Consider the following 56167-nt stretch of genomic DNA (forward strand, 5'->3'; position numbering starts at 1 on the left):
GGATTCGAACCCGTGTTACCGCCGTGAAAAGGCGGTGTCTTAACCCCTTGACCAACGGACCGGAGTTGTTATTTTCAACTCTTACTATTATACCGACTTTTCTTACTTTGTCAACACCTTTTTTTAATTTTTTTTTAGAAGTCTTGTAATGTTCCCTTCAGCTCTCTGAGAAGGGCTTTGCGGCCTTTAAATCGTTCGTCTGCCCAGAGGCGTTCATAAGCTTCTTGCTTATCTTCTGGTAATTTTCTTCTATAAGTATCCAGCAATTCATGAAAGGCGTAGTAATCATCCAACCACAATCCTCCTTCTGGTAGTCGATGGCTAATTTCTCCTACTTCTTCATAGGCCATCCGGTCTAGACGACGCTTTTGACTCTCTTGTTTTCTGACACTATCAAGGATTCGATTGCGAAATTTTGTTTTGAAGTAGACGTAGAGTTTCTTTTCTTCTTCCACCAGTTCTGGATGCTTTTCTATAAGTTCATGGAGACAGATCAGTCCTTCTTGGTCCCAATCCTCTTTCTCCCACAGGTGGAGATAGTAGTCTTTTCTACATTTATGAACAATTCCTTTTACCTTTGCATAATATTTCTCAAGCATTTGCTTTCCCCCTTTCTCTGCTTGTAGTATAGCAGAGAAAGGGGGAAAGAGGGGCCATCGTTCCTATCTTGTGTTTTTTCAAGTCCAAGGTGTATCAGGAAGCATGAATACTGACATGTGAGATTAAAAAAAGACAAAGATTGGAATCCTTGTCTTTTAGCTTATAAACGTATTAGCGAAACAGATCTACAATGGTATCCCAAACTGTCTGAGCTTTTTCTTTAATCTTAGCATCTGAAATAGCTTTTCCTGCTTCATCGACCAGATTTTGCGCCCGTCCACGAATGTCTGATAGTATATCATCAGACTGTGCACTAGTATCACTTGTAGTTTGTTTAGGTGTATTTTCTGGTGCAATACCATTCATTTTATAAGCATTTTCAACTGTAAAGGTGCTACCTGGTGTATATGGTAGGATTGTTTCCGCCATACTTCTAAAAATGTGAGCAGCACCATTCGAAGTCGAACCTGCTAGATAATGATTTTCATCAGTAGTAGGGAAACCAAGCCAGTGACTAATCACTAAATCAGGGGTATAGCCAATCACCCATTGATCACTGGTATATTCTGGGTTAAAGGCTGCCTCTGTTGTTCCTGTTTTTCCTGCCATGACATAATTATCTGGAGATGAACTGACCCCTGTACCATTTGTAAAAGTACCTAACATCATACTGGTCATTTTATCAGCTACCGATTTGTCAACCACTCGTTTTTGAGTATTTTTATGAGTAGCAATCACTTGACCACTAGCATTTTCAATACGGGTGATAAAGTGAGCATCCGGCATGAGTCCTTCATTTGCAAACACTGCGTAGGCTTGGGCCATTTGAAGAGGGTTCGTTTCTACGCCACCACCTAAAGCTACTCCAAGCACACGATCTACATCGCTCATGTCGAGACCAAACTTTTCACCCGCTTCAAAGGCTTTATCAATTCCAAGTTCTTTAACAGTAGCTACTGCAGGTAAATTTAGAGATTTAGCCAAAGCTTGATACATGGGTACTTCTCGTGATGTCTTGATTCCTGCGTAGTTGTCTACTTTATAATCACCATATTGCATGGTATGATTATCCAACTCCTTATTAAGAGACCAACCCGCTTCAACCGCTGGTGTATACACTATCAAAGGTTTAATAGTAGACCCTGGACTTCTTTTGGATTGGGTTGCATAGTTAAAATTCCTGAAACCTGTCTTATCATCCCCTGCCACTCGACCAACAACTCCTCGAACTCCACCCGTTTTTGGCTCCAAAGCGACACTACCAGACTCTGCATGTGTCCCATCTTCAGCTGTCGGAAAGAGCGAAGTATTTTGATAGATAACCTGCATATTTGCTTGGTAATTTTGATCTAGCTCCGTATAAATTCGATAACCGTTATTAACGATTTCTTCCTCTGTTAGATTATACTTTTCAATAGCTTCATTAACAACTGCATCAAAATAAGAAGGATAACGGTAGTCTGATATTTTCCCTTCATAACTATCTTTCAATTGAGAAGCCATATCAACACTTGCTGCTTCTGCTTCCTTATTTTTATCAAGGTAGCCGGCAGCCACCATATTTTGTAAGACAGTATCTCTTCGATTAGTTGAATGCTCAATAGAATTCAGAGGATTGTATAATTCTGGGCCTTTAAGCATACCTGCTAAAGTGGCGGCTTCATCAAGAGTTAATTCTGATGCCGAAACTCCAAAGTACTTCTTACTAGCATCCTCAACACCCCAAACTCCATTACCGAAGTAGGCATTGTTCAAATACATGGTTAGAATTTCTTTTTTACTGTATTTTTTGGTTAATTCTAAAGCAAGGAAGAATTCTTTAGCCTTTCTCTGAACAGTTTGGTCTTGTGAAAGATAAGCATTTTTCGCTAACTGTTGGGTAATTGTAGAACCACCACCCGAGCGACCAGCTGTTAGGATAGCTAGGAAAAAGCGACTATAGTTAATTCCGCTATTTTTATAGAAGCTTCTATCTTCTGTCGCAATAACAGCATTCTGCAAATCTTCACTAATTTCCGAAAGTTCAACATAGGTCCCTTTTTGGCCTGACAAGGCACCAGCCTCATTCTCTTCTCTGTCAAAAATCACCGTTCGTGTTTTCAAAGCATTCTGCAAGTCTGTAACATTTGTCGATTTAGCCAAGGCAAATAGATAGACCCCAACAAACAAGCTTGCACTTAGTCCGAGAATTAGAAAGATTTTTGTCAGATGATAGCGACGCCAAAATTTTCGAATGGGGCCGACTTGCCCAGATTTCTTTCGCCCACCTCTTGACCGTCTTAAATTAGTCGAGTTATTTTCTTCATTATTAGCTTCGTCGATTTCTATTTCTTCCATTTCAGCTTCATCTTTCTTAAATAAAGAAAGAAATTTTTCAAATAATGTATCTAATTTCATGCGTTTATTTTATCATCTTCCCCATAGGAAGACAAGAATTTAGCTAGTTTCTCTATCCAAATAATCTATTTTTTGTTACAATATCTGTATGAAATTTACCTTTGTTATCCCTGACTCTCTTCCTGAAATGACTGTCAAAATCTTCTTGGAGGAGCAACTACTCATTCCGAGAAAAATACGGCATTTCTTGAGAATTAAAAAGCACATTCTCATCAATCAAGGAGAAGTCCATTGGCATCAAACTGTCAAAGCCGGAGATGAATGTCAACTGATTTTCGATGAGGAAGATTATCCTACAAAAGAAATTGTTTGGGGGAATCCTAATCTTGTCCAAGAAGTCTACCAAGACCAACATTTGATTATCGTTAACAAACCTGAAGGTATGAAAACTCACGGTAATCAACCAGATGAGATTGCTCTTCTCAACCATGTCACCGCCTATGTAGGCCAGACTTGCTATGTCGTTCATAGACTAGACAAAGAAACAAGCGGACTCGTACTATTTGCTAAAAATCCATTTATACTGCCCATCCTCAATCGATTATTGGAGAAAAAAGAAATCTCCCGCGAATACTGGGCTCTGGTTGAGGGAAAAATAGGAACTAAAGAGCTTGTCTTTCGAGACAAAATCGGTCGCGATCGTCACGATCGTAGAAAACGGGTGGTGGATTTCAAAAATGGTCAATATGCTGAAACTCATGTAACTCGATTGAAGCAATTTCAAAACAAAACTAGTCTTCTTCGCTGTCGATTAAAAACAGGACGTACTCATCAGATTCGAGTTCATCTATCTCACCACGGACATCCAATCCTTGGAGATCCTCTCTACAATCCACATTCCAAAGCTAGCAGACTAATGTTACATGCATTTAAACTATCCTTTGTCCACCCTCTGACCTTAAACAAATTAAGCTTTACTGCGCTATCAGACACATTTGAAAGAGAATTAAACCAAAATGGATGACACTATCATCCATTTTTTCTTATAGATACAAAAAAAGCAAGACCAGTTGGCCTTGCTTTTATCAACTCAAGAATTATTTAGCGATTTTAGCGAAGTATTCAAGAGTACGTACAAGTTGTGCAGTGTATGACATTTCGTTGTCGTACCATGAAACAACTTTAACCAATTGTTTACCGTCAACGTCAAGAACTTTAGTTTGAGTTGCGTCAAACAATGATCCGTAAGACATACCTACAACATCTGAAGATACGATTGGATCTTCAGTGTAACCGTATGATTCATTGGCTACTGCTTTCATAGCTGCATTCACTTCATCAACAGTAACGTTCTTTTCAAGAACAACTACCAATTCAGTTACTGAACCAGTTGGTGTAGGAACGCGTTGTGCAGCTCCGTCAAGTTTACCGTTCAATTCTGGGATTACAAGACCGATAGCTTTAGCAGCACCAGTTGAGTTAGGTACGATGTTAGCAGCACCAGCGCGAGCACGACGGAGGTCACCTTTACGGTGTGGTCCGTCAAGAATCATTTGGTCACCAGTGTAAGCGTGGATAGTAGTCATCAATCCTTCAACAACACCGAAGTTATCTTGAAGAGCTTTAGCCATTGGAGCCAAGCAGTTTGTAGTACATGAAGCACCTGAGATAACTGTTTCAGTACCGTCAAGAACGTCGTGGTTAGTGTTAAATACAACTGTTTTAACATCTGATCCACCAGGAGCAGTGATAACAACTTTTTTAGCTCCACCTGGGTGCAAGTGTTTTTCAGCAGCTGCTTTAGTAGCAAAGAAACCAGTTGCTTCAAGAACGATTTCTACACCGTCGTTAGCCCAGTCAATTTGTTCTGGATCACGTTCAGCAGAAACTTTAACGAATTTACCGTTAACTTCAAATCCACCTTCTTTAACTTCCACAGTTCCGTCGAAACGACCTTGAGTTGTGTCATATTTCAACAAGTGTGCAAGCATAACTGGATCTGTAAGGTCGTTGATGCGAGTAACTTCAACACCTTCTACGTTTTGGATACGGCGGAAAGCAAGACGACCGATACGTCCGAAACCGTTAATACCAACTTTAACTACCATTAGTGATTTCCTCCTTATGAAAATCATGAAAATTTTATTGTGAAAAGAGTAACTTGAATCACTACAAATCACCTTTCAACATACCTATTATATAACTATTTGAGTTTAATTGCAAGCGCTGGCCTTGTTTTTCTGATAAGCTTTGGTAATATTTTCATTTCTTTACTTAGCCTCGCAGCCTACTCCAATTCTATGCATTTCTTAATAAAAATATATTCTCTAAGCATAAAAAACCGAGGTTTACCCTCGGTTTTGGCTGATAATCAATTATTTACGGCGTCCTGGTCTTTCTTTGTAACCATAGTAAGCATCTTCGATGATTTCTTGCATATGGTCAACCATTGGAAGACGTGGGTTTGCAGGTGAACATTGATCTTCATAAGCAAGGAAGGCCAATTCACGTGAATGTTCTTTCCATTCTTTTTCGTCAATACCTTGTGCTTTGAAGTTCATTTGGATACCTACGCGCTCACCAAGTTCGTAGACAGCTTTTGCGTAAGATTCCACCCCTTCTTCTGGTGTAGAAGCTGGAAGTCCAAGCATACGAGCGATATCTTGATATTTCTCATCTGCACGGTAGTAGTTGTACTTAGGCCATGTAGCTGCCTTAGCTGGGCGAGTACCGTTGTAACGGATAACGTATGGAAGCAAGATCGCATTTGTACGTCCGTGAACTGTGTGGAATTGCGCACCAATCTTGTGAGCCATTGAGTGAGAAATACCTAGGAAGGCATTGGCAAAGGCCATACCAGCGATTGTTGAAGCGTTATGCATTTTCTCACGTGAGTGGAAGTCTGCATTCTTAACTGAGCTTTCAAGGTTTTCGAATACAAGTTTGATTGCTTGAAGAGCAAGTCCATCAGTATAGTCGCTAGCCATTTGTGATACGTAAGCTTCAGTTGCGTGAGTCAATACGTCCATACCAGTATCTGCAGCAACAAATCCAGGAACTGTCAATACCAAAGCAGGGTCTACGATTGCCACAGTTGGTGTCAATGAGTAGTCAGCGATTGGGTATTTACGGTTGTTTGCTTTATCAGAGATAACGGCAAATGGAGTTACTTCAGATCCTGTACCAGATGTAGTTGGGATAGCGATGAATTTAGTTTTCTTACCAAGCAATGGGAATTTGAAGGCACGTTTACGGATATCCATGAATTTTTGTACAAGGTCACGGAAGTCCACTTCTGGTTGTTCGTAGAAGAGCCACATTACTTTAGCAGCATCCATTGGTGATCCACCACCAAGAGCGATGATTGTATCTGGTTTGAAAGAGCGCATAATCTCAGTACCACGTTCAACTGTAGTGATATCTGGATCTGGTTCTACATCTGCAAAGATTTGGTAAACAACCTTATTGCGACGAAGGTCAAGTTGTTCGATGATACGATCAAGGAAACCAAGCTCTACCATAGCGTGGTCAGTAACGATCATGACACGCTCAACGTCACGACATTTTTGAAGGTATTGAATTGAATCACGTTCAAAGTATGTTTTTGAAGGAAGTTTCATCCATTGCATGTTATTTCTCCGTCTTCCGACTTTTTTGATGTTCAAGAGGTTAATGGCGCTAACGTTATCCCCAACTGAGTTACGTCCGTAAGAACCACATCCGAGTGTCAATGATGGCAAGAAGGCATTGTAAACGTCCCCGATACCACCGAAAGTAGAAGGTGAGTTACAGATAACACGAATAGCTTTAACAGCTTTACCAAATTCTTTAGTCAATTCTTCATCGGCAGTATGGATGGCTGCTGAGTGCCCAAGACCGTTAAATTCAACCATTTGACGAGCTTTAGCAATACCATCTTCACGGCTTTCAGCTTTCAAAACTGCGATAACTGGTGACAATTTTTCACGAGTTAATGGCTCGTTTTCACCAACTTCTTTACATTCTGCAGCAAGAATGTTTGTTCCTTCTGGAACAGTAAATCCTGCTTGTTCTGCAATCCAAGTTGCTGGTTTACCAACGATGTCAGCGTTCAATTTTGCACCAGCACAGTTTTTGCTATTTGCTTTTACGCCGAAGCAGAACTCTTCAAGAAGAGCTTTTTCTTTTTTGTTTACAAAGTAAGTGTGGTAAGATTTGAACTCTGCTACAAATTCATCGTAAATTTCTTTATCAATGATAACCGCTTGTTCAGATGCACAGACCATACCGTTATCAAATGATTTAGACATTACAATATCGTGAGCAGCTTGGCGGATGTTAGCTGATTTTTCAACATATGCTGGTACGTTTCCGGCACCCACCCCAAGAGCTGGTTTACCACATGAGTATGCCGCTTTAACCATGGCATTACCACCTGTTGCAAGGATTGTTGCAACACCTTCGTGGTTCATCAATGCGCTAGTTGCTTCCATAGATGGTTCAGTAATCCACTGTACACAGTTTTCAGGAGCACCTGCTTTAATCGCTGCATCACGAACGATTTGAGCTGCGTGAGCTGATGATTCTTGAGCTGATGGGTGGAATGCAAAGACAATAGGATTACGAGTCTTCAATGAAATCAACGCTTTAAAGATTGCTGTTGAAGTAGGGTTTGTTGTTGGAGTGATACCACAAACAACACCAACTGGTTCAGCGATAAGAGTCAATCCTGTTACATCATCTTCTTCGATAACACCAACTGTTTTAGTGTGGCGCATGTTGTTTACTACGTGCTCACAAGCAAATAGGTTTTTAGTTGCTTTATCTTCAAATACTCCACGTCCTGTTTCTTCAAAGGCATGTAAAGCCAATTCTCCGTGAGCATCAAGTGCTGCAACTGAAGCTTTTGCTACGATATAATCGACTTGATCTTGGTCGAGTTTACGCATTTCTTCAAGGGCAACTAAAGCTTTTTGCACCAAACCATCGACATGCTTTTCAGCAGCGAGTTTCTTTTCTTCTGGTGTTACAGTTTTTTTATCAGCCATATTTTCCTCCATAGCTTTCAAGGATTGTAAGTCCTTTGTTAATTTTTTCACAAGTTTATTATAACTCTTTTTTAAACGTTTGTAAACAGTTTCATAGACATTTCACAAACTTTTTTTATTTGCTTGTGAAAACAATTTCAAATATATTCACACATGCACTTTTCCGCTTAAAGTTTGTGAATTATTCCGTAAAAGTTTTATTTTTCACAAACTTAGTTGTAAAAGAGTCTTGTAAGCAGTTTTTATTTCCATGTAAGCGCTTTCTATCGTTCTGGAAGAATACCTCCTTCTAGGAGGAGGTTATTGTACTTGTTGAAATAAACCTTGTTTGAAGTCCCCTTCATAGACTACTTCTTGTTCGGTAGTCAGTTTTCCTTTTCCTTCAGCTTGGCCATTTACAAAGTCTCCCTCATATACCCAACCTGCTTTAGCTTGGTAGGTACCTTTACCATTGAAGGCACCATTGCTAAATTCTCCAGTATAGGTATCACCGTTTGAGAAGGTAACAGTGCCCTGACCATTCATCTTACCATGAACTAGGCTCCCGTCATAAATAATAGCATCGTTATCAAGCTTAAGAACGCCCTGTTTTGGAAGATTGGTCAGAAATACGAGACCTGCACAGACAACAATGACGATCACTGTCGCAATTTCTAAACGGGGACGTGTTAAATAGACACTATATTTTTCATAGAGTTTTTTTAAATTTTCCATGTTCACTCTCATTTTCTAAGCGACTTAACCAAGCCTGGCAACCAGTTAAAACTCGGTCATAAGTTTCTTCAAAATCACCTGTATACCAGGGATCTGGAACGCTTTCAGATGCAAAAGGCTGTATCTTGTATTGTTGATCCTGTGGACACATCTGACGCAAATCAGCGAGATTAGACTCATCCATCCCAATGATATAGTCAAAATACTCAAAATCTTTTTTAGAAATTTGTTGGGAAGTTTTTGAAATATCATAGGGAACGCCATGACTTCGAAAGATGCCTTGCGTCCCTTTGTGGATTGGATTACCGTGTTCCCAGGAAGAAGTCGCACGACTTTGAATCTCATATTTATCGGTCAGGGATTTCATTACAAATTCCGCCATAGGACTACGACAAATATTGCCAAGACAGACAAAGACAACTTTTTTCATCATTGTTCCTCTCATTTATAGAAAAACGGGAATGCATTCCACCCCGTTTTATTCTTCAATAGCACTGCCTTCTTCGATAACTGCACCTTCAGGTGTGACAGCTTCTTTGACTGGCAAAACTGTTCTAATTGCACCTAATTCGAAAGTCAAGTATACTCCGTCTACATCAAGTACAATCGTTTTGTTTTCAGTATCAACTTCGTCGACTGTACCGTAGAGACCACCGATAGTGATTACTTCGTAGCCTTTTTGAAGTTTGTTGAGGCTCTCCATACGTTTTTCAGCTTGTTTTTTTTGAGAACGTTGCATGAAGAACATCAAGCCAAACATCAAAACAAGCATAATCAAGAATGTTAAATTCCCACCCATTATTTTTTCTCCTTTGTAATTCAGATAAAACTACTATATCAAATTTCACTTGTTTTTACAAGATTGCACCTTGATTTTAGGTCAATAAAAAACCAGAGCAAATGCCCTGATTTTTCTTATTTCAAGCTGTTTACAAGTTCTACTAAGTTTTCAACTGTAAATCCATATTCTGCTAAAACTTTTGGTGCTGGGGCAGATGCTCCAAAGGTATCAATACCAAGAACTGCTCCATCAAGACCAACGTATTTATACCAGTTTTGAGTTGCTCCCATTTCGACTGCTACACGGCGACGAACTGCATTTGGTAAGATTTCTTCTTTGTAGGCTGCATCTTGTGCATCGAAGACATCTGTAGATGGCATGCTGACTACGCGAACTTTGCCACCTTGACTTGCCAATTCTTTAGCAGCTGCAACAGCCAGATTAACCTCTGAACCTGTTGCAATCAAGATAGTGTCAAAGTCAGTTGCATTTTCATAGACAACATAAGCACCTTTCGCAACCTTATCAAAGTCTGTTCCTTCCTCAACAGTCAAGTTTTGACGAGTCAAGACAAGGGCAGTTGGTGTTTTCTCGCCCTTCACTGCTTGATACCAAGCTGCTTGAGTTTCACGCGCATCTGCTGGACGGAAAACATTGAGGTTTGGAATCGCACGAAGACCTGCCAAGTGCTCAATTGGTTCATGAGTTGGACCATCTTCTCCAACTGCGATTGAATCGTGGGTGAAGACATAAGTTACAGGAAGACCTTGTAGAGCTGACAAGCGTACAGCCGCTTTCAAATAATCTGAGAATACGAAGAATGTTCCACCATAAACTCGAAGTCCACCGTGAAGAGCCATTCCGTTCAAGACAGTACCCATTGCAAATTCACGAACACCAAACTGGATGTTACGATTTAAGCGATTTGCATCATCTTGAAGTCCATCAGTTTTGATGTAAGTCATATTTGAATGAGCAAGGTCAGCTGATCCACCGAGGAAGGTTGGCAATTTAGCAGCTACTACATTCAAAGCATCCTGGCTTGAGTTACGAGTTGCTTGAGAGAAGCCATTTTCTAAAGCTGGGAAGTCTTCTGGAGTCAATTCAACTGGATCGCGCCCTTCGATGATTGCTTCCACTTCTGCAGCAAGTTCTGGGTGAGCTTCTTTGTAATCTGCGACTAGTTTTGTCCATGCTTCGTATGCTGATGCACCACGGTCTGCAACATTTTCTTTGAAATCAGCATAAACTTCTGCCGGGATTTCAAATGGTTCGTAGCCCCAACCAAGGGCTTGGCGAGTTGCTGCAGTTTCGTCTGCACCAAGAGGAGCACCGTGTACGGCATTAGTCCCTTGTTTGTTTGGAGAACCATATCCAATAACAGTTTTCACTTCGATCAAAGATGGTTTGCCTGAAGCCTTAGCTTCTTCAATAGCAGCATGAATAGCTTCTAAGTCTGTTCCATCTTCTACCAAGGCTGTATGCCAACCGTAGGCATTGTAACGATCGCGAACACTTTCTGTGAATGAATCTTTTGTCTCACCATCCAAGTTGATATCATTTGAATCATAAAGAACAACCAACTTGTCAAGCTTTTGCAAGCCTGCATAAGAAGCAGCTTCACTTGAGACACCTTCCATCAAGTCACCATCTCCACAGATAACGTAAGTGTAGTGGTCAAAGATGTTATAACCTTCACGGTTGTACTTAGCTGCAAGGAAACGTTCTGCTTGTGCAAAACCTGTCGCAGTCGCAATCCCTTGTCCTAGAGGGCCTGTTGTTGCATCAACCCCTGCTGTATGACCAAATTCTGGGTGACCTGGAGTTTTAGAGCCCCATTGACGGAAGTTCTTTACCTCATCCATGCTCACATCTTCAAAACCAGAAAGGTGAAGAAGGGCATAAAGAAGCATTGATCCGTGACCAGCTGAAAGAATGAAACGGTCGCGGTTAATCCAGTTTGGTTGAGCTGGATTGATACGAAGTTCTTTAGTGAATAGGCTGTATGCCATCGGTGCAGCTCCCATAACCACCCCTGGGTGACCTGAGTTCGCTTTATTGATAGCGTCAATACCTAGAAAACGAATCGCATTAACAGATAGATTTGACATAGAATTTCCTTTCTCTTTGAGGTGATAGGTCTATCACATATTCTATTTGTACTATTATATGAAAATTATCCGTATCGTGCAACATACGGATAACCTCCAGAAAAAATTTTTATATTAAAGCAAGGCTTTGAATTGGATATTTGAGTCTTGTTCGAAGCAGTCATCAAAACCACGTGGGTGATGGTATTCTATTAAGTGTTGGTCTTGAGGATAAGTGTATTTACCACCAACTTCCCAGATAAATGGATGAAAATCGTATTGCAAGCGATCTTTTCTCATTTTCCAAAGTTCTAGGATTTCATTGGTAGAAGCCATGAAGTTAGACCAGATATCATAGTGAACTGGAATAATGACTTTTGCACGTAGATTTTCTGCCATGCGAAGAAGGTCGATAGATGTCATTTTATCTTGGATACCTACTGGGTTTTCACCATAGTTATTCAAAGCAACATCAATTTTGAAGTCTTTACCATGTTTCGCAAAGTAGTTAGAGAAGTGAGAATCCGCACCATGATAGATGGTTCCACCTGGTGTTTCAAAGACATAGTTAACAGCCTTTTGAGCCATTTCTTCATCTGTAACAGCCAACCCAGCAAGTTCACCACCTGTTTCGTCAGCTCCATTTACTGGTAGAGTTACCAAGCAAGTACGGTCAAATGATTCTACTGCATGAATCTTCATGTCTTTTAGTTCGATAGTATCACCTGGCTTCACAACGATGATTCGTTCTTTTGGAACACCCCAGCCTTCCCAGATTTGTCCACAATGGTAAGGACCGATAAACTTAACATGATCTAACTTAGGATTGTTGAGAATCGCTGCAGCTGTGTATGGGTCGATATGGTCACTGTGGAAGTGTGAAACCAAGTAGTAGTCGAGTTCGTTGATAGCAAATGGATCAATAACCATTGGCTGAACACGCAAGTTTGGTTGCAACTTACGAACACCTGCCATATTTGCCATTTGGTGCCCACGAACCATATCTTTCACTTTTTTGGTTGATTTTCCACGGTTTGACCAAAGGTCCATGACAACGTTAGCACCGCCTGGTGTTTTAATCCAAGTACCACAGTTGCCTAGCCACCACATGGCGAAGTTACCTTCAGGCACGACTTCTTCTTCGATTTCTTCATTCAACCATGTTCCCCACTCTGGGAAAGTAGCTAAAATCCATGATTCTCTTGTAATTTCTTTTACGTTTGGCATTTGAAATCCTCCATATTTTGTTCAAGTATTTATTTCATACTTAGTATAACACCGACCGATATATTAAAAAAGACCAAGAAAAACACAGGTTTGTGTTCATCATTGGACTGTGATGTTTATGATTCATCTAAAAAAGCTTGGATGACTAATTCTTGGTTGATTAAAAGTTGAATTTCTTCTTGTAATTTTGCCGCTGCATGTTTATCCGGTATATAGGTGCCAATAATGGTTGAGAGATTATCCTTAAAAGTGCGACCATCTTTTCGAAGGACCTTGTTCTTCATAAAGTCTGTTATGCGTAAAATATCTTCTGCCTCAAGTATAGGATTTACCTTTAAAACTGGGAAATGACTCTCAAGTTCATCGTTGGTTGTGATTAGTAAATCAACCTGAGTAATATCCTCTACACTTTTGAACTGCTCAGTTGTAAAGACTGCCCCTATCTGTTCATTTGGAAGATAGAATCGACACTGTTTGAGTAAAAGTTTAGAGACGCCCACTCCTTCATCACACACAATATAAATCTTCTTGGTATTGTTTTGAATCGATGGAGTATACTTTAAAAAACCTCCAACATGAATGGTCAAATAGGCAATCTCATCATCCGTCAATCGAATCTGCCAAGCTTCTTCTAACACTTCTGCACATTTTTTTGTAATTACGAAAAGTTCACTATACTTAGAACGAATCTGACGTGTCAAAGGATTTTTTGAGAAAATACCATAGTTCTTTCTGAATAATAGCGCCTTACAATGAATCACAAGATTCCTCAATAAGTCTTCTTTCTGTTCAATCTCCATTCTGGTTTGGGATTCAAAATACCAAATAAACTCTTCTAAAGCCATTCTCAAATGCTGAAAATCTTTACTTTCTGCATGGATGTCTCGATCTTTTCGATAGGATAACAAAAGAATGGCTAACAGAGATCTATCTAATTCTGAAAATGAGATTCCAAATGTTTCAAACAAGCGCTCTCCTAGTTTTTTGGATACCTGATATTCAATTCTCTTTCGAATCAATGAAAACTCTTGCTCAATTTCTTGGTGTTTGTCCTGATTACGAGTAACAGTATCACATCCAAGTAGCAGATAGGGGAGGACCTGTAACATAAAAGTGACTTCGTGATGGTTTATTTTTTTCCCCAAATCCTGCTCAACCAATGGAACCTGTTTTTTGAGAAATTGATTGACCTCATCGGAAAGAAGCATCTCACCGTCTAATCGTTCTTTGATTTTTTCCTCTAAAATAGCAACAAAGGCTGGATTTTCCTCCATAAAGATATGATAGAGAAGGGATTGAAGATACTGGATTTTATTAAGAGGATGTGCATTTAGATAGTAACCGCGAGATTTACTAACTTGAAGCGTTACTTGATACTGCTCTAGTGTCAGCTGGTAACGAATAGTATTTAAATCATTTAGGACCGTATTTCGAGATACTTCTGTTAATTCCATGAGTTTTTCAAGAGTGATTCTCTCTTTAGAAATACCAATCAGAAGGAGCATCAGCTGCATCCGCTCGTTGGCACTCATGATGTAATCATAAGAATCAACCTCGTCTAATAATTGACGACAAGCTTCTCTTTGTTCATCTGTCAAGTAAATACCAATCCGAGGCAGACTGATGATATGCAAATTCTCATCGTCCAAAGCATCATTGATTTTATCAATGTGATAGTAGATTTTTCTTCGAGATTGAGCTAGATCTTTTGAAATCGTCATAATCGTTTTGGACGTTTCTTGATCCATCAAATATTGAAGCAAGTCACAGCTCGCCTTATCTAAAACCATAATTCATACTCCTCTATTTGTCAATCGCTTCCAAAACAACTTTATAATGGTATCACATTCGTACAGACTTTGCAATTATATGCTGTAAACTCCGAACAGTGGATACTGACAACTACAAAAGCGAGGCTTGGATCGAAAGCTCCTAGCCTCTTTTCAATTCAATTTCTTATTTCTTTTGACCGTAATAAGCATTTGGTCCATGTTTACGTTGGTAGTGTTTTTCTAGGATGTACTGAGGGGCAGGTTCAACTCTTGGATTGATTTGCTCTGTAAAGCGATTCATCTTAGATACTTCCTCTAATACAACAGAGTGATAGACAGCATTCTCTGGGTTTTTGCCCCAAGTGAATGGACCGTGATTACGTACGACAATCCCTGGTACTTCAACAGGGTTGAGACCACGACGTTCAAACTCTTCTACGATAACTAGACCAGTGTCTTTTTCATAGGCTACTTCTACTTCATCCTTGGTCAAACTACGAGCGCAAGGGATTGAACCGTAGAAATAATCCGCATGGGTTGTTCCATAGAAAGGAATATCACGACCTGCCTGAGCCCAACCAACAGCTTCAGTCGAATGGGTATGGACCACACTAGCAATCTCTGGCCAAGCCTTATATAACTGCACATGAGTTGGAAGATCAGAAGATGGTCTTAAATCTCCTTCTAGAACCTTGCCATCCAGGTCAGTTACCACCATATTTTCAGGTGTCAATTCGTCATAATCTACACCTGATGGTTTGATAACAATGACACCGAGTTCGCGATTGACTTCCGATACATTGCCCCAGGTAAATTTAACAAGTCCATGTTTTGGCAATGATTGATTGGCATCACAGACTCGTTTACGCATATCATTAATTACTTGATTCATCTTACATCAGACCTGCTTTCTTAATAAGTGGGTAGAGAAAGGCTTGGGCCTCTTGAATGGCTGCGCGTGTCTCTTCTACAGTTTCACAATTTTCAGACCACATTTCGATTAGGAAAGGACCATTATAATTGGTTTGCTTTAAAATATCGAAAGCTTCTTCCCATTTGACACAACCTTGCCCAAAAGGTACATCTCGGAACTGGCCCTTTGAACTTTCTGTCACTGCATAAGTATCCTTGAGATGGAGAGCTGCGATGGCATGATGGCCGAGATAAAATTCACTGTAAACATCATTATGCCATGCAGACACATTCCCAATATCTGGATAGACAAAGAGGTATGGAGAGTCAATTTCTTTCTCTATAGCCAAGTATTTTTCGATGCTATTGACGAAAGGATCATCCATAATTTCAATAGCAAGTACCACCTGAGCTTCTTCAGCCCAGTCACAAGCTTTTCTCAAATTTTTGATAAAACGTTGGCGTGTCTGGGGTGACTTTTCCTCATAGTAAACGTCGTAACCAGCTAATTGAATCGTACGAACTCCCAAATCTTGAGCTAATTCGATACATTTTTTCATGAGTTCCAGAGATTTTTCCTCTAGAACTGGATCATTTGATCCCAATGGATAACGACGATGACCTGAAAAACAGATAGAAGGAATACGAACTCCAGTCTCATAGATCGCTTTGACAATATCCAAGCGCTCGTCCTTACTCCAGTCAAGTCTGGCTAAACGTTCGTCACGTTCATCAATAGACATCTCGACAAAATCAAAACCTAACTCCTTGGCAAAATTTAAACGTTCTAGCCAAGTAAAGTGGGTCGGGGTTGCCTTTTCATAAATTCCAATTGGACGTGCCATGGTTTACCCCCAAATTCGTTTTATTTCATCCTTGAAGGCACGCGCTGCTCCTGCTGGATCGGCAGCCTCTGTAATTCCACGACCTGCAATAAAGGTAAAGACATCAACGCCTTCAAAGAGTTTGAGAGTATCTACATCTAGACCACCTGTTACAGAAACACGGAAGCCCATGTCAATGAGTTTTTTAACCTTATTAAGGTCTTTTTCACCCCAAGTTTCACCAGCAAGAAGGGCATCACGAGATTGGTGATAGATAGCTTGCGAGATTCCAGCATCTAGCCAAAGCTGAGCTTGTTCAAAAGTCCAATCGCCATAAAGTTCAATCTGGATTTCGCCTCGCTCTCCACGTTCAGCCTTGATAGCCTTTAGAGCTGCTTCCATAGTAGGGATGGTTGCACAACAGATACAAGTCATCCAATCGGCACCACGAACGGCATTGTTTTTGGCAACTGTTCCACCAGCATCGGCACATTTTGTGTCTGCCACAATAATCTTATCTGGGAAAAGGCTACGCAAGACTTCAACCAGTTCACTTCCAACTTGAAGCAAGCAAACAGTTCCAGCTTCGATAATATCTACTTCGTGACCAACAGAAACAGCTGCTTTAATCGCTCCTTGCAAGTCTGAATGGTCTAATGCAACTTGTAAATTAGGTATTCTTTTTGTCATTTCTTTATTCCTCTTTCTAACTTTCCAAATCCAATCCTTCAAGATAAGGGCTATCCTTAGATTCTTCAATCATCGCCAAGACATCTTCTTTAGTCTGACAAGCCTGTAAACGTGCAATAGAATCTTCTAATTCAAACAAGGCAATGATTTGTGGAATAGCTACACTTGTGTGAATTTTTGAGCTTGTTGCTGCTAATGCAAGCAAAACAGAGACCTCTTTCCCATCTGAAAATACAACAGGATTTTGTAAGGTGATCAATGAAAAGGCATCTCTTTGCACTCCAGCTTCAGGTCTAGCGTGGGGCATAGCCATACCTGGCATTAAGATATAGTAAGGGCCATACTCTTCAGTCGATTCGATGATAGCATCGTAATACTCTGGCAAAATTGCTCCACTTTCAATCAAGGGATCTACTGCTACCTTGACTGCTTCCTTCCAATCTTTAGCCTCTAAGCCTAGTCGGATTGAGTCATTGTCAATTAAAGCTTGTTTTAAATTCATATCTGCCTCCTTTATTTAAAGAGGGAGAAGGACAGAACCGATAACTCTCAGTTTCTGTCCAGCCCCCTCCAACCTTTTACTGTAGTGCTTGACTGAGTTTTTCAGTGATTTCTTTATCATCCATCAAGTTGTCAAGCCCAATTAACTTCCCATTAGTACGACCTTCCAATTCTTGGATCAAATGAAGAGAAGCGATTACGATGTCATAGCCTGCTGCTAAACCTTTAGCTTCACCGACACTGCATGAATTGACTGTAAAGTCTGTTTGATTAAGCTTACGGAGGGCATTTTCAACCTTCATCTTGATAACCATAGATGAACCCATTCCATTTCCGCACGCTGCTAATACTTTAACCATTTTATTTTCTCCTTTTCTAGATACTAAGCTTCTTCTTGAACTTCACCGTTGTAGTATTTTTCTTTATCTTTTGCTTTGGCAAATTGAAGTTGAGGAATAACGAGCAAGAAGAGACATACAAGTACATAACCAACAATACCGAGGTATTTGAAGATATAGCCAAATCCAAGCCATGGGAATTCAAAGTCGATATTTCCATGGTAACCACCGTAAGATGCTAAGTCGAGAAGGGCTACACAGAGAGCTCCTAGAGCAACTTGGAGGACACCTGAAATGAAGGATAGGATAACGGCTGCTTTCCATCCGCCACGCTTATCAGCATAGACCGCGATGGCTGCATTATCAAAGAATACTGGTACAAATCCTGTAATAATAAGGACAGGGTTTTTAAAGACGATGAGCAAGACAATTGTAATCAATTGACCAATCAAACCAAAGGCAAATCCAGACAAGACCGCGTTTGGAGAACCAAATCCATAAGAAGCTGCAACGTCGACTGCTGGGAATGAACCAGGCAACAATTTGTTTGAAATACCTTGGAAGGCATTTGTCAACTCAGATACGAACATGCGGACACCTTGCATCAAAACGAACAAGTAAACTGAGAAGGTGAAGGCTGTTTGGATAATGTACATAAAGAAATCTTGTTTTGCAGGATTGAATAGAGTTCCTGAAGTGATGACTTCTTTATTAGACATAATATCTGGACCCAAGATTAACAGAATGGCTCCAAAGAATACGAGCATCAAAGTAGCAGAGGCAACAACTGTATCGTGGAAGATTGAGAGGAACTTAGGCAATTTAAGATTGTCTAGACTTTCTTCTTTCTTGCCAAAGCGTCCTGCCACTTTATCTACAAACCAGATTGCAAATTGTTGTTGGTGACCAATCGCAAATCCGCCACCACCAGTCAGACGTTGAGTTGCCTCAACAGTCATATTTGAACTAACTGCCCAGTAAAGGCCACAGATGATACCGATTGCTGCTGTACCATAAGCATTTCGCAATTGTGGGACTAAGAATAGAACCATAAGAGATACAGTCGCAGCTTGTTGTACCATGATGTGACCAGTAATAAAGAGGGTTCTTACTTTCGTAATCTTGCGTAGAGCTACAAGCAAGATATTTACTCCAAAACCGATCAATAGAGCTGTAGTTGCAGTTCCGACGAAATCTGGAAACTCAGCTGCAATTTTGTTGTTTGCTGCAGCAAGGCCAAAGTAAGGGTCGATAACCGCTGCACCAATTTGGAATTTGTAGTTAAGGGCTGCCAAGATTGGACGGAAGGTTGTAACCAAACCACCAGCACCCACGTTGAGCAACATATAGCCTACTGTTGCTTTAACGAAACCTGAGAAAACGTCATGAGCAGGTTTTTTCAAAAGTGCATATCCTATCAACACCAATAAACCTACGAAAAATGCGGGATTCTGCAAAATATTGCTAGAAAACCAATTTAGAACACTTGAAATGACTTCCATAATTGTTCTCCTTTTGAATTGTTTTTGTAAGTTTATTATATAATGTGAAAACGGAAACAAAAAGACCAAGAATTACACAGCGAACTGTTCACTCTTGGACTGTATGATTTATGATATTTTACGGCTTATCTTATTTTCTCGTAGCTAGATAAAAAGGAAGAATTGTTTCATAAGATTCCAGTAGGACTTCTAGGATTTCTTCTTCAGATGAATTTTCGACCACTGGAACATCCGATTTAACTAAAACTTTGCGGACTTCCTGATGGGATAGTTTTTCTCTTAAAATTTGACGATTTTCCTCAGTAGCCTCCATCTTGTGACTTTCTCCATTTGAGTAGACTAGATAGTAAATCCCTTCTGCCACTGGAACTTCTAAAACCTTGGCTTGTTTGTCTAAAGTTTTATCATCCTTCTTACGTTCTATAAAACTCACTTCTAGTGAAACTCCAAAATCAGAAGGGCTTCCATACAAACGAAGGGCCAACATAGGTTCTGACACTTCCCCCTCACGCTGTAGATAGGCCCAGAAATGCGGTCGCAAACGTTGGGCTTGATTCATCCACTGACTCGTCCCTTGGAGATCCCATTCTGGATGTCTTTCTTGAAAAGCCTTGGCTAAGTGTGTAAAGACTTTTCTAGCCTCCTGCCCCTTACTCCTCAAATAAAGCATTTTTTCAGCTTCTTGACCTGCCCTCTCGGGTTTTTGATACTGTAAACCAGAGTAAGCTAGATATTCTCTCATTGTATTCAACATAGGATCAACCTCCCTTAGCTAGCAAAAAATCAGGATGCCCCTGATTTTGCTTTGATTATTCTGTATCAACCACAACGTAACGATTTGGTTCATCACCTTCTGAATAACTAGTGACACCCTCCATACGTGAAATAATACGATGGATAATTTTACGTTCGCTGCTAGACATTGGATCAGTCACCTGACTACGCCCCTCTTCTAGGACACGTGTAGCTAACTTCTGTGCATAGCTCTGCAAGACTTCTGCACGGTGCTCTACATAATCATTAACATTGATGGTAATATAGAAGGTTCTTGAATATCGGTTATAAAGATAATTTTGTGCTAAAAGCTGGAGAGATTTCAAAACCTTACCATGGTAACCGATAATACGGCCCGGTTCATTAGTATCAATTTGCATATTGATAGAACGGCGATTTGAGGTACTTGAAATTGCTCCCTCAACATCCATATCATCAATAATACCTTGAACATAGTTGGTCACTTCTTCAACCACCTGGTCAATATCATAGGTCGGTTCAATCTTCAAACCTAGATTTTCTAAATCATCATTCTGCTCGACTTCTTCCTGTTCTTCCTGCTCTTCAGATTCTTCTGGCAGTAAATCTTTTAGAATGGCAATATGACCAGTCTCCTCTAAAATTGTACTAGCCTCTTTCTCATTTTTTAGAATTTCGGCCTTAACCTCTTCAGAGATCTCTTGTCCTTCTTCCTCGATTTTCTTGATTGCTTCAACAACATGGCCTAAGTCTACGGTTGCTTCACTAACAGTCTTAACGGGTTCGTTCTTAGCATTAACTTCCTTTGGAACTCCCTTAACTGCTTGCTGATTTGCCTTCACAACAGTTGTCTCACTAATTGCTTCGATATCAACTTGCGCTGGTTTCTTCCCAAAAAGGCCAAAGAAACCTTTTTTCTCCCTTGAGACAACCTTGATATGCGCCTTCATTCTAGGAATCCCCAATTCCTTCAATCCCGTTTGGATTGCTTCCTCAACAGTTGAACCTGTAAATAATACCATTACAAGATTCCTCCTTACTTTTTCTTTTTCTGTGCTTTCTTGAGAGCTTTTCTCTTCTTGATTTCTAAATCCTTCTTAGCCTGTACTCCCGCCTCACGCTCTGCAATAATCTTGAATGGATTGTTGAGCAGATAGGTTTGGAGCACCTGATAAGCATTGGATACCGCCCAGTATAAGGCAACCCCACTTGGTGAATACATGGCAAAGAAGAAAATCATGACTGGCATTGCATACATCATCCCTGTCATGGCGCCATTTTTCTCAACCATGGCCTTATTGGATAACCAGGTGCTAAGGAAAGTAAAGATAGCTGCCAGAATAGGCAAAACAAAAGTCGTATCAACACCACCAAGGTTAATCCATAAGAAATGACCCGTTTTTAGAAATTCTACCCTACTCAAAGCTTGGAACAAGGCCAACAAGACTGGCATTTGGATTAAGATTGGCCAAAGAGAAGCTGACTGTTTGACACCATGTTGCTTGAACAACTGACGCATTTCTTGGTCCAACTTGGTACGGCTCTCCATATCCCGTCCCGGATAACGTTCTCGCAACTCCTTAACCAGTGGTTGTACTTCTTGCATCTTTCTAGATGCCACCATTTGTATCTGAAAGACTGGTAAAAGAATGGTTCTGATTAGAAGGGTAAATAAAATAATCCCCAGACCAATACTTGTATCAAATGATAAAAAGCGAATGGTTTCAGCAAAAAAATAAACAAATTTACTCCAAAAACCTGTTGATTCAGCTGTAATCTCACTCGTCGTACCACTAGCCGTGCAGGCGCTCATTACAAATAAAGCAAGCACCATTAAGCTAGTCAACTGTAATTTCTTTTTCACTCCCATTTCCTTCCTGGTAAATCTTTGATAACTTTAATACGTGAAGTAGATTTTTTTCCATTTCCGCGTAGTCCAAGATTTCAACACCTTTTCGAGCAATCACAACAAAATCTACGTTTTCAACCAGCTGATTTTTATGTTCAATCAGAATATGTCGAATTCTTCTTTTAATCTGATTCCTCGTGACAGCGTTTCCTAATTTTTTACTGACAGATAGGCCAACTCGAAAATGTTGTTCAGTATTTTCTAATCGATAAATAACAAATTTACGATTAGCAAAACTCTCCCCTTTTTTAAATATTGCACTAAAATCTTTCTCTTTTTTTACACGAAAGCGTTTTTTCAAAATTCAACTCCATCTATTAAAACTACTACTATTATACCATAATTTTTCAAAAAGCCAATCATAGCAAGGTTTTAGCCCATTTTACAGAATGAAAAAACTGGTTTTATCCTTTAAATCATCTTATTTTTGAACAAATTTACAAATTTGAACATGCTACTTTCTTTATTTTCTCTTGAGATAAAACAAAAGTCACCCTTTGGAGTGACTTTTGTAGGAGATTATTATGAAAAAGTTAGGATTTTAATTAAATAAAGTTAGGAGGTCTTTATTTAATGATTATAGTATACCTGTCTTTCCTTAAACCCAACTTAAACAGATTCCACTTCTTTTTAATTTTTAAAACTATGGATTGGAGCCGGGATTTGCCCTCCACGTGCAATGAAGTCGACAGACGAGGCACCGTTAACTTTCATGACTGGAGCCGTTCCTAGAAGGCCACCAAATTCAATCATATCGCCTTCTTTTCCTTTTGGAATAATACGTACAGCAGTTGTTTTCATATTGATGACTCCGATAGCAGCTTCATCCGCAATCATCGCCGCAATCGTTTCTGCAGGTGTATCCTCAGGAATGGCAATCATATCCAAACCAACTGAACAGATAGCTGTCATAGCTTCTAGTTTTTCCAAATTAAGGGAGCCATTTTGCACAGCAGCAATCATCCCCTCGTCCTCAGAAACTGGGATAAAGGCACCAGACAAACCACCAACTTGGTTGCAAGCCATAACTCCGCCTTTTTTAACTTGGTCGTTCAAGAGAGCCAAGGCAGCAGTCGTTCCATGAGTCCCAACTGTCTCTAACCCCATTTCCTCAAGGACACGGGCTACAGAATCACCCACTGCTGGAGTTGGAGCCAAACTCAGATCAACAATTCCAAAATCAACTCCAAGTCGCTCACTAGCCATTTGACCGACTAATTGACCAATGCGGGTAATCTTGAAGGCTGTCTTTTTAACAGTTTCAGCAACAACATCAAAGCTCTGACCACGAACCTTTTCTAAGGCACGTTTAACAACACCTGGACCAGAAACACCGACATTGATAATGACATCTGCTTCACCAACCCCATGAAAAGCGCCTGCCATAAAAGGATTGTCCTCTACCGCGTTGGCAAATACAACCAATTTAGCCGCCCCCATATCAGATAAAGAAGCTGTTTCCTTAATAATGCGCCCCATATCCGCTACTGCAGTCATATTGATGCCCGATTTGGTAGAACCAATATTTACTGATGAACACACCTTATCCGTTTCTGCCAAAGCACGAGGAATGGAGTTGATGAGGATTTCATCACCTTTTTGATAACCCTTTTGTACCAAGGCTGAAAAACCACCAATGAAGTCAACACCAATTTTTTTCGCAGCTTTATCCAGTGCTTTAGCTAAGACTACATAATCCGTCGCATCGGTAGCAGCACCAATCAAGGAAATTGGAGTTACAGACACACGTTTATTTACGATGGGAATGCCCAACTCAGCCGCAATTTCATCTCCAACAGCCACTAAATTAGCTGCTTTTGTAGTAATCTTTTCATATATTTTGTCCGCAGCACGATTGATATCTGGATCGATACAGTCCAAAAGGGAAATCCCCATGGTAATGGTTCTAATGTCAAAGTTTTGCTCCTCAATCATTGCGATTGTTTCGGTAACTTGTCTAATATCCATAATCGCCTCCTAGATATTGTACATAGCATCAAAAATAGCCGCACTTTGAATATTGATTTTGACATTCAAAGTCTGACCAAAAACCTCAAATTCGTTTCTAAGATTAGTAAAATCTTGTTTTTCATCACTAGATACCACAGCCATCATTGTAAAGAATTCGTCCAAGACTGTTTGTGAGATATCATCAATATTTAAGCCTAATTCAGCAATTTTTGTCGCAACACCTGCAACAATTCCAGATTTATCTTTACCAACAACAGTAATAATAGCTTTCATGATTAAACTCCGTTTCTAACACAGAACGATATCCATTTTGGACAAAAATAAAATGAAAAAGGAGGATAGAGTAACTAAATCACTTAATAGTGAATAATTATCTAAGTTGAAACCCTAAAAAAATCTCTTAGTTGATCTTGTACCAGGCTAATATTTTTTACCAAGTCGCTAGTTTAGAACTTAAAACTGATAATTTATTGGCACATAACCTCTTTATAGAATATTTTTGAGAAAATGAACATTGTTGATTTTCTTTTTCAATAGTATAGCATATTTCTTACTAAAATACTCAAAAACGCCTGCTTACGAAATTGTTCTTTAGTAAAAAACAATTTCGTAAACAAGCGTCTACCTTATCATCTTATGATGAGTGTTCCCGCTAGGACATAAGTCCTAGCGGTAGACCAGAGCTAGACTAAGAGCACAAGACTCCATCATCATAACACTCAACAAAATTGATGATTTTATACTAATTCGATGATCGCCATTGGCGCTGCATCACCACGACGTGGTTCAGTTTTAAGGATACGAGTGTATCCACCGTTACGCTCAGCATAACGAGGTGCAATTTCTGAGAACAATTTTTGAAGTGCTGTAGTAGAAGTGTACTTATCAGTTGCTTCATCATAGTTTTCAGATGCGATTTCATTACGTACGAAAGCAGCTGCTTGACGACGTGCGTGCAAATCACCACGTTTACCTAGAGTAATCATTTTTTCAACAGTTTTACGGATTTCTTTAGCACGAGCTTCAGTTGTCACGATTGATTCGTTGATCAAAAGGTCAGTTGTCAAATCGCGAAGCATTGCTTTACGTTGTGAGCTAGTGCGTCCTAGTTTACGGTAAGCCATTTATTCCTCCTTTATTTATCTTTTAATCCAAGACCCAAATCAATGAGTTTGACTTTCACTTCTTCCAAACTCTTGCGTCCAAGATTTCTTACTTTCATCATCTCTGCTTCAGATTTTTCTGTCAAATCATGCACAGTATTAATACCGGCACGTTTCAAACAGTTATATGAACGCACAGACAAGTCAAGTTCCTCAATCGTACGTTCCAAGATACGGTCGTCCGATTCAGTATCAGCTTCTTTCATCACTTCTGCTGACTTAGCAATCTCTGTAAGATTTGTAAACAAATCAAGGTGCTCTGTCAAGATACGTGCTGAAAGCCCTAAAGCATCTTCTGGAATAATTGTTCCATTAGTCAAGATTTCAAGGGTTAATTTGTCGAAACCATCATTGCTACCTACACGAGCAGGTTCAACTTGATAGTTGACTTTTGTAACTGGTGTATAAATAGAATCTACAGCAAGTGTTCCAACTGGTGCATTATCTTTTTTGTTTTCATCAGCAGGTACATATCCACGACCACTGTTAACAGTCATTGTCGCTTTTAGAGAAGAACCTTCACCGATTGTAAAGAGATAATGATCTGGATTTACAATTTCAATGTCGCTATCTGTCAAGATATCTCCAGCTGTAATTTCAGCAGGACCTTGCACATCTAGTTCAATGATCTTTTCGTCTTTAACGTAAGATTTTACTGCAATACCTTTGATGTTCAGAATGATTTGCATCACGTCTTCGCGAACACCCGGAACTGTATCAAATTCATGCAATACACCTTCGATATTGATAGATGTTACAGCAGCCCCTGGAAGAGAAGCTAGAAGTACACGACGAAGAGAGTTACCAAGTGTTGTACCGTAACCACGTTCAAGCGGTTCAATTACAAACTTGCCATAATCTTTATTTTCATCAATTTTTGTTATATTTGGTTTTTCAAACTCGATCATTTAGTTACTCCCTCTTAAACGAAAAGCAGTGTAAGGTTATGATTATACACGGCGACGTTTTGGAGGACGAGCACCATTGTGTGGCACTGGAGTCACATCACGAATTGCTGTTACTTCAAGACCAGCGGCAGCAAGAGCACGAATAGCTGACTCACGACCAGAACCTGGACCTTTAACAGTAACTTCAACTGACTTAAGACCGTGTTCTTGTGCAGATTTAGCAGCAGCTTCAGAAGCCATTTGAGCAGCAAATGGTGTAGATTTACGAGAACCTTTGAAACCAAGAGCACCAGCTGATGACCAAGCAATTGCATTACCATGCACATCAGTAATCATAACAATAGTGTTATTAAATGTAGCGTGAATATGAGCAATACCAGATTCGATATTCTTTTTCACACGACGTTTACGTGTTGGTTTAGCCAAGACTTTTACCTCCTATATTATTTTTTCTTACCAGCAATCGCAACAGCTTTACCTTTACGAGTGCGAGCGTTGTTTTTAGTGTTTTGTCCACGGACAGGAAGTCCACGACGGTGACGGATACCACGGTATGAACCGATTTCCATCAAACGTTTGATGTTCAAGTTAACTTCACGACGAAGGTCACCTTCAACTTTAATTGCATCCACTTCACGACGGATAGCATCTTCTTGATCTGGTGTAAGATCGCGAACACGTACATCTTCTGAAATTCCAGCAGCTGCCAAGATTTTCTTAGATGTTGGAAGTCCGATACCGTACACATAAGTCAATGAAATTACTACGCGTTTGTCATTTGGAATGTCAACTCCAGCAATACGAGCCATGTTTTCTCCTTTCTATCTTATCCTTGACGTTGTTTGTGTTTTGGATTTGCTGGGCAAATTACCATAACACGACCATTACGACGAATTACTTTACAGTATTCGCAAATTGGTTTGACCGATGGTCTTACTTTCATTTCTTATCCCTCCAAGTTTTTCGATTATTTAAAGCGGTAAGTGATACGTCCACGTGTCAAGTCATATGGACTCATTTCGACAGTAACACGATCTCCCGCTAAAATACGAATATAGTTTTTACGAATTTTACCAGAAACTGTTGCTAAAATCTGATGTCCATTTTCAAGTTCAACCGTAAACATTGCATTCGGCATAGTATCAACTACTTTACCTTCAACTTCAATCACATCGTCTTTTGCCACGCAAAAGTACCTCCATAAATTTCGATTTGATGCCTCTAGACACAGAGACAACAATTATAAGTCAGACTAACTCAGTATAACATTTGTAGAGACATTTTGCAAGCATGAAAAACGCTTTTATTTCAATTTTGTCAATACTTTTTCGATATCTGCAAAGACATCATTGATATCTTGGTTACCTTCGATATCATGTACCAAACCTTTTGCACGATAGTGGGCAATAATTGGTTCACCTTGGGCAATATTAACATCCAAACGACGTTTTACTGTTTCAGGTTTGTCATCTTCACGTTGGTAATAGTCTTCTTCTTTGTAGTCAACTGGTGGGTTGAAAACTTTATGGAAAGTTTCGCCAGTTTCACGGTGAATGATACGACCACTCAAACGCTCCAAAAGACAATCTGGATTTACTTCGATGTTAATAACACCTTCAAGTTCAATCCCTAATTCAGCTAAAGTTTTATCCAAGGCATGAGCTTGTTCAATTGTACGTGGGTACCCGTCCAACAAGAAACCAGTTTCTTTAATGTCATCTTGTGAGAGACGCTCCTTCACGATACCATTTGTAACTTCATCTGGAACCAACTCGCCTTTGTCGATATAAGACTTAGCTAAGACACCCATTTCAGTTTGGTTAGCCATTGCTGCACGGAACATATCACCTGTTGAGATATGAGCTACATGAAATTGTTCAACAATTTTTGCTGCTTGTGTACCCTTACCTGCACCAGGTAAGCCCATAATCAAAAGATTCATGATTCAAACTCCTTTTTTGTTTTTAAATAGAAGCAAAAATTCATTTCAACTCCTATTTAAAAACAAAATAGAAGAGAGGAGATAAAAATCTGACAAGGTCTTTGATTTTTAAACTCCACTCTCTGAGCAATAGTGAATTTTCTTTTCTATTACAATTATTCTGTTGTATTCATGAAACCAACATACTTACGTTTCAATAAATAACCTTCCAACTGTTTAATTCCTTCAATACCTGTTGAGATAATGATCAAAAGACTTGTTCCCCCAAAAGCAACGACTTCTGAAAGACCGAATAAATCCTTAGCTACAATAGGTAGGATAGAAATAACGCCAAGGAAGAGGGAACCGACTGTTGCGAGACGACGAAGAAGTTTTGACATATACTCTTCTGTCCCTTTACCAGGACGGACACCGTGGATATAAGCACCGCTCTTTTGCAAATTTTCTGCTGCCTTCTCTGGATTAATCTGTACAAATGTATAGAAGAATGTGAAGAGGATAATCAACAGAGCGTACAAAGCGATACCTGTAGGGGCTGTTGTAGATAGCAACTCCTGAGCACTACGTACCCAGGCCCAATCAAGACCAGATGCACTTACAAATTGTAAAATTGCCGCTGGTGCTGCTGTAATTGAGCTAGCAAAGATAACTGGAATAACTCCTGCAGGGTTAATCTTCAATGGAAGATAGGAACTTGACGGTGCTCCTTGTGCCACCTTAGTATACTGAATTGGTATCTTATATTCAGCTTGTTGAACATAAGTTGTAAAGTAAACAATCAATAAGACTGCTACAATTAAGATAGCAACAAAAATGAGGGATGAAGTCAAGCGACTGCTTGGTACATTGACAAAGTAGTCAACATAGATACCCTTGATCATATCAGGAATTGAAGCAACAATCCCTGCAAAGATAATCATGGAAACACCATTCCCATAACCCTTATCAGTAATTTGCTCTCCCAACCAAGTTACAATCATACTACCCGCTGTTAGGATTGCTCCAATCACAAGGAAAACTTGTGGTGTTAAAGGAACAGTCAAAAGTTTGGCTCCAGATAAAGCATTAAAACCAGCAGTAATTCCGATAGATTGCACGAATGCAAGAACAAGGGCAATATATCGCGTTGCCTGGTTCAACTTTCTACGACCAACTTCCCCTTGTTTGCCCCACTCTACAAACTTCGGCAATAAATCCATTTGCAAGAGTTGGACAACGATAGAAGCAGTAATGTATGGACTAACACCAAGTGCAAAAACTGAAAAGTTTTTCATGGCATTACCAGACACCAAACTTAACATATTTAGAAAAGATAGACCACTCAAAGCATTCAAGCTATTGGCATTCACCCATGGAACCGTAATGCTAGTCCCGATACGGAAGACAAAGACGATAAAAATTGTAAAAAGAATTTTTGATCGAACTTGCTTGACTTTGAAGGCTTCTCTCAATAATTTAAAAAACATAGGTCACCTCTCTTAGATGACTTCTACTGAACCACCTTTAGCAGTGATAGCTTCTTCAGCTGATTTAGAGAATTTAGCTGCTTTTACAGACAATTTCTTAGTCAACTCACCGTTACCAAGAATTTTGATACCTGATTTTTCAGCTTTAACAATTCCTGATTCGATAAGAACAACTGGAGTTACTTCTGCACCATCTTCAAAGACGTTCAATTGGTCAAGGTTAACAATTGCGTATTCTTTAGCGTTGATGTTAGTGAATCCACGTTTTGGAAGACGACGGAACAATGGAGTTTGTCCACCTTCAAAACCAAGACGTACTCCGCCACCGCTACGAGCTTTTTGACCTTTTTGACCACGACCAGATGTTTTACCGTTACCTGATGAAGTACCACGACCAACACGGTTACGAGTTTTACGAGAACCTTCTGCAGGTTTCAATTCATGAAGTTTCATTATATATTTTCTCCTCTTTTGTAAAATGCTAGCGCCGATAAGAGAGAAAAGGTTGTCTCTCCTATCAACTCGCCTATACGTTTGTCATCAAAGATGACTATATCTAGTTTTAGGGGATGGTATACTGCACATCCCCTAAAATTTAATTAGTTTACTTCTTCAACTGTTACCAAGTGAGATACTGCAGTAATCATACCACGTACTGCTGGGTTATCTTCTTTAATAACAGAGCTGTTCAATTTGCCAAGTCCAAGTGCTACAACAGTTTTACGTTGTGATGGAATGCGTCCGATTGGAGACTTAGTCAAAGTAATTTTAATTTGAGCCATTTTATCCCCTTTCTTATGCCAAATCAGAAACTGAAATACCACGAAGGGCAGCAACTTCTTCAGCGCGTTTCAATTGTTTCAAACCTTCAACAGTTGCGCGAACAATGTTGATTGGAGTATTTGAGCCAAGAGATTTAGATGTAACATCAGCTACACCTGCCAACTCGATAACGGCACGAACAGCACCACCAGCGGCAACTCCAGAACCTTCTACAGCTGGTTTCAACAATACTTTAGCTCCACCGAATTCTGAAATAACTTCGTGTGGGATTGTTGTTCCAACCATAGGAACTTCGATCAAGTTTTTCTTAGCATCTTCTACTGCTTTGCGGATTGCTTCTGGAACTTCTTGAGCTTTACCAGTACCAAATCCTACGCGACCGTTGTGGTCACCAACGACTACAAGAGCTGCAAAACGAAGACGACGTCCACCTTTAACAACTTTAGTAACACGGTTAACAGCAACTACGCGTTCTTCTAATTCAACTGCATTGTCTTTAAATGCCATTTTCTAGTGTCCTCCTATTAGAATTTCAATCCGTTTTCACGAGCTGCATCAGCCAAAGCTTTCACACGTCCGTGATATAGATATCCACCGCGGTCGAACACCACTTCTGAAATACCTTTAGCGTTTGCACGTTCTGCAACGAGTTTACCGACAGCAACGGCTTGTTCAGTTTTTGTTCCTTTTGAAACTTCTTTGTCAAGAGTTGAAGCACTTGCGAGCGTTACACCCGCTACGTCATCAATAACTTGAGCGTAGATGCCTGTATTAGAACGGAATACGTTCAAACGTGGGCGATCAGCAGTTCCAGAGAGTTTTCCGCGAACGCGACGGTGGCGTTTTTGGCGGAGTTTGTTTTTATCTGGTTTAGAAATCACAGTTTTCACCTCTTTAGTTTTAAATCGTGTGCTATGCACAAAGTTGGAAATGATATTGGTGGCTGAAAATCAACCACTCAATATTATTTACCTGTTTTACCTTCTTTAAGACGAACATATTCGCCAACGTAACGGATACCTTTACCTTTGTAAGGTTCTGGTGAACGAAGGCTACGTACGTAAGCAGCTGTTTGACCAACTACTTCTTTTGAAATTCCGCTAACAACGATTGTTGTTGGGTTTGGAAGTTCAAAAGTAATTCCTTCTGGAGCTTCAACTTCGTCTGGATGTGATTTACCAACAGCCAAAACAAGTTTTGATCCTTGAAGTTGTGCACGGTAACCAACCCCACGCATTTCAAGTTGTTTCTTGAATCCTTCTGATACACCAATAACCATGTTGTTCAAAAGAGCACGAGTAGTTCCGTGGATAGTTTTCATTTCTTTTGAATCGTTTGGACGGTGAAGAGTTACTTCAGTACCTTCCACACGAATCTCAATATCTTTTGAGAACTCACGAGTAAGTTCTCCTTTAGGTCCTTTTACAGTTACAACGTTGTCATTGTTAGTGATTTCAACACCAGCAGGCAACACGATAACTTTATTACCAATACGTGACATGTTTTTATTCTCCTGTTAAATTGTCAGGCCTTGTTGGCCAGTTTTCACGGGGTTAAATCGATTTCTCGATTTAAAGGAACATTTAGGTTTCAATTTCAAAGTGAATCTAGGCATCGTCTCGCAGGCATAACTTTGGGTTAGGCTAGAGACGATAACGAAGAGTCACAAAGAAATTGGGAGCTAAATATTACCAAACGTAAGCGATAACTTCTCCACCAACGTTCTTTTGGCGTGCTTCTTTATCAGTAAGCAAACCTTCAGAAGTTGAAAGGATAGCAATTCCAAGACCGTTAAGTACTTTTGGAAGGTCTTCACGTTTTTTGTAGACACGAAGTCCTGGTTTAGAAACACGTTTCAAGTTTGTGATAACTTTTTCACCGTTTGGTCCGTATTTAAGGAATACACGGATGATGCCTTGTTTGTCATCTTCGATGATTTCTACGTTCTTAACAAAACCTTCGCGTTTAAGGATTTCTGCAATCCCTTTTTTGATGTTTGATGCAGGTACTTCAAGTACTTCGTGTTTTGCTTGGTTAGCGTTACGAATACGAGTTAGGAAGTCTGCGATTGGGTCAGTCATAACCATTTTATTTTTCTCCTCTTACTAGTAGTTTGCAAGTTGCACTTGCTAGTTAATGATTGAGCTGGGCTCAGATAGTATTGACACATTCAAACAAGATAACTCTCATTTGAACACGAGCTACAACCTGGGCAAAAAAGATAGATTTGTCTTGGAGCATCGCTCTTGCACCAAATCTCCTATTTTTGCTATGGTTGATACGCTCTTTGTATCATGATATTACCAAGATGCTTTTGTTACACCAGGGATTTGACCTTTATATGCCAATTCACGGAAGCAAACACGGCAAAGTTTAAACTTGCGGTAAACTGAGTGTGGACGTCCACAACGTTCACAGCGAGTGTATGCTTGAGTAGAGAACTTCGCTGGGCGTTTGTTCTTAGCAATCATAGATTTTTTAGCCATTAGTTATACCTCCTATATTATTTTGCAAAAGGCATTCCAAGGCCTGTAAGCAATGCACGTGACTCTTCGTCAGTGTTAGCAGTAGTTACGATAACGATGTCAAGACCACGAGTTTTGTCAACGTCATCAAAGTTGATTTCTGGGAAGATCAATTGTTCTTTCACACCAAGTGTGTAGTTTCCGCGTCCATCAAATGATTTTGTTGGAACACCATGGAAGTCACGCACACGTGGAAGTGAAACTGAAACCAATTTATCCAAGAATTCGTACATACGTTCACCACGAAGGGTAACTTTTGCACCGATCGCAACACCTTCACGAAGACGGAAGCCGGCGATTGATTTTTTAGCTTTAGTGATAAGTGGTTTTTGACCTGAGATAAGCGCCAATTCTTCAGCAGCTTTTTCAAGGCTTTTAGCGTTTGATACAGCTTCACCAACACCCATGTTCAAAACGATCTTATCTACTTTAGGCACAGCCATCACTGATGAGTAGTTGAATTGTTCTGTCAAAGCAGGAACTACTTCATTAAGATATTTTTCTTTTAAACGATTTGCCATTATACTTCTCCTTTCCTTCGTGATTAATCAAGCACTTCGCCTGATTTTTTGTTGTAGCGAACTTTTTTACCGTCTACAAATTTGTAACCAACACGACCAGCTACACCGTTTTTGTCCAAAACTTGAACATTTGATACGTGGATAGCTGCTTCCTTCTCGATGATACCACCTTGAGGAAGTTCGTTAGTTGGACGTTGGTGTTTCTTAACGATGTTAACACCTTCAACGATAACTTTGTTTACTTTTGGAAGGGCAGTAAGGACAACAGCTTCTGTTCCCTTATCTTTACCAGCGATTACGCGAACTTTGTCGCCTTTTTTTACAAACATTTTTTTCTCCTTTTATTCTTACGCCCAATGGGCACCCTGGCTAGGCCAGGGGACTGTGTTTGTTTGTTTTTGCTCTGTGAAAATTAAAGCAATCCTTCGTCAGTTTCAACTCACCTAACTTAAGTTATGCTTTCGTCTTACTTCCTAGACTTGTTTTAATTTTCTTTGAGCAATCAATTAAAGTACTTCTGGAGCAAGTGACACGATCTTCATGAAGCCACCTTCACGCAATTCACGTGCAACTGGGCCAAAGATACGTGTTCCGCGAGGAGTTTTATCTTCACGGATGATAACTGCTGCATTTTCGTCAAATTTGATGTATGAACCATCAGCACGACGAGCACCTGATTTAGTACGAACGATAACTGCTTTAACAACGTCACCTTTTTTAACCGCACCACCAGGAGTAGCTTGTTTTACAGATGCCACAATAACATCACCGATGTTCGCAAATTTACGTTTAGAACCACCAAGAACTTTGATAGTCAAGATTTCGCGTGCACCGCTGTTGTCTGCGACTTTCAAACGAGTTTCTGTTTGAATCATTTCAGTTTTCTCCTTTCAGGTTTGATTAGATGATAACCGCTTCTTCAACGACTTCTACAAGACGGAAACGTTTTGTAGCTGAAAGCGGACGAGTTTCCATGATACGTACGATATCGCCTTCTTTGGCAACATTGTTTTCATCATGTGCTTTGTATTTTTTAGAGTAGTTAATACGTTTACCATAGACTGGGTGGTTACGTTTTGTTTCAACTACAACTGTGATTGTCTTGTCCATTTTGTCAGATACAACACGTCCAACAAGAACTTTACGATTATTGCGTTCCATTGAAATTTCTCCTTCCCTAGTCTATTATTTCGCTTCAGATTGAACTGTTTTGATACGAGCGATTTGTTTTTTAACTTCTTTCAAGCGAGCTGTTTGTTCTAATTGACCAGTAGCAGCTTGGAAACGAAGTTCAAACAATTCTTTTTTCAATTCGTTTTCGCGCTTCGCGAGTTCTTCTTGAGAAAGACCACGAAGTTCTTTAACAAATTCTTTTACTTCATTAAGTTTCATGCCTTCTCCTTATTCTGCTTCACGTTTTACGAATTTACATTTAACTGGCAATTTGTGGCTTGCAAGACGAAGCGCTTCGCGAGCGATCTCTTCAGATACACCAGCAACTTCAAACATTACTTTACCACGTTTAACTGGTGCTACCCAACCTTCAGGTGCCCCTTTACCAGATCCCATACGAACCCCGATAGCTTTAGCTGTGTATGATTTGTGTGGGAAGATTTTAATCCAAACTTTACCACCACGTTTCATGTAACGAGTCATGGCGATACGAGCAGCTTCGATTTGGCGGTTAGTGATCCAGTGGCTAGTTGTAGCTTGAAGACCGTATTCACCGAATGCTACTTCTTTTCCACCTTTAGCTTCACCGCGCATCTTACCACGGAATTCACGACGGTGTTTAACACGTTTAGGTACTAACATTGGTTATTTACCTCCTTTAGTGTTTTTACGAGCTGGAAGAACTTCACCACGGTAGATCCATACTTTAACACCAAGTTTACCGTATGTAGTGTCTGCTTCTTCCCAAGCGTAATCGATATCTGCACGAAGTGTGTGAAGTGGAACAGTTCCTTCAGAGTATCCTTCAGCACGGGCGATATCTGCACCGTTCAAACGACCTGATACTTGAGTTTTGATTCCTTTAGCTCCAGCACGCATTGCACGTTGGATTGCTTGTTTTTGTGCACGACGGAAAGCAACACGTTGCTCCAATTGACGAGCAATTCCTTCACCAACAAGGTGAGCATCCAAATCAGGTTGTTTGATTTCGATGATGTTGATGTGTACTTGTTTTCCAGTCAATTTGTTAAGTTTAGCACGGAGTGCATCAACGTTAGCACCACCTTTACCGATAACCATACCTGGTTTAGCAGTGTGAAGTGAAACGTTAACTTTGTTTACTGCGCGTTCAATTTCAATAGTTGAAACAGCTGCGTCAGCAAGTTCTTTTTGAACGAATTTACGGATTGCAAGATCTTCATGAAGGTAATCCGCGTATTCTTTTTCAGCATACCATTTGGCATCCCAATCACGGATGATGCCGACACGCATACCAATTGGATGTACTTTTTGACCCACGATTTTACCTCCTTATTTTTCTGCAACAGCTACAGTGATGTGAGCTGTACGTTTGTTGATTGGTGAAGCTGAACCTTTCGCACGTGGACGGAAACGTTTCATAGTTGGTCCTTCGTTTGCGAATGCTTCAGATACTACCAAGTTAGCTTTATCCAAACCAAAGTTGTTTTCAGCGTTAGCTACAGCTGAGTTCAAAACTTTCAAGATGATTTCAGCAGCTTTGTTTGGAGTGAATGTCAAAATTGCGATTGCATCGGCTACGCTTTTACCACGGATGTTGTCAAGAACAAGACGTGATTTACGAGGTGAAACACGTACTGTGCGAGCCATTGCTTTAGCTGAAGTAATTTCTGCCATTTATGTTCTCCTTATTTTCTACGTGTCTTCTTGTCGTCTGCGGCGTGACCTTTGTAAGTACGAGTTGGTGCGAATTCACCAAGTTTGTGACCTACCATGTCTTCTTGGATGTAAACAGGTACGTGTTTACGTCCATCATAAACTGCGATTGTGTAACCAATGAAACTTGGGAAGATCGTTGAACGACGTGACCAAGTTTTGATAACTTTTTTCTTTTCGTCGTTAGCTTGAGCTTCAATTTTTTTCATCAAATGCTCATCGACGAAAGGTCCTTTTTTAAGACTGCGTCCCATTTTTATATTTTCTCCTTTAAATTTTGTACCACAGCGGCTTGCGCTCACATGGAGCGCTACCGAGCTGGCGGAATTTCCTAGTTGCTTAAGCGACTAGTTTTAAATTATTTCTCGTTGCGACGACGAACGATAAGTTTGTCAGATTTCGCTTTCTTGTTACGAGTTTTAAGACCAAGAGCAGGTTTGCCCCATGGAGTAGATGGTGCTTTACGACCAACTGGTGCTTTACCTTCACCACCACCGTGTGGGTGATCGTTAGGGTTCATTACAGAACCACGAACTGTTGGGCGGATACCTTTCCAACGGCTACGTCCTGCTTTACCAAGGTTTACAAGTCCATGTTGTTCGTTTCCGACAACACCAACTGTAGCACGACAAGTTCCAAGAATCATACGAACTTCGCCTGATTGAAGACGAACAAGAACGTATTTACCTTCTTGTCCCAATACTTGAGCAGAAGCTCCAGCAGCACGAACCAATTCACCACCACGACCTGGTTTCAACTCAATGTTGTGGACCAAAGTACCAACTGGGATGTTAGCAAGTGGAAGAGCGTTACCTACTTTGATATCTGCTTCAGGACCTGAAACGATACGTTGACCAACTTCAAGACCTTTTGGAGCGATGATGTATGCTTTCACACCGTCAGTGTAGTGTACAAGAGCGATGTTTGCAGAACGGTTTGGATCGTACTCGATAGTTTTAACAACTGCTTCAACGTTATCTTTGTTACGTTTAAAGTCAACCAAACGGTAGAAACGTTTGTGTCCACCACCTTGGTGACGAACTGTGATACGACCGTTGTTGTTACGACCAGCCTTGTTCTTCAAAGCAACAAGCAAAGTTTTTTCAGGTGTGCTTGTTGTGATTTCAGCGAAATCCAAAGAAGTCATATTACGGCGACCGTTTGTTGTTGGTTTATAAACACGAATTCCCACGATATTTCCTCCTTAGATTATTCAGCTTCAGCAGCAAACAACTCGATTGCTTTTGAATCAGCTGTAAGTGTGATGATTGCTTTTTTAGTTTTGTTAGTAAAACCAGTGTAACGTCCAACACGTTTAGCTTTAGGTTTTACGTTGATTGTGTTAACATTTGCAACTTTAACACCTTCGAAAGCAGCTTCAACAGCTTGCTTGATCAAAAGTTTGTGCGCACGAGTGTCAACTTCAAATACATATTTGCCTGCTTCAAGTTGAGCCATTGAGCTTTCAGTGATGACAGGTTTTTTGATAACATCATACAAATTCATTATGCAAGAACCTCCTCGATTTTAGAGATAGCTGCTTGAGTAACAAGAAGTTTGTCACTATTTGCGATGTCAAGAACACTTGCAGTTGTAGCAGTCGCAACTTTCACGTTTGGAAGGTTACGAGCTGAAAGAGCTGCGAATTCGTTTCCTTCTTCAAGAATAACAAGGACTTTAGAATCGATGCTCAAAGCTGCAAGAACTTTTGCAAATTCAGCAGTTTTTGGAGCTGTAAATTCAAGAGAATCAACGGCTACAAATTTGTTTTCAGCAACTTTTTCTGAGTAAACAGATTTTAGTGCAAGGCGACGAACTTTTTGAGGAAGTTTGTACGCATAGCTACGTGGAGTTGGTCCGAAGACGATTCCACCACCACGCCATTGTGGAGAGCGGATAGAACCTTGACGAGCACGTCCAGTTCCTTTTTGACGCCATGGTTTGCGCCCGCCACCTGAAACGGCTGAACGGTTTTTAACAGCGTGAGTTCCTTGACGAAGGCTAGCACGTTGACTGATGATGACATCAAACACAACAGATTGGTTTGGTTCGATACCAAAGATTGCATCGTTAAGAACAACTTCGCCCGCTTGTTTACCAGTTTGGTCGAATAATGTTACATTTGCCATTTTGACTGTATTCCCCTTTCCTTATTATTTACCAGCTTTAACTGCTGATTTGATAGTGATAAGAGATTTCTTAGCACCTGGTACGTTACCTTTGATAAGGATAACGTTCTTTTCTGGAACAACTTGTACAACTTCAAGGTTTTGAATTGTTACACGGTCGCCACCCATACGTCCTGCAAGGTTTTTACCTTTGAATACGCGGTTAGGTGCAACAGGTCCCATAGAACCTGGACGACGGTGGTAACGAGAACCGTGAGCCATAGGTCCACGTGATTGTCCGTGGCGTTTGATAACACCTTGGAAACCTTTACCTTTAGAAGTACCAGTTACGTCAACAACATCTCCAACTGCGAAAGTTTCAACTGTGATTTCAGCACCAACTTCCAAGCCTTCAACGTTTTTGAATTCACGAATGAAGCGCTTAGGAGCCGTGTTAGCTTTTGCTACATGTCCTTTAGCAGGTTTGTTGCTCAATACTTCGCGTTTGTCATCGAAACCAACTTGGATAGCGTTGTATCCGTCTGTTTCAACAGTTTTAACTTGAAGAACAACGTTTGGAGTTGCTTCAATAACTGTTACAGGGATCAATTCGCCAGCTTCAGTGAAGATTTGAGTCATTCCCACTTTTTTCCCTAAGATTCCTTTTGTCATGAGAAAATAGTTCCTTTTCTATATTTTTTATTCAAAAAGTTTTTAACGAGCGTTTTTTATGCTCAAGTTATCAAGCTTTAAATTAAAGTTTGATTTCTACGTTTACACCACTTGGAAGATCCAATTTCATCAAAGCGTCAACTGTTTTTTGAGTTGGGTTAACGATATCGATCAAACGTTTGTGTGTACGCATTTCAAATTGTTCGCGAGAGTCTTTGTATTTGTGAGTCGCACGAATGATTGTGTAGAGGCTACGCTCAGTTGGAAGTGGGATTGGACCCGCAACTTGTGCACCTGTACGAGTAGCTGATTCTACGATTTTTGCAGCCGCTGTGTCAAGCGTACGGTGTTCGTAAGCTTTCAAACGGATACGGATTTTTTTGTTTGCCATCTTTTTCTCCTTTTCGTCTATTTAAGATAATAGGCTAGCTCCACAAGAAAACCGACGCGCGTTGCGTGGCAATGCAACCGAGCGTGTCGCAACCTCTTGCATCAAAGCTAAAGCTGTAATTTACAGCACCATAATAGAATAACACAAAGCCCCTGCGATTGCAAGGGATTTGACAGGTTTTTTTAAATTTTTTAGATGAAACTGTTTTCTTGTTCCATTTTAATGAATTTGCATATTTAAGTGCTGGATTTTCTGACTTTTCTTCTATATATAGTTAGTTTTAATTTGAAATTTATCATCTGATTGATCTACCAAGATATCAGCTCTTGACTCGGTTTCTTTATAGTATTGTAGATACTGCTCTCGTCTCATCTGCTGACTAGCCAATATAATGGATGCATCACCATTTCTCACAGTCGTATCTCGAGCTAATCGCCTCTTTAATTCGGTCTCCTCATCCGTATAGAAACAAATGGTTTTGTCAAAGAGTTCTTTGGGTAGAAAACCCACAGACATCCCTTCGACTATCAGAATTGGTTTTGCTCCTGATAAGATCTCGCTAGCCTTCCAAGGTTCTTCGATTGTCAAGACATCCATACCCGCCTGCAAAGCGAGGATATCTCTTTGTAAACTTGCCAGCTCATGCGCTACTGGTAAACATGCTGTCACCTTTTGGTCTGGTGTCTCTTTAGGTACCACTAAATGTCGTCCCGAAGTAATATAGGGATCTGTCTCTAGTAAATTTACCTTTTCAGCATCCAATACTTGGTATAATTCTTGAGCAAAAGTTGATTTCCCTGAAGCGCCGTGGCCGTAGATACCTAGCGTCCTAATTCTTCCCGAGTCTATTTCTGATACTAGTCTTTCTATTAACTCTTTTTTCTTCATTCTCTCTTCACCTGTTCATAGCTTTGTTTCCCATCCTTAAGCTTGTCCCAAATGACTGCCTGCCCACTTTGGAGAGACTTTTGCACATCGATAATCCGTTGGTTGGAAGAGCCGCGGAACTGAAGCATGAGATTACGCTTGTTTTTATCATAGCGACCATCTACCAGGATATCAATCAGGGATAAAAGTTCTAGTTTATCAGGCGTCTCCAACATCATTTCTTCCCAGGTGTATCCTGTCCAAGACCAGATATCTTTTTCTGGCAATTCTTTCCGAATGCGTTTTACAAGGGGCAAAAGAATACCTGTATTGAGGAATGGCTCTCCTCCTAGCAAAGTCAATCCTTGAACATAGGGCTGTGCTAAGTCTGCCATGATTTGTTCTTCTAACTCTGGCGTATAGGGAATGCCTGCATTAAATGACCAGGTCGCCACATTGTAGCAACCTTCGCAATGAAACATACAACCTGCTACATAGAGAGAGTTTCGTACCCCTTCTCCATCGACAAAGTTAAAAGCCTTATAGTCAATGATACGCCCTTGACTAAGCTCCTCACTCTTCCACTCGCCTGGTTTTGGTGTATTCCATGTCATGATTTCTACTCCAACTCTATCCAGTAGCGCTCCGTTCCATTTCGAACATCCTCCAACTCTCCACCGTTAGCTAAGATAACAGCTCGGCTGGCAGGATTTTCCGTGCTACAAGTCACCAGAGCACGATGGATATTCTTTTCATTGGCAATTTGCAAGCCTTGACGGAGAGACTCTTTGGCGTAGCCCTTGCCTCTTTCAGAGGGGCGGATGGAGTAACCGATATGACCGGCATAATTCAGCAAGCCCTCATTTAGTCTCAATCGTAAATTTAAAAAACCTAAAGCACGGCCTGATTCATCAAACAATACGAACTGAATTGATGGGACGCGATTTTCAGGCAAGCTTATTCCCATTTCTTTATTAAGGTTAGTTTCTAGCCAATTCTCGTAAGAAAAACCCTCAGTATCCCAAAATCCGCCATCGTGGGCTGATTGGCTTTTTTCAAATTCTGCCATCATCTCTAAAACTGTTTCTTTATCTGCTAATGTCGGTCTACGTAATTTCATCTTTACCTCCAGCTAAGAGAAAAGCGAGAGCGGACTCTCACTTTTTCTTATTCTTATTTAAAAATTGTTCTCTAAGGCTGGCTACTCGATCTTTTTTATTGACTCCACCCTTTGAATGCTTTTCGTGGAATCGTTGAACCAAGGCCTTACCCTTATCGTCTAATTGATATTTTCCCATGCTATCTCTTTCTAATTTCTTACTTCATGCCCTGCTGTTTTAATGGTTGAACCGTTCATGTGTTTGACACGCGCAGCAATTTCCTTGTGACGACCATTCACCATCGGACGAGCTTGCGGATTTCCTAGATAACCACAGGTCCGTTTGACAACATCTACTGTTTTAGGATCACTATTGCCACAGTTAGGACAAGCAAAACCTCTCTCCGTTGGTTCAAAATCTCCTTCAAAATCACACTTGTAGCAACGATCAATCGGAGTATTAGTTCCTAGATAACCTACTCGATCATAAGCATAGTCCCAAACAGCTTCCAAGGCCTTTGGATTTTGTTGAAGAACTGGGTACTCACAGTAATGGATAAAGCCACCTGATGCACCCGCTTCTGGATAAACCTTCTCAAAGTCTAACTTTTCAAACGGTGTTGGATTTTTGCGGACATCATAATGGAAGGAATTTGTGTAGTACTCTTTATCCGTTATATCTGGAATAGAACCGAATTTCTCTGTATCCAGGCGACAGAAGCGGTCTGTTAAACTTTCAGATGGTGTCGAATAAATAGAGAAGTGATAGCCATATTGGTCTGACCACTCTTCTACTCGATGTTTCATGTCTCGAATGATATCAAGGGTGAATTCTTTAGCTTCTGGATTGGTTTCCCAATTGTTGCCAAAGAATACTGTCGCTACTTCATAAAGTCCAATGTAGCCAAGCGAAACAGTAGCACGGCGATTCTTAAAGAGCTCGTCAACACTTTCTTCCTTACCAAGGCGACGTCCGAAGGCTCCATATTGATAAAGAATTGGTGCATTAGCTGGAGTGGCTTCCTTGGTTCTTTCCACACGATAAACTAGAGCATCTTCTGCGATATTCATACGTTCGTTGAAAATTTCCCAGAACTTGTTCAAGTCGCCTTCAGACTCGAGGGCGATACGAGGAAGATTGACCGTTACCACACCTAGATTCATACGGCCAGAGTTAACTTCAACTCCATTTTCATCCTTCCATCCTTGAAGGAATGAACGACATCCCATCGGAACCTTGAAAGAACCTGTCAACTCAATAATCTTATCATAAGACAAGACATCTGGATACATGCGCTTAGTTGCACACTCAAGGGCCAACTGCTTGATATCGTAGTTAGGTGAGCCTTCCTCCAAGTTAAGTCCTCTTTTAACAGTGAAGATGAGTTTAGGGAAGATAGCTGTGCGGTGTTCTGAACCTAACCCCTTGATTCTAATGTTCAGGATTGCCTTTTGAATTTCTCGTTCAAAACGATTGGTTCCTAGACCGAAACCAAGGGAAGTAAATGGCGTTTGACCATTTGAAGTGAAGAGGGTATTGATTTCATACTCCAATGATTGCATGGCATCATAGATATCTTTTTGGGTTTTCTTCCAGGCATATTCTTCGCGCTTGTCAGGCAGTACCCATTCCTCTGCATCTTTGAGGTGTTTTTGGTAATTTTTTTCTGCATAAGGAGCCAAGACTTCATCGATACGGTCTGCTGAACAGCCTCCATACTGACTTGATGCAACGTTGGCGATGATTTGCGATATCTGAGCAGTCGCAGTCTGAATAGACTTAGGACTCTCTACCTCAGCATTCCCAATCTTAAAACCATTTTCCAACATACCCTTAAAATCAATCAGACAGCAGTTGGTCATCGGAGTGTAAGGGCTATAGTCCAAATCGTGATAGTGGATATCCCCTTTTTGGTGGGCATTAGCCACATGCTTAGGAAGCATTTGAAGACCGATTGATTTCCCAACAATCCCCGCCGTCAAATCACGCTGGGTATTAAAAACATCACTATCTTTATTAGCATTCTCATTGACAACTGCCTGGTCTTTGTTGAGAAGTTTATGGATACTGAAGTTGATATCTGTTGCTTTTGAGCGCTCAAAATCCCTTTGAGTTCGGTAAGTGATATATTCCTCTGCCAAGGCATATTCTTTAGCTTCCAATAACTCATGTTCTACGATATTTTGGATTTCATAGATTTTTACACCTTGAGGAAAGCGACTATGAATCTCTTCTACAATACGTTCAACTAGAGTATTAAGACGCTTTTCTACCAAGGGGGTTACATCCATGACTTTTTCCGCAGCCTTGTGCAAGGCTTTGTCAATCTTATCTACATCAAAAATGACGCGTCTGCCGTCACGCTTTTCGACGAATAAGGTTGGATCAGGATTTGTTTTCTCTTCTAATACAATCATATCCAGGCTCTTTTCTTAAATTTTCTTTCTTAAAGTATTATATCACTATAAAAATAAAAATCAATATCTAGTAGCAAAATTCATATTTTCATAAAATTTACACTAGATATTGATTATTTTATTTTAATTTGTAAAGTTTAAAGTCTTTGAATTCACTTTGAACTGGTTGATAACTTTCTGCCAAAAGCTGTTCTACTTCTGTCCAGAGAGCTGTTTTGGTATTGACCACAATCACTTTAGGCTGATTATCACGTAAATCATTGACAAGTTTGCTACGATTTGCATCCAGGCCAGTATATAATTTTGGTGATAGCAACTGACTAGCTGCTAAACGTTCACTAGTCTTATAACCATTAGTAAGATCATCCCATATATAAATACGATCTGTTGCCTGTGTTTGTCCTTTAACCGTAGTTTCTATACGAGTTCGTTCTTGATATTGTTCTGAGTGAAGAACATAACGGGCTACCAGAGGAGCAAAAAATAGGTAGGCCAAAGCTAACACTGGCAAATAGACATTACCCTGAAGAAATATTGCCCATATTGAAGGAACTTCTCGATGTCTTCTACGGCGATTGGCTCCTTCTAATTTCCCAGTTCGAATGTAAGTCAATAGAAGAATGGACAAGAAAGGAAGAAAAGTAGCAAGACGACTACCGTGAATCGGTTCTGTAGAGAAAATTTCCAATCCTAGTAACGATAAGATTGCTACTGAAGCAAAAATAGATAAGACATATTGCTTGCTTGGTTTAGACTGGAAAAGCCCTGTAAATACGAATCTTAATCCTCCAAGACCAATTGTTAACAATCCATAAAAAAGGAGGTTGTCCAGCAAGGCTGGATTGGACATAAACTTCAAACTATCTACTGGATAGAGAATTTGACTAATAGCATTCCCGAAACTCCCATTATAAGCCGTATAGTAACCAATTGGATAAAAGAAAAGTGAGAACCCAAGACCAGCTGCAAAGAATTGATAGAGCCCATGAACCAAGCGACCACGCCCAATATTAAAGGCTAACAATGCAAAGAATAAGACTAGAGCATATAAAGTTGTGACTAGAGGGGCAAAGAAAAATGCTAGAGCCAGGCTAATCCCAATACGCACAAAACCTTTGTCATGATTATACTCTACCAAATACCTTGTTACTAAACTAAGAGCGTAAAACAGGAATGGAAGGGCCAAAATGGTGGCATAACCACCGCCAAAGCTAAGTCCTCCAGCAAGAAGATAAAAGATGGTCAACACTTGTTGCGACTGCTTGTTCTCCTCCGTCAAGGTATAAGTTGAACGGAAAAGAAAAATCCCAGCACCCACTAGAGCAAGCCAAGTAAAGGCTGCAAACAAAATACTACCCTTGCTTAAATACTGTAAAAAGTAATAGAGAAGACCACTCGTTCCAAAATAGTCTGTGTAGATATCTCCACCCTGGTGCATCGCCCATCCCATATAAAAATCTTGTGCCTGCTCTGGGCTAGTTAGTCCTAGCAAGAAAGGAAGAACTACAGATACAAGTACAACTAGAGTGCTCCAGATTAGGATCTTAAATAATGGTAAGGGAGCAAATGAACTTGGTTCATCCTCGAAGCGCTCCTCTCTCCCAACTAAATCATCCTGAATTCCCGTCCAAGATGGAGTTGGTTCCTCTTCTAATCTGCCATATACGTTCATTCATTCTCTCCTATGTTTTAATTTGTTCTAGTATATCAAAAAGTCTAGAGCTTGTCAGCCTGTGGTGGCCATTTGTCTAACTTTTGACATAGATTAGCGAAGCGCTCAATCTCATAAAAACGATGATAGGAAGCATTTTTATAGTGGTCTAAAAAATTTTTTTCTTCTACCGTCAGCATAATCATTCCTCCTTTTCTCTTTATTCGAAAATAGAGGACGATTCTATCAAAAAAGCTGAATTCCCTAAAAGAGAATTCAGCACTTTGTCTTTATACTCTTCGAAAATCAAATTCAAACCACGTCAGCGTCGCCTTACCGTACTCAAGTACAGCTTGCGGCTAGCTTCCTAGTTTGCTCTTTGATTTTCATTGAGTATTAGTCAGCCTTTTTTTCTAAATTTTTTGAAATGCTTCGATTTTTACCTTCCAGATACACCATCAGAATGGAGATATCTGCTGGGTTTACACCAGAAATACGGCTAGCTTGCCCGATGGTTTCTGGATTGATGAGTTTGAACTTCTGGCGAGCTTCAGTTGCGATAGAGTCAATGTCATCCCAGTCGATGTTGGATGGAATACGTTTTTCTTCCATGCGTTTCATCTTGGCAACCTGATCCATGGCTTTTGAGATGTATCCTTCGTACTTGATTTCTGTTTCAATCAATTCGATAATCTTGTCATCTAACTCTTCAGCGGCAGGTCCGATGAAGGCAACCACATCTTGGTAAGAGACTTCTGGACGACGGAGAAACTCCTTTGCAGTGACTGCATCAGTCAATGGTTTGAATCCCATCGCTTCGACCTTGGCGTTAGTTTCCTTGACCGGCTTGAGTTTGATGCTGTCTAGGCGCTTCATCTCATTGTCAAATTGATTTTTCTTGATTTCAAAGCGAGCCCAGCGTTCATCGTCAACAAGCCCAATCTCGCGCCCCATCTCAGTTAAACGCATATCAGCATTGTCATGACGGAGGATGAGACGGTACTCAGCACGACTGGTCAAGAGACGGTAGGGTTCAATGGTACCCTTTGTTACCAAGTCGTCAATCATCACCCCGATATAACCATCGCTTCGTTTCAAAATCAATTCAGGCTTGCCTTGGATTTTCAGAGCCGCATTGATACCAGCAATAATCCCTTGACCAGCAGCTTCTTCATATCCAGATGTACCATTGGTCTGACCAGCTGTGAAAAGACCTGAGATTTTTTTGGTTTCAAGCGTTGCACGCAATTGATGAGGCAAGACCATGTCGTACTCGATAGCATAACCTGTACGCATCATCTCTGCATTTTCCAAACCTTTGATAGAATGTACCAAGTCACGTTGGACATCCTCAGGAAGGCTGGTTGAGAGACCTTGGACATAAACTTCTTCTGTATTGCGCCCTTCTGGCTCAAGGAAGAGTTGGTGGCGTTCCTTGTCCGCAAAACGCACAATCTTGTCCTCAATCGATGGACAGTAACGAGGCCCCACTCCCTTGACCACACCTGTAAACATAGGCGCACGGTGGAGGTTGTTTTGGATAATCTCATGACTAGTACCATTGGTATAAGTCAACCAGCATGGAACTTGGTCCTTGACATAATCTTCGTCACGTGAAGTATATGAGAAGTGATTAGGCGCTTCATCTCCTGGCTGAATCTCTGTCACATCGTAGTTGATAGAGGAAGCCTTGACACGTGGAGGGGTTCCTGTCTTGAAACGACCAATTTCGAGGCCCAATTCCTTGAGATTATCAGCTAGGTTAATAGAAGCTAGGCTGTGGTTTGGACCTGACGAGTACTTGAGATCTCCGATGATGATTTCCCCACGGAGGGCAGTCCCTGTTGTCACGATAACAGCCTTGGCAGCATACTCTTGATGAGTCGCTGTACGAACACCGACAACCTTGCCATCTTCCACCAAAATCTCATCAATCATGGTTTGACGAAGAGTGAGACTTTCTTGGTTTTCAACTGTCTTGCGCATTTCCTTAGAGTAGAGCTCCTTGTCAGCTTGCGCACGAAGGGCACGAACAGCTGGACCTTTTCCAGTGTTAAGCATCTTCATCTGGATGTAAGTCTTGTCAATGGTCTTGGCCATTTCGCCACCAAGGGCATCCACTTCACGCACAACAATTCCCTTGGCAGAACCACCGATAGAGGGATTACATGGCATGAAAGCCAACATTTCAATGTTAATAGTCGCAAGCAAGACCTTACAGCCCATACGGCTAGCAGCTAGGGAGGCTTCCACCCCAGCATGTCCCGCACCGATTACAATAATATCGTATTCTTCCGTAAAATTATAAGTCATTTTTTAACCTTTCAAAAATTTCTCGCAAATAGGGAACTAACTTCTCCTCCTCTAGAGCTTGATCCATAGTAACCCATTTAAAGTGCGTATGCTCTTCAGGATCTAATCTGATAATTGGCTTCTCCCCAACCCACTCTGCTTTATAAACTAAGCGAGTAAAGACAGTATCCTTAGAGGTATCCAGTTGACTATCTTCGTGAAGAAGTTTGAGCGAACTGCTGTCTAGCCTAACTCCCGCTTCTTCAATACATTCTCTAAGAGCTCCATCTCGCGGAAGTTCACCCTTTTCAACCCCACCACCAGGAATATCCCAGTAAGTCGGATAAACATTGGGTTGTCCTCTTTTAATTTCCGAACGCTGAATGAGCAAATAATCACCACCACTATGAACAAGCACATGGGCAATAAGCTTAACCATCATTTTCTCTCCTATTCGTTAAGATGGATGTGTCGTAATTGGCCGTCCCAATCTGGTAGGGCTGTTTTCAAAAAGGCTGGAACTAGCTGGGTATTCTGGAGCTTATCCAAGTCAATCCACTCGCAGGGCTGAGATTTCTCATCTTCCTGCATGGTCAATGGGGCATCCTCAAGTAAGTCCACCAGATAATGAAACTCAATGTTGTGATAGGAAACACCGTCCTGTTCAAAACGATTTTCAACCACAAAAGCTAGCTGCCCAGCTTGAGCTTTTACACCCAGTTCTTCCCTCACTTCACGGACTACCGCGTCTTCCGTGCTTTCATTGACTTGAATCGCACCGCCGATAGTGTAATACTTGCCCTTATCTTTGGTGACTAGAAGTTTGCCATTTTGGAGAATCAAGGCTGTCGCCCGAACGCCAAAAACTGTGTTCCCCACCTTTGTCCGAAAGTCTTGTTGAGCCATTTTTATCCTTTCCTCTAAACGACACAAAAACAGTCAAAACTCGTAAGAAGTGCAGAACAAAAAGCCTGCAATATCCATGAGCTTTGACCATCATGACTATTGTTAAAGTTATTTTATCAAATCAAATCATTTTGTCAATGCAAATCACTGTTTGAGCAAGGTCTGCACACTGACGATAATCATCTGTATTCCTATCGAGAATAGTAAAAGTCCCATCATTTTCGTTATAATTTTCATCAAATTTTCTCCCAAGAAGCCTGCAATTTGTTTTGCACTTCTTAACAGGAGATAAGTGATGACACATAGTAGAGCAAAAGCAACTACGGTTATCAGTTGATTCTGCAAACCTCCATTAGCCAGACTTAAAGCAGTTGTAATTGTACCTGGTCCCGCAAAAAGTGGCATTGCAAGAGGAGAAATAGCAATAGACATTGGATCTGAATTTACTGCTTGCTGCTCCATTCCTTTATAGCTGGGTGAATGATTACCATTAATCATATGATAACCGATAACGGCCACTAATATTCCACCAGCAATTCTGAAAGAAACAATTGTAATTCCAAATACTTTAAAAATGAAATCTCCTGAAAAGATAAAAACAGTTACAATAACAAAGGCAATCAAAAGACTCCTAAAAGCAATTTTTCGTGAAATTTTTTGACTATCATCTGCTACTAAAGCCATGTAAGCAGGAAGATTTGAAATTGGGTTCATTATAGCGAAAAATGCCATAAATGCATAAAAAAATTGAGAACTCATCGTTTTTACTTAACTCCAGTTAGACATACTGACAAACCTTGCCATCGCGGTAGGCATTATCAATCAAACCACCACCGAGACATTCTTCACCATCGTAAAAGACAACTGCCTGTCCTGGTGTGATTGCGCGTTGCGGTTCCGCGAAAATGACCTCTGCCTTGTCTCCTTTGACATGTACTGTCACCTTAGAATCAGGCTGACGGTAGCGAAATTTAGCCGTACATTCGAGCGTAAATTCCTCTGGCATGTCACGAGTAAAGTGAACTTGACTAGCCTCAAGGCTGGTTGACATGAGCGAATCATGGTAGAATCCTTGGCCGACATAGAGGATATTCTTGCTCAGGTCTTTTCCAACAACGAACCAAGGGGCATTGTCACCACCGTGTTGACCACCGATACCGAGTCCCCCACGCTGACCAATCGTATAATACATCAGACCAGCATGCTCACCCATATCGCGACCATCCACAGTCATCATTCGACCAGGCTGAGCTGGTAAGTAGTTGCTGAGAAATTCTTTAAAGTTCTTTTCTCCGATAAAGCAAATTCCTGTTGAATCTTTCTTCTTAGCAGTCGCAAGGCCTGCTTCTTCTGCTAGTCTGCGAACTTCAGGTTTTTCCAAATGTCCCAAAGGGAACATAGTCTTTTGGAGTTGTTCTTGTGAAAGTTGGCTGAGGAAGTAGGTCTGATCCTTGCCATTGTCCACGCCACGAAGCATGTGAACGATGCCATCCTCATCACGCGCCACTCGGGCATAGTGCCCAGTCGCTACATAATCGGCTCCCAAGGTCATAGCATAGTCCAAAAAGGCCTTAAACTTAATTTCCTTGTTACACATCACATCTGGATTTGGCGTGCGTCCTGCACGGTATTCCGCTAGGAAATACTCAAAAACGCGGTCCCAATACTCTTTCTCAAAGTTGACAGAGTAGTAAGGAATGCCAATCTGGTCTGCCACCGCAGCCACATCCTTGTAATCTTCGGTCGCCGTACAGACGCCGTTTTCATCTGTATCATCCCAGTTCTTCATGAAGATACCGATCACATCGTAGCCCTGCTCTTTGAGCAAAAGAGCCGTCACCGACGAATCAACACCACCACTCATCCCCACGACAACACGTGTTTTAGAGTTATCACTCATGGTAGTTCTCCCATCTATTCGTTTATTCATACCCTTCAAAATTCTATTTATTATGACTTTCAATAGAATTTCTTCGAGTATAGTCTTTTCATTTGCTTTTAGAACTAGGTAACGAGTCGCAGGCATAACTTGAGTTCGCTCAATCAGTCTGGGAGACTGATTGAGGTTATAAATCAGACAAGCTTAGCTTGCATCTCATTTCGAGTTAACGACGTAATAAAAGATAAACGAAATGACTAGTTCACGATTGAAGGTCGTGTGTGCTTAACGATTGAAGGTCGTTTGAGCAGTTTTCATTATAACATGCTTGGTTGGAGAAGACAAGGAAGAGGCTGATAATCTACCAATCTCTGGTTTTATTGATAAAAACTTTAGTCATCATCGTCTCTATAAAAATATTTTCTATACACTCTTGATAATACCAAAATTAATGCCAATATCATACCAAGAGCTATAATAATAATAGAATTTATTAGATTTATTTTAGTATATCCAATCACTAGCCCAATAATTGGACTAGTAGACATGCTTAGATATAATAAAAATAACAAAAAATGAATTTCACCAATTCCTGCAAAAAAATGTTTCATTTGAACTATCCCAATTTTACCTTTCATCTTTATTATCCACAAGCAAATCTATTGACTTCTCTTTTTTTTGAAAAATCTTGACAGCAAATTTACTCCACTTAAAGCCACTAAAATTTCAATCGTCATAATTTCTCCAAGAGAAAAAAATAAACTGACAAAGTTCCTGCTAAAACACTATACTCCCAGCAAATAGAGAGTCAGCAAAAATAAAACAACCGAAATTGGCAGAAAAGCAGCACGATTTGTTTTACAAAAAATGGCATAACAAAGACTACCTATCGAAAATGACAGAATAACTTCAATAGTTATCTTTAGAGCAGGGTAATATATATTTTTAATAAAAAGAATTAAAAGGATAAAAAATACCAATGAACAAAGAACGGATTTGATATAAAATTTTAAATGAGTCATAATTTATTTTTTAGATTCTACCTACTATAGATAAAATCACCTTTCTTATTTTCTTCTCATGATATCCACTTTATTTTCTATATTCTTATGATACAATATGTTTAATAAAATTCAATTTATTGTTAACTTTTTTCACGAAAAGGAGAACATCATGTGCTATGATTTCGGGAAAGTATATAAAGACATACGTGAGTCAAAAGGATTGACCCAAGAAGAGGTCTGTGGAAAGGTCCTTTCAAGAACCAGCCTTTCCAAGTTTGAAAGTGGCAAGGCAACTCCCAAATATGAAAACATGGAGTTTCTTCTCCGTCAAATCAATATGAGTTTTGAAGAGTTTGAATACATCTGCCATCTCTATCAGCAAAGCCAGCGAACAGAAATCATGCAAACCTATCTCAATACGAGTTCCACCTTTGGTACCAGTAGTCTAGTCAATTTATTTGAAACATGCCAAGACTATCTCAAGATCCATCACGATCTCCCTATAGAGGAAATCAGAGATATGCTGGAAGTTGTCATTTATATCCGTCAACATGGAACAGGACAACTTTCAATCCAAGTGGAACAAACGGTCAAAAAGCTTTGGGAAAAAATTGAAAAACAAGATACATGGTATGAAAGCGACCTAAAAATCCTCAACACCATACTTTTTAGCTTTCCCATCGAACACCTCCACCTCATCACTGAACAAATCTTGCAGCGCTTGGAAGAATATAAAAACTATCGACATTTATATGAATTACGAATGGCAATCCTACTCAATCTGTCCACCATCTACTTGTACAATCAAGATAAAAATACCTGTCAACAAATCTGCTACACCTTACTAGAGGATGCCAAGAAAAAGAAAAGATACGATATTTTGGCAATCACTTATGTTCGAATAGGTATTTGCACTAGTAATAATCATCTTATTCAAAAGGGCTTCTCCCTTCTGGAGTTAACTTATGAAACCTCAATGCTATCTCACCTCAAAAAGGAAGTAGAGACCTGTTATCAAGCAAAGGAAATATAAAAAAGTCGAGGAAATCCCTCGACTTTTGCATCTTATTTTGTTCGTCAGTTCTTAGTACCAACCGTTGTTAAGCCAGAAGTTCTTAGCAGCTGTCCATGAACCGTAACGTCCTGCAACGTAAGCGTCTGCTACACGTTCTTGGTTTTCTGCTGAATAGTCACCGTTCAAGTATGAATCTGTCAATTGGTAACGTCCGATGTAACGTCCGTTTGTAGCTGTGTAGCTACCGCCTGATTCTTTTTGAGCGATCCATTCTTTAGCTTCTGCTTCAGATCCGCTTACAGTTGAAGTTGATGCTGAAGTTTCTGTTGTAGCAACAGTTTCTTCTGCTACAGTTACGCTTGCTGCTGGTGCTTCATAAGTTGTTGTTTCAGTAGCTGCTGGTGCTTCATAAGTTGTTGTTTCAGTAGCTGCAGGTGCTGCTACTGGAGCTTCTGCTGTCGCAGCTGAAGTAGTTGGTGCTTCACCATCAATAACCAATACTTGGTCTACATAGATCAAATGAATATCTTTAATCTTATTTTTTTCTGCCAATTTTTCAACAGTTGTATTGTATTTTTCAGCGATTCCTGATAGAGTGTCACCTGATTTTACTGTGTAAGTTGTTGTTTCTTGTGCAAAAGTAAGTGATGGTGCAAGGAAAGCAAGCGCTGCTGCTACTCCTACAAGTCCTGTTTTAATTTTGTTAGTTGTTGATTTCATATTAAAAGATTCTCCTTCTTTCTTATATTTCCATCATACCCTACTATTATTACTGTTTCTTGACGGTTTTATGTAGAAATGTTACAAGACTATGTTTTATTTCGCTTAAACAGCCTCTTTTTGTTACAAAAGGCTTGATTTTATAGGCTTTATGGGGATTTTAGATATTTTATCATGGAATTGAGCGCTTGCATCTAATCTTTGATATAATAGAGTTAAGAATCTTTTTAAGGGGAAACAGATGCAATCACTTCGTTTTCAATCTGTCTTTGATATCATTGGGCCAGTCATGATTGGCCCATCTAGTAGTCACACGGCAGGAGCTGTTCGTATCGGTAAAATCGTCTCTTCTATCTTTGACGATACTCCAACCGAGGTCGAGTTCCAGCTTTTTAATTCTTTTGCAAAAACCTATCGAGGGCACGGAACTGATCTCGCCCTGGTCGCTGGAATCTTAGGAATGGACACAGATGATCCAGAAATTCCAAATAGTTTAGAAATTGCCCACAAGCGTGGCATCAAAATTGTCTGGACCATCCAGAAAGACAGTAACGCCCCTCACCCAAATACTACGAAAATCACTGTTAAGAATGAGCACAAGACCATCAGTGTGACAGGAATTTCAATCGGCGGTGGTAACATCCAGGTGACAGAACTCAATGGCTTTGCCGTATCCCTCAACATGAACACTCCTACCATTATCATCGTTCATCAGGATGTTCCTGGTATGATTGCTCATGTAACAGAGGCCCTCTCTCGCTTTGACATTAACATCGCCCAAATGAATGTAACCCGAGAAAAAGCTGGTGAGAAAGCCATTATGATTATCGAAGTTGATAGTCGCAACTGTGATGAATCTATCGAAGAGATTCGTAAAATTCCTCATTTGCATAATGTCAATTTCTTTCAATAGGAGAAAATATGTTTTACTCTATCAAAGAATTAGTCGAACAAGCTGAACTTGATTTTCAAGGCAATGTTGCTGAGCTCATGATTACGACCGAGTTTGAGCTAACAGGTCGTGAACGTGAAGAAGTTCTCCTTCTCATGGAGCGCAACCTTGAAGTCATGAAAGCTTCAGTTGAGCTTGGTCTTAGTGAAAAGAAATCTCGTAGCGGTTTGACAGGTGGAGATGCTGCCAAGCTTGACCACTACATCAAAAAAGGAAAGACCCTATCAGACTTCACTGTCTTGTCTGCAGCTCGTAATGCTATCGCCGTTAATGAACACAATGCCAAGATGGGGCTGGTCTGTGCGACACCTACTGCTGGTAGTGCAGGCTGCCTTCCAGCCGTTCTCACTGCTGCTATTCAAAAGTTGGATTTAACTCATGAACAACAACTAGACTTCTTATTCGCTGCAGGTGCTTTTGGACTCGTGATTGCTAACAACGCTTCTATCTCGGGAGCCGAAGGTGGCTGCCAGGCCGAAGTCGGTTCAGCTTCAGCCATGAGTGCCGCTGCCCTAACTCTAGCTGCAGGCGGAACGCCTTATCAAGCGAGCCAGGCTATCGCCTTCGTTATCAAAAACATGCTCGGTCTCATTTGCGACCCCGTTGCAGGTTTGGTTGAAGTTCCTTGCGTCAAGCGGAATGCCATGGGAGCAAGTTTTGCCTTCATCGCAGCCGATATGGCTCTGGCTGGTATTGAATCAAAAATCCCAGTTGATGAGGTCATTGACGCCATGTATCAAGTAGGATCTAGCTTACCAACTGCCTTTCGTGAAACTGCTGAAGGGGGGCTCGCTGCCACACCTACAGGTCGTCGCCTTCAAAAAGAAATCTTCGGCGAATAATTTCATCATTATGAGGAGAATCAATGTCATCTATATCTGCTATCTTTTTTGACTTAGATGGAACGCTAGTTGATAGTTCTATCGGTATCCATAATGGTTTCACCTATACCTTTGACCAACTTGGAGTTTCTAGTCCTGGTGCCAAAACCATTCGAGGTTTTATGGGGCCCCCACTAGAAACCAGCTTTGCTAGTTGTTTACCAGCTGAGCAAATAGAGGAAGCCATCCAGCTCTATCGTTCTTATTATAAGGAAAAGGGTGTTTACGAAGCCCAACTCTTTCCACATATCAATGATTTACTCGTAGAACTAGCTGAGCATTATCCTCTTTATATCACTACTACGAAGAATACACCAACCGCAGTTGACATGACTAGCAATTTTGGGATTGATCACTTCTTTGATGGCATTTATGGTTCAAACCCTCAAGCCCTACACAAGGCAGATGTTATTCGTCAGGCTCTGGAAACTCATCATCTAACTCCCGAAACAGTCGTTATTGTCGGAGATACCAAGTTTGATATGATTGGTGCCCAAGAAACTGGCATTAAAAAATTAGCGGTAACCTGGGGTTTCGGTGAGGAGAAAGACCTCATGGACTATAATCCTGACTGGATTGCTCACCACCCAACAGACATTTTACAGCATCTACAATTAAAACGTTAAAACAAAAGACTCCCAGCCTAAAAGTTAGGTTTGGGAACTTTTTGTCTAATCATAATGAGGTGAATGACACTCCCCGTAATCATCCAATTATTCAAAGGGGGTAGCTTCTTCGCTTTCAACTTCTTTAGGTCTATTGATTGTTACTATTTCTACTTCCTTACTTGGCATGGCTAGCAGAACTAATAGAGCAAAACGTCCGACCATTGGAACAAAGTGAAGGAAGATAAAGGCCCAGTGGAAACCTCCATCACGCAAACGTCGAATCTTTAACGCTAAAGTAGGCAACAAAAGGAGTAGAGCCAAAATGGCATAAATACTAACAACCAATATAACTAAAGTAAAGTTCAGAGAAGAACCTTGGTTTATCTCTTTATTGAAGATAAGAATATACAGGGGTAGGAACAAGATATGATTCATCAGCCAAACCCACCAATACTCTGGACGTGTTGAGCGTCCTACAAAATCTACATAACCTTTTAAAAAATTTATATAAGCCCTAAACAAGATATTGCTCCTTTTTAACAACTGTATACAATAAAGCAACTACATCTTTCTAAAACAC

71 protein-coding genes are annotated in these 56167 nt (G+C 40.4%); 5 read left to right on the forward strand and 66 right to left on the reverse strand.

Translation table 11 applies throughout. The features are described from left to right. Nucleotides 1-134: 134 nt before the first annotated feature. Both QM460_RS03090 and pbp2a read right to left on the reverse strand, forming a co-directional pair. Nucleotides 135-599: a sigma-70 family RNA polymerase sigma factor gene (locus tag QM460_RS03090; RefSeq protein ID WP_414289215.1), complete on the reverse strand. Its 465-nt coding sequence runs from the start codon at nt 597-599 to the stop codon at nt 135-137. A 172-nt stretch (nt 600-771) separates the two neighbouring features. Beyond that, nucleotides 772-2997 carry a penicillin-binding protein PBP2A gene (gene pbp2a, locus QM460_RS03095; protein ID WP_414289216.1) on the reverse strand — a complete coding sequence of 742 codons (2226 nt, stop codon included), beginning with the start codon at nt 2995-2997 and terminating at the stop codon, nt 772-774. Between the two features lie 88 nt (nt 2998-3085). On the opposite strand from pbp2a, the gene QM460_RS03100 reads away from it, so the two are divergent. Next, nucleotides 3086-3961, forward strand: a complete 876-nt coding sequence (locus QM460_RS03100) for an RluA family pseudouridine synthase (RefSeq protein ID WP_414289217.1) — start codon at nt 3086-3088, stop codon at nt 3959-3961. 73 nt (nt 3962-4034) lie between these two features. On the opposite strand, the gene gap is transcribed toward QM460_RS03100, so the two are convergent. The 62 genes from gap to QM460_RS03410 all read right to left on the reverse strand — a co-directional run bounded on the left by gap (nt 4035) and on the right by QM460_RS03410 (nt 51045). Then, complete coding sequence (gene gap / locus QM460_RS03105; RefSeq protein WP_045762475.1) at nt 4035-5045, reverse strand: type I glyceraldehyde-3-phosphate dehydrogenase; 1011 nt, start codon at nt 5043-5045, stop codon at nt 4035-4037. Nucleotides 5046-5312: 267 nt separating this feature from the next. Then, complete coding sequence (gene adhE / locus QM460_RS03110) at nt 5313-7964, reverse strand: bifunctional acetaldehyde-CoA/alcohol dehydrogenase (RefSeq protein ID WP_414289289.1); 2652 nt, start codon at nt 7962-7964, stop codon at nt 5313-5315. 300 nt (nt 7965-8264) lie between these two features. Then, a complete protein-coding gene (locus QM460_RS03115) occupies nt 8265-8678 on the reverse strand; it encodes a hypothetical protein (RefSeq protein WP_414289218.1) in 414 nt (137 codons plus the stop codon). Then, the gene (locus QM460_RS03120; RefSeq protein WP_414289290.1) at nt 8653-9108 is read right to left on the reverse strand and encodes a low molecular weight protein-tyrosine-phosphatase; all 456 of its coding nucleotides are present in this window, start codon (nt 9106-9108) and stop codon (nt 8653-8655) included. Before QM460_RS03120 ends, QM460_RS03115 begins: the two co-directional genes overlap by 26 nt. Nucleotides 9109-9156: 48 nt before the next feature. After that, complete coding sequence (gene yajC, locus QM460_RS03125; protein ID WP_000509386.1) at nt 9157-9477, reverse strand: preprotein translocase subunit YajC; 321 nt, start codon at nt 9475-9477, stop codon at nt 9157-9159. Between the two features lie 116 nt (nt 9478-9593). Beyond that, entirely contained in the window at nt 9594-11570 is a 1977-nt protein-coding gene (gene tkt, locus QM460_RS03130) for a transketolase (protein WP_414289219.1), read from the reverse strand. Nucleotides 11571-11684: 114 nt separating this feature from the next. Beyond that, a complete protein-coding gene (gene ulaG / locus QM460_RS03135) occupies nt 11685-12776 on the reverse strand; it encodes an L-ascorbate 6-phosphate lactonase (protein WP_223140422.1) in 1092 nt (363 codons plus the stop codon). Between the two features lie 116 nt (nt 12777-12892). Continuing rightward, a complete protein-coding gene (locus QM460_RS03140) occupies nt 12893-14566 on the reverse strand; it encodes a BglG family transcription antiterminator (protein ID WP_414289220.1) in 1674 nt (557 codons plus the stop codon). 166 nt (nt 14567-14732) lie between these two features. Further along, nucleotides 14733-15440 (reverse strand): L-ribulose-5-phosphate 4-epimerase, encoded by a 708-nt coding sequence (locus QM460_RS03145; protein WP_075230987.1) that lies wholly within the window; start codon nt 15438-15440, stop codon nt 14733-14735. 1 nt (nt 15441) lies between these two features. Next, nucleotides 15442-16305: an L-ribulose-5-phosphate 3-epimerase gene (locus QM460_RS03150; protein ID WP_414267816.1), complete on the reverse strand. Its 864-nt coding sequence runs from the start codon at nt 16303-16305 to the stop codon at nt 15442-15444. Nucleotides 16306-16308: 3 nt separating this feature from the next. Beyond that, nucleotides 16309-16974, reverse strand: a complete 666-nt coding sequence (locus tag QM460_RS03155) for a 3-keto-L-gulonate-6-phosphate decarboxylase UlaD (protein ID WP_414267815.1) — start codon at nt 16972-16974, stop codon at nt 16309-16311. A 16-nt stretch (nt 16975-16990) separates the two neighbouring features. Next, entirely contained in the window at nt 16991-17476 is a 486-nt protein-coding gene (locus tag QM460_RS03160; RefSeq protein WP_001049925.1) for a PTS sugar transporter subunit IIA, read from the reverse strand. A gap of 76 nt (nt 17477-17552) precedes the next feature. Continuing rightward, entirely contained in the window at nt 17553-17834 is a 282-nt protein-coding gene (locus QM460_RS03165) for a PTS sugar transporter subunit IIB (RefSeq protein WP_000241466.1), read from the reverse strand. 23 nt (nt 17835-17857) lie between these two features. Continuing rightward, nucleotides 17858-19315, reverse strand: coding sequence for a PTS ascorbate transporter subunit IIC (locus QM460_RS03170; RefSeq protein WP_060956301.1), 1458 nt, complete (start codon nt 19313-19315; stop codon nt 17858-17860). Nucleotides 19316-19445: 130 nt separating this feature from the next. Beyond that, nucleotides 19446-20069 carry an HI_0552 family protein gene (locus tag QM460_RS03175; RefSeq protein ID WP_414289221.1) on the reverse strand — a complete coding sequence of 208 codons (624 nt, stop codon included), beginning with the start codon at nt 20067-20069 and terminating at the stop codon, nt 19446-19448. Between the two features lie 55 nt (nt 20070-20124). Next, a complete protein-coding gene (gene jag / locus QM460_RS03180; RefSeq protein ID WP_414289222.1) occupies nt 20125-21090 on the reverse strand; it encodes an RNA-binding cell elongation regulator Jag/EloR in 966 nt (321 codons plus the stop codon). Between the two features lie 14 nt (nt 21091-21104). Continuing rightward, on the reverse strand, nt 21105-21932 hold the full coding sequence (locus QM460_RS03185; protein WP_000728106.1) for a YidC/Oxa1 family membrane protein insertase: 828 nt from the start codon (nt 21930-21932) through the stop codon (nt 21105-21107). Beyond that, nucleotides 21907-22278, reverse strand: coding sequence for a ribonuclease P protein component (gene rnpA, locus QM460_RS03190; RefSeq protein ID WP_414289223.1), 372 nt, complete (start codon nt 22276-22278; stop codon nt 21907-21909). Before rnpA ends, QM460_RS03185 begins: the two co-directional genes overlap by 26 nt. 329 nt (nt 22279-22607) lie before the next feature. Further along, nucleotides 22608-23945 (reverse strand): PFL family protein, encoded by a 1338-nt coding sequence (locus QM460_RS03195; RefSeq protein ID WP_045762468.1) that lies wholly within the window; start codon nt 23943-23945, stop codon nt 22608-22610. Nucleotides 23946-23954: 9 nt separating this feature from the next. Continuing rightward, nucleotides 23955-24221 carry an ACT domain-containing protein gene (locus QM460_RS03200; protein WP_414289224.1) on the reverse strand — a complete coding sequence of 89 codons (267 nt, stop codon included), beginning with the start codon at nt 24219-24221 and terminating at the stop codon, nt 23955-23957. Nucleotides 24222-24685: 464 nt separating this feature from the next. Then, nucleotides 24686-25072, reverse strand: coding sequence for a 50S ribosomal protein L17 (gene rplQ / locus QM460_RS03205; protein ID WP_000331493.1), 387 nt, complete (start codon nt 25070-25072; stop codon nt 24686-24688). An 11-nt stretch (nt 25073-25083) separates the two neighbouring features. Continuing rightward, nucleotides 25084-26019 (reverse strand): DNA-directed RNA polymerase subunit alpha, encoded by a 936-nt coding sequence (locus QM460_RS03210; RefSeq protein ID WP_000568996.1) that lies wholly within the window; start codon nt 26017-26019, stop codon nt 25084-25086. A 42-nt stretch (nt 26020-26061) separates the two neighbouring features. After that, the gene (rpsK, locus tag QM460_RS03215) at nt 26062-26445 is read right to left on the reverse strand and encodes a 30S ribosomal protein S11 (protein ID WP_001118385.1); all 384 of its coding nucleotides are present in this window, start codon (nt 26443-26445) and stop codon (nt 26062-26064) included. Nucleotides 26446-26462: 17 nt separating this feature from the next. Then, complete coding sequence (gene rpsM, locus QM460_RS03220) at nt 26463-26828, reverse strand: 30S ribosomal protein S13 (protein ID WP_000090783.1); 366 nt, start codon at nt 26826-26828, stop codon at nt 26463-26465. A 17-nt stretch (nt 26829-26845) separates the two neighbouring features. Next, the gene (gene rpmJ, locus QM460_RS03225) at nt 26846-26962 is read right to left on the reverse strand and encodes a 50S ribosomal protein L36 (RefSeq protein WP_001808836.1); all 117 of its coding nucleotides are present in this window, start codon (nt 26960-26962) and stop codon (nt 26846-26848) included. A 24-nt stretch (nt 26963-26986) separates the two neighbouring features. Beyond that, nucleotides 26987-27205 (reverse strand): translation initiation factor IF-1, encoded by a 219-nt coding sequence (infA, locus tag QM460_RS03230; RefSeq protein ID WP_001029883.1) that lies wholly within the window; start codon nt 27203-27205, stop codon nt 26987-26989. 117 nt (nt 27206-27322) lie between these two features. Next, nucleotides 27323-27961 (reverse strand): adenylate kinase, encoded by a 639-nt coding sequence (locus QM460_RS03235; RefSeq protein WP_001050432.1) that lies wholly within the window; start codon nt 27959-27961, stop codon nt 27323-27325. Nucleotides 27962-28116: 155 nt separating this feature from the next. Continuing rightward, nucleotides 28117-29427 carry a preprotein translocase subunit SecY gene (gene secY, locus QM460_RS03240; RefSeq protein ID WP_000465391.1) on the reverse strand — a complete coding sequence of 437 codons (1311 nt, stop codon included), beginning with the start codon at nt 29425-29427 and terminating at the stop codon, nt 28117-28119. Between the two features lie 12 nt (nt 29428-29439). Beyond that, on the reverse strand, nt 29440-29880 hold the full coding sequence (rplO, locus tag QM460_RS03245; RefSeq protein ID WP_000766079.1) for a 50S ribosomal protein L15: 441 nt from the start codon (nt 29878-29880) through the stop codon (nt 29440-29442). Nucleotides 29881-30026: 146 nt separating this feature from the next. Then, nucleotides 30027-30209, reverse strand: coding sequence for a 50S ribosomal protein L30 (rpmD, locus tag QM460_RS03250; protein WP_000057243.1), 183 nt, complete (start codon nt 30207-30209; stop codon nt 30027-30029). Between the two features lie 13 nt (nt 30210-30222). After that, on the reverse strand, nt 30223-30717 hold the full coding sequence (gene rpsE / locus QM460_RS03255; RefSeq protein ID WP_000874203.1) for a 30S ribosomal protein S5: 495 nt from the start codon (nt 30715-30717) through the stop codon (nt 30223-30225). Between the two features lie 17 nt (nt 30718-30734). Next, complete coding sequence (gene rplR, locus QM460_RS03260) at nt 30735-31091, reverse strand: 50S ribosomal protein L18 (protein WP_000624044.1); 357 nt, start codon at nt 31089-31091, stop codon at nt 30735-30737. Between the two features lie 83 nt (nt 31092-31174). Beyond that, nucleotides 31175-31711 (reverse strand): 50S ribosomal protein L6, encoded by a 537-nt coding sequence (gene rplF / locus QM460_RS03265; RefSeq protein WP_000086625.1) that lies wholly within the window; start codon nt 31709-31711, stop codon nt 31175-31177. Nucleotides 31712-31898: 187 nt separating this feature from the next. After that, entirely contained in the window at nt 31899-32297 is a 399-nt protein-coding gene (gene rpsH / locus QM460_RS03270; RefSeq protein ID WP_000245504.1) for a 30S ribosomal protein S8, read from the reverse strand. Between the two features lie 213 nt (nt 32298-32510). Beyond that, entirely contained in the window at nt 32511-32696 is a 186-nt protein-coding gene (locus QM460_RS03275; protein WP_001085699.1) for a type Z 30S ribosomal protein S14, read from the reverse strand. 17 nt (nt 32697-32713) lie between these two features. Further along, nucleotides 32714-33256 (reverse strand): 50S ribosomal protein L5, encoded by a 543-nt coding sequence (gene rplE / locus QM460_RS03280; RefSeq protein WP_000013542.1) that lies wholly within the window; start codon nt 33254-33256, stop codon nt 32714-32716. A 23-nt stretch (nt 33257-33279) separates the two neighbouring features. Continuing rightward, complete coding sequence (rplX, locus tag QM460_RS03285) at nt 33280-33585, reverse strand: 50S ribosomal protein L24 (protein WP_000497691.1); 306 nt, start codon at nt 33583-33585, stop codon at nt 33280-33282. Nucleotides 33586-33762: 177 nt separating this feature from the next. After that, nucleotides 33763-34131, reverse strand: a complete 369-nt coding sequence (gene rplN, locus QM460_RS03290; RefSeq protein ID WP_000616548.1) for a 50S ribosomal protein L14 — start codon at nt 34129-34131, stop codon at nt 33763-33765. Nucleotides 34132-34156: 25 nt separating this feature from the next. After that, nucleotides 34157-34417, reverse strand: coding sequence for a 30S ribosomal protein S17 (gene rpsQ / locus QM460_RS03295; RefSeq protein ID WP_000440801.1), 261 nt, complete (start codon nt 34415-34417; stop codon nt 34157-34159). 24 nt (nt 34418-34441) lie between these two features. Then, complete coding sequence (gene rpmC, locus QM460_RS03300) at nt 34442-34648, reverse strand: 50S ribosomal protein L29 (RefSeq protein WP_000772918.1); 207 nt, start codon at nt 34646-34648, stop codon at nt 34442-34444. 9 nt (nt 34649-34657) lie between these two features. Continuing rightward, a complete protein-coding gene (rplP, locus tag QM460_RS03305) occupies nt 34658-35071 on the reverse strand; it encodes a 50S ribosomal protein L16 (protein WP_000960948.1) in 414 nt (137 codons plus the stop codon). Between the two features lie 3 nt (nt 35072-35074). Next, nucleotides 35075-35728 (reverse strand): 30S ribosomal protein S3, encoded by a 654-nt coding sequence (gene rpsC, locus QM460_RS03310; protein WP_000529936.1) that lies wholly within the window; start codon nt 35726-35728, stop codon nt 35075-35077. A gap of 12 nt (nt 35729-35740) precedes the next feature. Next, complete coding sequence (gene rplV, locus QM460_RS03315; RefSeq protein WP_000818137.1) at nt 35741-36085, reverse strand: 50S ribosomal protein L22; 345 nt, start codon at nt 36083-36085, stop codon at nt 35741-35743. An 11-nt stretch (nt 36086-36096) separates the two neighbouring features. Next, nucleotides 36097-36378, reverse strand: coding sequence for a 30S ribosomal protein S19 (gene rpsS / locus QM460_RS03320; RefSeq protein ID WP_000533763.1), 282 nt, complete (start codon nt 36376-36378; stop codon nt 36097-36099). Between the two features lie 104 nt (nt 36379-36482). Continuing rightward, nucleotides 36483-37316 (reverse strand): 50S ribosomal protein L2, encoded by an 834-nt coding sequence (gene rplB / locus QM460_RS03325; protein ID WP_000512914.1) that lies wholly within the window; start codon nt 37314-37316, stop codon nt 36483-36485. Between the two features lie 17 nt (nt 37317-37333). Continuing rightward, on the reverse strand, nt 37334-37630 hold the full coding sequence (locus QM460_RS03330) for a 50S ribosomal protein L23 (RefSeq protein WP_001055347.1): 297 nt from the start codon (nt 37628-37630) through the stop codon (nt 37334-37336). Continuing rightward, nucleotides 37630-38253: a 50S ribosomal protein L4 gene (rplD, locus tag QM460_RS03335; protein WP_000024549.1), complete on the reverse strand. Its 624-nt coding sequence runs from the start codon at nt 38251-38253 to the stop codon at nt 37630-37632. The genes QM460_RS03330 and rplD overlap by 1 nt, the downstream gene beginning before the upstream one ends. 24 nt (nt 38254-38277) lie before the next feature. Continuing rightward, nucleotides 38278-38904, reverse strand: coding sequence for a 50S ribosomal protein L3 (gene rplC, locus QM460_RS03340; protein ID WP_084926326.1), 627 nt, complete (start codon nt 38902-38904; stop codon nt 38278-38280). Nucleotides 38905-38986: 82 nt separating this feature from the next. Then, entirely contained in the window at nt 38987-39295 is a 309-nt protein-coding gene (rpsJ, locus tag QM460_RS03345) for a 30S ribosomal protein S10 (protein WP_001284513.1), read from the reverse strand. 264 nt (nt 39296-39559) lie between these two features. Beyond that, on the reverse strand, nt 39560-40183 hold the full coding sequence (locus QM460_RS03350) for a uridine kinase family protein (protein WP_414289225.1): 624 nt from the start codon (nt 40181-40183) through the stop codon (nt 39560-39562). After that, nucleotides 40180-40776, reverse strand: coding sequence for an anaerobic ribonucleoside-triphosphate reductase activating protein (nrdG, locus tag QM460_RS03355; protein WP_414289226.1), 597 nt, complete (start codon nt 40774-40776; stop codon nt 40180-40182). Before nrdG ends, QM460_RS03350 begins: the two co-directional genes overlap by 4 nt. A gap of 5 nt (nt 40777-40781) precedes the next feature. Further along, on the reverse strand, nt 40782-41282 hold the full coding sequence (locus QM460_RS03360; protein ID WP_414289227.1) for a GNAT family N-acetyltransferase: 501 nt from the start codon (nt 41280-41282) through the stop codon (nt 40782-40784). 37 nt (nt 41283-41319) lie between these two features. After that, nucleotides 41320-41460 (reverse strand): hypothetical protein, encoded by a 141-nt coding sequence (locus tag QM460_RS03365; RefSeq protein WP_000521611.1) that lies wholly within the window; start codon nt 41458-41460, stop codon nt 41320-41322. A gap of 11 nt (nt 41461-41471) precedes the next feature. Next, nucleotides 41472-43679 carry an anaerobic ribonucleoside-triphosphate reductase gene (nrdD, locus tag QM460_RS03370; protein WP_414289228.1) on the reverse strand — a complete coding sequence of 736 codons (2208 nt, stop codon included), beginning with the start codon at nt 43677-43679 and terminating at the stop codon, nt 41472-41474. A gap of 118 nt (nt 43680-43797) precedes the next feature. After that, a complete protein-coding gene (locus QM460_RS03375) occupies nt 43798-45351 on the reverse strand; it encodes a damage-inducible protein CinA (RefSeq protein ID WP_414289229.1) in 1554 nt (517 codons plus the stop codon). 44 nt (nt 45352-45395) lie between these two features. Beyond that, nucleotides 45396-45530, reverse strand: a complete 135-nt coding sequence (locus QM460_RS03380) for a hypothetical protein (protein ID WP_000958549.1) — start codon at nt 45528-45530, stop codon at nt 45396-45398. 196 nt (nt 45531-45726) lie between these two features. Further along, nucleotides 45727-47643: a tRNA uridine-5-carboxymethylaminomethyl(34) synthesis enzyme MnmG gene (gene mnmG, locus QM460_RS03385; protein WP_414289230.1), complete on the reverse strand. Its 1917-nt coding sequence runs from the start codon at nt 47641-47643 to the stop codon at nt 45727-45729. Continuing rightward, nucleotides 47633-48064 carry an NUDIX hydrolase gene (locus QM460_RS03390; RefSeq protein WP_414289231.1) on the reverse strand — a complete coding sequence of 144 codons (432 nt, stop codon included), beginning with the start codon at nt 48062-48064 and terminating at the stop codon, nt 47633-47635. Before QM460_RS03390 ends, mnmG begins: the two co-directional genes overlap by 11 nt. A gap of 8 nt (nt 48065-48072) precedes the next feature. Further along, entirely contained in the window at nt 48073-48528 is a 456-nt protein-coding gene (locus QM460_RS03395; protein WP_414289232.1) for an NUDIX hydrolase, read from the reverse strand. Between the two features lie 144 nt (nt 48529-48672). Beyond that, complete coding sequence (locus tag QM460_RS03400) at nt 48673-49287, reverse strand: MarC family protein (RefSeq protein ID WP_002894248.1); 615 nt, start codon at nt 49285-49287, stop codon at nt 48673-48675. A gap of 19 nt (nt 49288-49306) precedes the next feature. After that, entirely contained in the window at nt 49307-50428 is a 1122-nt protein-coding gene (mnmA, locus tag QM460_RS03405; protein WP_320692745.1) for a tRNA 2-thiouridine(34) synthase MnmA, read from the reverse strand. A gap of 371 nt (nt 50429-50799) precedes the next feature. Continuing rightward, nucleotides 50800-51045 (reverse strand): hypothetical protein, encoded by a 246-nt coding sequence (locus QM460_RS03410; protein WP_414289233.1) that lies wholly within the window; start codon nt 51043-51045, stop codon nt 50800-50802. Nucleotides 51046-51580: 535 nt separating this feature from the next. Here QM460_RS03410 and QM460_RS03415 point away from each other — a divergent pair. Further along, the gene (locus QM460_RS03415) at nt 51581-52444 is read left to right on the forward strand and encodes a helix-turn-helix domain-containing protein (protein ID WP_414289234.1); all 864 of its coding nucleotides are present in this window, start codon (nt 51581-51583) and stop codon (nt 52442-52444) included. Between the two features lie 51 nt (nt 52445-52495). On the opposite strand, the gene QM460_RS03420 is transcribed toward QM460_RS03415, so the two are convergent. Beyond that, the gene (locus tag QM460_RS03420) at nt 52496-53146 is read right to left on the reverse strand and encodes a LysM peptidoglycan-binding domain-containing protein (protein WP_414289235.1); all 651 of its coding nucleotides are present in this window, start codon (nt 53144-53146) and stop codon (nt 52496-52498) included. Between the two features lie 241 nt (nt 53147-53387). On the opposite strand from QM460_RS03420, the gene sdaAB reads away from it, so the two are divergent. From sdaAB to QM460_RS03435, 3 genes are read left to right on the forward strand one after another with little or no spacing between them, the layout of a single operon-like run. Next, complete coding sequence (gene sdaAB / locus QM460_RS03425; protein WP_001191178.1) at nt 53388-54059, forward strand: L-serine ammonia-lyase, iron-sulfur-dependent subunit beta; 672 nt, start codon at nt 53388-53390, stop codon at nt 54057-54059. 8 nt (nt 54060-54067) lie between these two features. Continuing rightward, entirely contained in the window at nt 54068-54940 is an 873-nt protein-coding gene (gene sdaAA / locus QM460_RS03430; RefSeq protein WP_045762454.1) for an L-serine ammonia-lyase, iron-sulfur-dependent, subunit alpha, read from the forward strand. Nucleotides 54941-54963: 23 nt separating this feature from the next. Continuing rightward, nucleotides 54964-55605, forward strand: a complete 642-nt coding sequence (locus tag QM460_RS03435) for an HAD hydrolase-like protein (protein WP_414289236.1) — start codon at nt 54964-54966, stop codon at nt 55603-55605. An 87-nt stretch (nt 55606-55692) separates the two neighbouring features. Here the strand turns inward: QM460_RS03435 and QM460_RS03440 are convergent, their stop codons facing one another. Next, a complete protein-coding gene (locus QM460_RS03440; protein ID WP_414289237.1) occupies nt 55693-56109 on the reverse strand; it encodes a DUF805 domain-containing protein in 417 nt (138 codons plus the stop codon). Nucleotides 56110-56167 lie beyond the last annotated feature (58 nt).

Source organism: Streptococcus infantis, assembly GCF_047464415.1.
Taxonomy (GTDB): domain Bacteria; phylum Bacillota; class Bacilli; order Lactobacillales; family Streptococcaceae; genus Streptococcus; species Streptococcus infantis_AE.

What these genes read in the sequence shown, in the direction of transcription:
- jag (WP_414289222.1), bottom strand. Translation starts at nt 21,090, where the DNA reads ATGGTATTATTTACAGGTTCAACTGTTGAGGAAGCAATCCAAACGGGA.
- QM460_RS03195 (WP_045762468.1), bottom strand. Translation starts at nt 23,945, where the DNA reads ATGGATATTAGACAAGTTACCGAAACAATCGCAATGATTGAGGAGCAA.
- QM460_RS03415 (WP_414289234.1), top strand. Translation starts at nt 51,581, where the DNA reads ATGTGCTATGATTTCGGGAAAGTATATAAAGACATACGTGAGTCAAAA.
- QM460_RS03330 (WP_001055347.1), bottom strand. Translation starts at nt 37,630, where the DNA reads ATGAATTTGTATGATGTTATCAAAAAACCTGTCATCACTGAAAGCTCA.
- rpsH (WP_000245504.1), bottom strand. Translation starts at nt 32,297, where the DNA reads ATGGTTATGACTGACCCAATCGCAGACTTCCTAACTCGTATTCGTAAC.
- QM460_RS03410 (WP_414289233.1), bottom strand. Translation starts at nt 51,045, where the DNA reads ATGAAAGGTAAAATTGGGATAGTTCAAATGAAACATTTTTTTGCAGGA.
- QM460_RS03170 (WP_060956301.1), bottom strand. Translation starts at nt 19,315, where the DNA reads ATGGAAGTCATTTCAAGTGTTCTAAATTGGTTTTCTAGCAATATTTTG.
- QM460_RS03420 (WP_414289235.1), bottom strand. Translation starts at nt 53,146, where the DNA reads ATGAAATCAACAACTAACAAAATTAAAACAGGACTTGTAGGAGTAGCA.
- QM460_RS03090 (WP_414289215.1), bottom strand. Translation starts at nt 599, where the DNA reads ATGCTTGAGAAATATTATGCAAAGGTAAAAGGAATTGTTCATAAATGT.
- rpsS (WP_000533763.1), bottom strand. Translation starts at nt 36,378, where the DNA reads ATGGGACGCAGTCTTAAAAAAGGACCTTTCGTCGATGAGCATTTGATG.
- rplC (WP_084926326.1), bottom strand. Translation starts at nt 38,904, where the DNA reads ATGACAAAAGGAATCTTAGGGAAAAAAGTGGGAATGACTCAAATCTTC.
- rpmC (WP_000772918.1), bottom strand. Translation starts at nt 34,648, where the DNA reads ATGAAACTTAATGAAGTAAAAGAATTTGTTAAAGAACTTCGTGGTCTT.
- QM460_RS03400 (WP_002894248.1), bottom strand. Translation starts at nt 49,287, where the DNA reads ATGAGTTCTCAATTTTTTTATGCATTTATGGCATTTTTCGCTATAATG.
- rpsQ (WP_000440801.1), bottom strand. Translation starts at nt 34,417, where the DNA reads ATGGAACGCAATAATCGTAAAGTTCTTGTTGGACGTGTTGTATCTGAC.
- QM460_RS03100 (WP_414289217.1), top strand. Translation starts at nt 3,086, where the DNA reads ATGAAATTTACCTTTGTTATCCCTGACTCTCTTCCTGAAATGACTGTC.
- QM460_RS03365 (WP_000521611.1), bottom strand. Translation starts at nt 41,460, where the DNA reads ATGGGAAAATATCAATTAGACGATAAGGGTAAGGCCTTGGTTCAACGA.
- QM460_RS03210 (WP_000568996.1), bottom strand. Translation starts at nt 26,019, where the DNA reads ATGATCGAGTTTGAAAAACCAAATATAACAAAAATTGATGAAAATAAA.
- QM460_RS03145 (WP_075230987.1), bottom strand. Translation starts at nt 15,440, where the DNA reads ATGAATCAAGTAATTAATGATATGCGTAAACGAGTCTGTGATGCCAAT.
- QM460_RS03155 (WP_414267815.1), bottom strand. Translation starts at nt 16,974, where the DNA reads ATGACAAAAAGAATACCTAATTTACAAGTTGCATTAGACCATTCAGAC.
- QM460_RS03275 (WP_001085699.1), bottom strand. Translation starts at nt 32,696, where the DNA reads ATGGCTAAAAAATCTATGATTGCTAAGAACAAACGCCCAGCGAAGTTC.
- secY (WP_000465391.1), bottom strand. Translation starts at nt 29,427, where the DNA reads ATGTTTTTTAAATTATTGAGAGAAGCCTTCAAAGTCAAGCAAGTTCGA.
- yajC (WP_000509386.1), bottom strand. Translation starts at nt 9,477, where the DNA reads ATGGGTGGGAATTTAACATTCTTGATTATGCTTGTTTTGATGTTTGGC.
- mnmA (WP_320692745.1), bottom strand. Translation starts at nt 50,428, where the DNA reads ATGAGTGATAACTCTAAAACACGTGTTGTCGTGGGGATGAGTGGTGGT.
- rpmJ (WP_001808836.1), bottom strand. Translation starts at nt 26,962, where the DNA reads ATGAAAGTAAGACCATCGGTCAAACCAATTTGCGAATACTGTAAAGTA.
- QM460_RS03235 (WP_001050432.1), bottom strand. Translation starts at nt 27,961, where the DNA reads ATGAATCTTTTGATTATGGGCTTACCTGGTGCAGGTAAGGGTACACAA.
- rplN (WP_000616548.1), bottom strand. Translation starts at nt 34,131, where the DNA reads ATGATTCAAACAGAAACTCGTTTGAAAGTCGCAGACAACAGCGGTGCA.
- QM460_RS03165 (WP_000241466.1), bottom strand. Translation starts at nt 17,834, where the DNA reads ATGGTTAAAGTATTAGCAGCGTGCGGAAATGGAATGGGTTCATCTATG.
- rpmD (WP_000057243.1), bottom strand. Translation starts at nt 30,209, where the DNA reads ATGGCTCAAATTAAAATTACTTTGACTAAGTCTCCAATCGGACGCATT.
- rplD (WP_000024549.1), bottom strand. Translation starts at nt 38,253, where the DNA reads ATGGCAAATGTAACATTATTCGACCAAACTGGTAAACAAGCGGGCGAA.
- rplX (WP_000497691.1), bottom strand. Translation starts at nt 33,585, where the DNA reads ATGTTTGTAAAAAAAGGCGACAAAGTTCGCGTAATCGCTGGTAAAGAT.
- rplV (WP_000818137.1), bottom strand. Translation starts at nt 36,085, where the DNA reads ATGGCAGAAATTACTTCAGCTAAAGCAATGGCTCGCACAGTACGTGTT.
- QM460_RS03175 (WP_414289221.1), bottom strand. Translation starts at nt 20,069, where the DNA reads ATGTTGAATACAATGAGAGAATATCTAGCTTACTCTGGTTTACAGTAT.
- rpsM (WP_000090783.1), bottom strand. Translation starts at nt 26,828, where the DNA reads ATGGCTCGTATTGCTGGAGTTGACATTCCAAATGACAAACGCGTAGTA.
- QM460_RS03380 (WP_000958549.1), bottom strand. Translation starts at nt 45,530, where the DNA reads ATGCTGACGGTAGAAGAAAAAAATTTTTTAGACCACTATAAAAATGCT.
- rplO (WP_000766079.1), bottom strand. Translation starts at nt 29,880, where the DNA reads ATGAAACTTCATGAATTGAAACCTGCAGAAGGTTCTCGTAAAACTCGT.
- ulaG (WP_223140422.1), bottom strand. Translation starts at nt 12,776, where the DNA reads ATGCCAAACGTAAAAGAAATTACAAGAGAATCATGGATTTTAGCTACT.
- QM460_RS03160 (WP_001049925.1), bottom strand. Translation starts at nt 17,476, where the DNA reads ATGAATTTAAAACAAGCTTTAATTGACAATGACTCAATCCGACTAGGC.
- QM460_RS03395 (WP_414289232.1), bottom strand. Translation starts at nt 48,528, where the DNA reads ATGGCTCAACAAGACTTTCGGACAAAGGTGGGGAACACAGTTTTTGGC.
- sdaAB (WP_001191178.1), top strand. Translation starts at nt 53,388, where the DNA reads ATGCAATCACTTCGTTTTCAATCTGTCTTTGATATCATTGGGCCAGTC.
- QM460_RS03360 (WP_414289227.1), bottom strand. Translation starts at nt 41,282, where the DNA reads ATGAAATTACGTAGACCGACATTAGCAGATAAAGAAACAGTTTTAGAG.
- tkt (WP_414289219.1), bottom strand. Translation starts at nt 11,570, where the DNA reads ATGTCAAATCTATCTGTTAATGCGATTCGTTTTCTAGGTATTGACGCT.
- QM460_RS03140 (WP_414289220.1), bottom strand. Translation starts at nt 14,566, where the DNA reads ATGGTTTTAGATAAGGCGAGCTGTGACTTGCTTCAATATTTGATGGAT.
- mnmG (WP_414289230.1), bottom strand. Translation starts at nt 47,643, where the DNA reads ATGACTTATAATTTTACGGAAGAATACGATATTATTGTAATCGGTGCG.
- rplE (WP_000013542.1), bottom strand. Translation starts at nt 33,256, where the DNA reads ATGGCAAATCGTTTAAAAGAAAAATATCTTAATGAAGTAGTTCCTGCT.
- rpsJ (WP_001284513.1), bottom strand. Translation starts at nt 39,295, where the DNA reads ATGGCAAACAAAAAAATCCGTATCCGTTTGAAAGCTTACGAACACCGT.
- sdaAA (WP_045762454.1), top strand. Translation starts at nt 54,068, where the DNA reads ATGTTTTACTCTATCAAAGAATTAGTCGAACAAGCTGAACTTGATTTT.
- rplQ (WP_000331493.1), bottom strand. Translation starts at nt 25,072, where the DNA reads ATGGCTTACCGTAAACTAGGACGCACTAGCTCACAACGTAAAGCAATG.
- nrdD (WP_414289228.1), bottom strand. Translation starts at nt 43,679, where the DNA reads ATGATTGTATTAGAAGAGAAAACAAATCCTGATCCAACCTTATTCGTC.
- QM460_RS03375 (WP_414289229.1), bottom strand. Translation starts at nt 45,351, where the DNA reads ATGAACGTATATGGCAGATTAGAAGAGGAACCAACTCCATCTTGGACG.
- pbp2a (WP_414289216.1), bottom strand. Translation starts at nt 2,997, where the DNA reads ATGAAATTAGATACATTATTTGAAAAATTTCTTTCTTTATTTAAGAAA.
- rplF (WP_000086625.1), bottom strand. Translation starts at nt 31,711, where the DNA reads ATGTCACGTATTGGTAATAAAGTTATCGTGTTGCCTGCTGGTGTTGAA.
- adhE (WP_414289289.1), bottom strand. Translation starts at nt 7,964, where the DNA reads ATGGCTGATAAAAAAACTGTAACACCAGAAGAAAAGAAACTCGCTGCT.
- QM460_RS03390 (WP_414289231.1), bottom strand. Translation starts at nt 48,064, where the DNA reads ATGATGGTTAAGCTTATTGCCCATGTGCTTGTTCATAGTGGTGGTGAT.
- rpsE (WP_000874203.1), bottom strand. Translation starts at nt 30,717, where the DNA reads ATGGCATTTAAAGACAATGCAGTTGAATTAGAAGAACGCGTAGTTGCT.
- QM460_RS03350 (WP_414289225.1), bottom strand. Translation starts at nt 40,183, where the DNA reads ATGAAGAAAAAAGAGTTAATAGAAAGACTAGTATCAGAAATAGACTCG.
- QM460_RS03115 (WP_414289218.1), bottom strand. Translation starts at nt 8,678, where the DNA reads ATGGAAAATTTAAAAAAACTCTATGAAAAATATAGTGTCTATTTAACA.
- gap (WP_045762475.1), bottom strand. Translation starts at nt 5,045, where the DNA reads ATGGTAGTTAAAGTTGGTATTAACGGTTTCGGACGTATCGGTCGTCTT.
- QM460_RS03435 (WP_414289236.1), top strand. Translation starts at nt 54,964, where the DNA reads ATGTCATCTATATCTGCTATCTTTTTTGACTTAGATGGAACGCTAGTT.
- nrdG (WP_414289226.1), bottom strand. Translation starts at nt 40,776, where the DNA reads ATGACATGGAATACACCAAAACCAGGCGAGTGGAAGAGTGAGGAGCTT.
- QM460_RS03150 (WP_414267816.1), bottom strand. Translation starts at nt 16,305, where the DNA reads ATGGCACGTCCAATTGGAATTTATGAAAAGGCAACCCCGACCCACTTT.
- QM460_RS03120 (WP_414289290.1), bottom strand. Translation starts at nt 9,108, where the DNA reads ATGAAAAAAGTTGTCTTTGTCTGTCTTGGCAATATTTGTCGTAGTCCT.
- QM460_RS03200 (WP_414289224.1), bottom strand. Translation starts at nt 24,221, where the DNA reads ATGAAAGCTATTATTACTGTTGTTGGTAAAGATAAATCTGGAATTGTT.
- rplP (WP_000960948.1), bottom strand. Translation starts at nt 35,071, where the DNA reads ATGTTAGTACCTAAACGTGTTAAACACCGTCGTGAATTCCGTGGTAAG.